54 protein-coding genes and 1 pseudogene (2 of these 55 cut by a window edge) are annotated in these 55,779 nt (G+C 70.8%); 23 read left to right on the forward strand and 32 right to left on the reverse strand.

The genetic code is table 11. The features are described 5' to 3' along the window. A protein-coding gene (locus ACTIE9_RS06440) for a TVP38/TMEM64 family protein (protein ID WP_439564751.1) crosses the window boundary here: on the reverse strand, positions 1 to 397 show its 5' portion. 341 nt of this gene lie to the left of the window's left edge; 397 of the gene's 738 nt are visible here — the first part of the coding sequence; its start codon is at positions 395 to 397; its stop codon lies beyond the left edge, outside the window. Between the two features lie 95 nt (positions 398 to 492). On the opposite strand from ACTIE9_RS06440, the gene ACTIE9_RS06445 reads away from it, so the two are divergent. The 4 genes from ACTIE9_RS06445 (at position 493) to ACTIE9_RS06460 (ending at position 4,601) form a co-directional block, all read left to right on the forward strand. After that, the gene (locus ACTIE9_RS06445) at positions 493 to 1,734 is read left to right on the forward strand and encodes an ABC transporter substrate-binding protein (RefSeq protein ID WP_439564752.1); all 1,242 of its coding nucleotides are present in this window, start codon (positions 493 to 495) and stop codon (positions 1,732 to 1,734) included. 68 nt (positions 1,735 to 1,802) lie between these two features. Next, complete coding sequence (locus ACTIE9_RS06450; protein WP_439564753.1) at positions 1,803 to 2,627, forward strand: ABC transporter permease; 825 nt, start codon at positions 1,803 to 1,805, stop codon at positions 2,625 to 2,627. Positions 2,628 to 2,634: 7 nt separating this feature from the next. Beyond that, the gene (locus tag ACTIE9_RS06455) at positions 2,635 to 3,543 is read left to right on the forward strand and encodes an ABC transporter permease (protein ID WP_439564754.1); all 909 of its coding nucleotides are present in this window, start codon (positions 2,635 to 2,637) and stop codon (positions 3,541 to 3,543) included. Further along, complete coding sequence (locus ACTIE9_RS06460) at positions 3,540 to 4,601, forward strand: ABC transporter ATP-binding protein (RefSeq protein WP_439564755.1); 1,062 nt, start codon at positions 3,540 to 3,542, stop codon at positions 4,599 to 4,601. The genes ACTIE9_RS06455 and ACTIE9_RS06460 overlap by 4 nt, the downstream gene beginning before the upstream one ends. Before the next feature lie 13 nt (positions 4,602 to 4,614). Here ACTIE9_RS06460 and ACTIE9_RS06465 read toward each other — a convergent pair whose 3' ends face one another. The 5 genes from ACTIE9_RS06465 to ACTIE9_RS06485 all read right to left on the reverse strand — a co-directional run bounded on the left by ACTIE9_RS06465 (position 4,615) and on the right by ACTIE9_RS06485 (position 9,400). Continuing rightward, entirely contained in the window at positions 4,615 to 6,081 is a 1,467-nt protein-coding gene (locus ACTIE9_RS06465) for a hypothetical protein (protein ID WP_439564756.1), read from the reverse strand. Positions 6,082 to 6,214: 133 nt separating this feature from the next. Further along, complete coding sequence (locus ACTIE9_RS06470) at positions 6,215 to 6,934, reverse strand: M23 family metallopeptidase (RefSeq protein ID WP_439564757.1); 720 nt, start codon at positions 6,932 to 6,934, stop codon at positions 6,215 to 6,217. Positions 6,935 to 7,180: 246 nt separating this feature from the next. Then, complete coding sequence (locus tag ACTIE9_RS06475) at positions 7,181 to 8,263, reverse strand: VIT1/CCC1 transporter family protein (protein WP_439564758.1); 1,083 nt, start codon at positions 8,261 to 8,263, stop codon at positions 7,181 to 7,183. Positions 8,264 to 8,323: 60 nt separating this feature from the next. Next, complete coding sequence (locus ACTIE9_RS06480; RefSeq protein WP_439564759.1) at positions 8,324 to 8,821, reverse strand: DUF427 domain-containing protein; 498 nt, start codon at positions 8,819 to 8,821, stop codon at positions 8,324 to 8,326. A 9-nt stretch (positions 8,822 to 8,830) separates the two neighbouring features. Beyond that, positions 8,831 to 9,400, reverse strand: coding sequence for a hypothetical protein (locus ACTIE9_RS06485; protein WP_439564760.1), 570 nt, complete (start codon positions 9,398 to 9,400; stop codon positions 8,831 to 8,833). Positions 9,401 to 9,657: 257 nt separating this feature from the next. Here ACTIE9_RS06485 and cspE point away from each other — a divergent pair, with 257 nt between their 5' ends. Next, the gene (gene cspE / locus ACTIE9_RS06490) at positions 9,658 to 9,861 is read left to right on the forward strand and encodes a transcription antiterminator/RNA stability regulator CspE (RefSeq protein WP_055860048.1); all 204 of its coding nucleotides are present in this window, start codon (positions 9,658 to 9,660) and stop codon (positions 9,859 to 9,861) included. 137 nt (positions 9,862 to 9,998) lie between these two features. On the opposite strand, the gene ACTIE9_RS06495 is transcribed toward cspE, so the two are convergent. Then, positions 9,999 to 10,862 (reverse strand): DUF3097 family protein, encoded by an 864-nt coding sequence (locus tag ACTIE9_RS06495; protein WP_439564761.1) that lies wholly within the window; start codon positions 10,860 to 10,862, stop codon positions 9,999 to 10,001. A gap of 16 nt (positions 10,863 to 10,878) precedes the next feature. Continuing rightward, positions 10,879 to 11,898 carry an aldo/keto reductase gene (locus ACTIE9_RS06500; RefSeq protein ID WP_439564762.1) on the reverse strand — a complete coding sequence of 340 codons (1,020 nt, stop codon included), beginning with the start codon at positions 11,896 to 11,898 and terminating at the stop codon, positions 10,879 to 10,881. Positions 11,899 to 12,034: 136 nt separating this feature from the next. On the opposite strand from ACTIE9_RS06500, the gene ACTIE9_RS06505 reads away from it, so the two are divergent. The 4 genes from ACTIE9_RS06505 to ACTIE9_RS06520 all read left to right on the forward strand — a co-directional run bounded on the left by ACTIE9_RS06505 (position 12,035) and on the right by ACTIE9_RS06520 (position 14,968). Next, positions 12,035 to 12,871, forward strand: a complete 837-nt coding sequence (locus ACTIE9_RS06505) for a hypothetical protein (RefSeq protein WP_439564763.1) — start codon at positions 12,035 to 12,037, stop codon at positions 12,869 to 12,871. 86 nt (positions 12,872 to 12,957) lie between these two features. Further along, a complete protein-coding gene (locus ACTIE9_RS06510; protein WP_439564764.1) occupies positions 12,958 to 13,314 on the forward strand; it encodes a GntR family transcriptional regulator in 357 nt (118 codons plus the stop codon). After that, positions 13,311 to 14,204, forward strand: a complete 894-nt coding sequence (locus ACTIE9_RS06515; RefSeq protein ID WP_439564765.1) for an ABC transporter ATP-binding protein — start codon at positions 13,311 to 13,313, stop codon at positions 14,202 to 14,204. The genes ACTIE9_RS06510 and ACTIE9_RS06515 overlap by 4 nt, the downstream gene beginning before the upstream one ends. Next, positions 14,201 to 14,968 (forward strand): ABC transporter permease, encoded by a 768-nt coding sequence (locus ACTIE9_RS06520; RefSeq protein ID WP_439564766.1) that lies wholly within the window; start codon positions 14,201 to 14,203, stop codon positions 14,966 to 14,968. Before ACTIE9_RS06515 ends, ACTIE9_RS06520 begins: the two co-directional genes overlap by 4 nt. Here the strand turns inward: ACTIE9_RS06520 and ACTIE9_RS06525 are convergent. Beyond that, positions 14,965 to 16,479, reverse strand: a complete 1,515-nt coding sequence (locus ACTIE9_RS06525) for a DUF7059 domain-containing protein (RefSeq protein WP_439564767.1) — start codon at positions 16,477 to 16,479, stop codon at positions 14,965 to 14,967. The two genes, ACTIE9_RS06520 and ACTIE9_RS06525, sit on opposite strands and share 4 nt — an antisense overlap. 184 nt (positions 16,480 to 16,663) lie before the next feature. Between ACTIE9_RS06525 and ACTIE9_RS06530 the strand changes: the two genes are divergently transcribed. Next, positions 16,664 to 17,224 carry a YceI family protein gene (locus ACTIE9_RS06530; RefSeq protein WP_439564768.1) on the forward strand — a complete coding sequence of 187 codons (561 nt, stop codon included), beginning with the start codon at positions 16,664 to 16,666 and terminating at the stop codon, positions 17,222 to 17,224. A 91-nt stretch (positions 17,225 to 17,315) separates the two neighbouring features. On the opposite strand, the gene ACTIE9_RS06535 is transcribed toward ACTIE9_RS06530, so the two are convergent. Together ACTIE9_RS06535 and ACTIE9_RS06540 are read right to left on the reverse strand one after the other, a co-directional pair. Then, entirely contained in the window at positions 17,316 to 17,714 is a 399-nt protein-coding gene (locus tag ACTIE9_RS06535; protein ID WP_255159001.1) for a fasciclin domain-containing protein, read from the reverse strand. A gap of 179 nt (positions 17,715 to 17,893) precedes the next feature. Next, entirely contained in the window at positions 17,894 to 19,264 is a 1,371-nt protein-coding gene (locus tag ACTIE9_RS06540) for an MFS transporter (protein WP_439564769.1), read from the reverse strand. 52 nt (positions 19,265 to 19,316) lie between these two features. On the opposite strand from ACTIE9_RS06540, the gene ACTIE9_RS06545 reads away from it, so the two are divergent. Next, positions 19,317 to 19,811 (forward strand): FBP domain-containing protein, encoded by a 495-nt coding sequence (locus ACTIE9_RS06545; protein ID WP_439564770.1) that lies wholly within the window; start codon positions 19,317 to 19,319, stop codon positions 19,809 to 19,811. A gap of 19 nt (positions 19,812 to 19,830) precedes the next feature. Here the strand turns inward: ACTIE9_RS06545 and ACTIE9_RS06550 are convergent, their stop codons facing one another. After that, positions 19,831 to 20,010 (reverse strand): hypothetical protein, encoded by a 180-nt coding sequence (locus tag ACTIE9_RS06550; protein ID WP_439564771.1) that lies wholly within the window; start codon positions 20,008 to 20,010, stop codon positions 19,831 to 19,833. 40 nt (positions 20,011 to 20,050) lie between these two features. Here ACTIE9_RS06550 and ACTIE9_RS06555 point away from each other — a divergent pair, with 40 nt between their 5' ends. Beyond that, complete coding sequence (locus ACTIE9_RS06555) at positions 20,051 to 20,842, forward strand: alpha/beta hydrolase (protein ID WP_439564772.1); 792 nt, start codon at positions 20,051 to 20,053, stop codon at positions 20,840 to 20,842. On the opposite strand, the gene ACTIE9_RS06560 is transcribed toward ACTIE9_RS06555, so the two are convergent. Further along, on the reverse strand, positions 20,839 to 21,456 hold the full coding sequence (locus ACTIE9_RS06560) for a hypothetical protein (protein ID WP_439564773.1): 618 nt from the start codon (positions 21,454 to 21,456) through the stop codon (positions 20,839 to 20,841). The two genes, ACTIE9_RS06555 and ACTIE9_RS06560, sit on opposite strands and share 4 nt — an antisense overlap. A gap of 55 nt (positions 21,457 to 21,511) precedes the next feature. On the opposite strand from ACTIE9_RS06560, the gene ACTIE9_RS06565 reads away from it, so the two are divergent. Beyond that, entirely contained in the window at positions 21,512 to 22,546 is a 1,035-nt protein-coding gene (locus ACTIE9_RS06565) for an NAD-dependent epimerase/dehydratase family protein (protein WP_439564774.1), read from the forward strand. Here the strand turns inward: ACTIE9_RS06565 and ACTIE9_RS06570 are convergent. Continuing rightward, the gene (locus ACTIE9_RS06570) at positions 22,513 to 23,202 is read right to left on the reverse strand and encodes a potassium channel family protein (RefSeq protein ID WP_439564775.1); all 690 of its coding nucleotides are present in this window, start codon (positions 23,200 to 23,202) and stop codon (positions 22,513 to 22,515) included. The genes ACTIE9_RS06565 and ACTIE9_RS06570 overlap by 34 nt on opposite strands. A gap of 28 nt (positions 23,203 to 23,230) precedes the next feature. Next, on the reverse strand, positions 23,231 to 23,797 hold the full coding sequence (locus ACTIE9_RS06575; RefSeq protein ID WP_439564776.1) for a TetR/AcrR family transcriptional regulator: 567 nt from the start codon (positions 23,795 to 23,797) through the stop codon (positions 23,231 to 23,233). A 50-nt stretch (positions 23,798 to 23,847) separates the two neighbouring features. On the opposite strand from ACTIE9_RS06575, the gene ACTIE9_RS06580 reads away from it, so the two are divergent. The 5 genes from ACTIE9_RS06580 to ACTIE9_RS06600 all read left to right on the forward strand — a co-directional run bounded on the left by ACTIE9_RS06580 (position 23,848) and on the right by ACTIE9_RS06600 (position 29,016). Beyond that, a complete protein-coding gene (locus ACTIE9_RS06580) occupies positions 23,848 to 24,498 on the forward strand; it encodes a DUF2461 family protein (protein WP_439564777.1) in 651 nt (216 codons plus the stop codon). Between the two features lie 80 nt (positions 24,499 to 24,578). Continuing rightward, positions 24,579 to 25,526, forward strand: a complete 948-nt coding sequence (locus ACTIE9_RS06585) for an SDR family oxidoreductase (protein ID WP_439564778.1) — start codon at positions 24,579 to 24,581, stop codon at positions 25,524 to 25,526. A gap of 28 nt (positions 25,527 to 25,554) precedes the next feature. Further along, positions 25,555 to 26,868, forward strand: coding sequence for an MFS transporter (locus ACTIE9_RS06590; RefSeq protein ID WP_439564779.1), 1,314 nt, complete (start codon positions 25,555 to 25,557; stop codon positions 26,866 to 26,868). 57 nt (positions 26,869 to 26,925) lie between these two features. Beyond that, positions 26,926 to 27,912 (forward strand): NYN domain-containing protein, encoded by a 987-nt coding sequence (locus tag ACTIE9_RS06595; protein ID WP_439564780.1) that lies wholly within the window; start codon positions 26,926 to 26,928, stop codon positions 27,910 to 27,912. Between the two features lie 153 nt (positions 27,913 to 28,065). Beyond that, the gene (locus tag ACTIE9_RS06600) at positions 28,066 to 29,016 is read left to right on the forward strand and encodes a homocysteine S-methyltransferase family protein (RefSeq protein WP_439564781.1); all 951 of its coding nucleotides are present in this window, start codon (positions 28,066 to 28,068) and stop codon (positions 29,014 to 29,016) included. 9 nt (positions 29,017 to 29,025) lie between these two features. On the opposite strand, the gene ACTIE9_RS06605 is transcribed toward ACTIE9_RS06600, so the two are convergent. Then, complete coding sequence (locus ACTIE9_RS06605) at positions 29,026 to 29,544, reverse strand: DUF1697 domain-containing protein (RefSeq protein ID WP_439564782.1); 519 nt, start codon at positions 29,542 to 29,544, stop codon at positions 29,026 to 29,028. After that, positions 29,541 to 29,864 (reverse strand): DUF1905 domain-containing protein, encoded by a 324-nt coding sequence (locus tag ACTIE9_RS06610; RefSeq protein WP_439564783.1) that lies wholly within the window; start codon positions 29,862 to 29,864, stop codon positions 29,541 to 29,543. The genes ACTIE9_RS06605 and ACTIE9_RS06610 overlap by 4 nt, the downstream gene beginning before the upstream one ends. A gap of 250 nt (positions 29,865 to 30,114) precedes the next feature. Between ACTIE9_RS06610 and ACTIE9_RS06615 the strand changes: the two genes are divergently transcribed. Then, entirely contained in the window at positions 30,115 to 32,205 is a 2,091-nt protein-coding gene (locus ACTIE9_RS06615; RefSeq protein WP_439564784.1) for a UvrD-helicase domain-containing protein, read from the forward strand. 146 nt (positions 32,206 to 32,351) lie between these two features. On the opposite strand, the gene ACTIE9_RS06620 is transcribed toward ACTIE9_RS06615, so the two are convergent. The 6 genes and pseudogenes from ACTIE9_RS06620 to ACTIE9_RS06645 all read right to left on the reverse strand — a co-directional run bounded on the left by ACTIE9_RS06620 (position 32,352) and on the right by ACTIE9_RS06645 (position 38,700). Beyond that, the gene (locus ACTIE9_RS06620; RefSeq protein ID WP_439564785.1) at positions 32,352 to 34,763 is read right to left on the reverse strand and encodes a hypothetical protein; all 2,412 of its coding nucleotides are present in this window, start codon (positions 34,761 to 34,763) and stop codon (positions 32,352 to 32,354) included. 136 nt (positions 34,764 to 34,899) lie between these two features. Beyond that, a pseudogene (locus ACTIE9_RS06625) lies at positions 34,900 to 35,109 on the reverse strand (Asp-tRNA(Asn)/Glu-tRNA(Gln) amidotransferase subunit GatB); the annotation flags it as partial. A 15-nt stretch (positions 35,110 to 35,124) separates the two neighbouring features. Continuing rightward, a complete protein-coding gene (locus ACTIE9_RS06630) occupies positions 35,125 to 35,799 on the reverse strand; it encodes a hypothetical protein (protein ID WP_439564786.1) in 675 nt (224 codons plus the stop codon). Between the two features lie 6 nt (positions 35,800 to 35,805). After that, positions 35,806 to 37,320, reverse strand: coding sequence for an Asp-tRNA(Asn)/Glu-tRNA(Gln) amidotransferase subunit GatB (gene gatB, locus ACTIE9_RS06635; protein ID WP_439564787.1), 1,515 nt, complete (start codon positions 37,318 to 37,320; stop codon positions 35,806 to 35,808). Positions 37,321 to 37,391: 71 nt separating this feature from the next. Further along, positions 37,392 to 38,006 carry a hypothetical protein gene (locus ACTIE9_RS06640; protein WP_439564788.1) on the reverse strand — a complete coding sequence of 205 codons (615 nt, stop codon included), beginning with the start codon at positions 38,004 to 38,006 and terminating at the stop codon, positions 37,392 to 37,394. Between the two features lie 37 nt (positions 38,007 to 38,043). Beyond that, the gene (locus tag ACTIE9_RS06645) at positions 38,044 to 38,700 is read right to left on the reverse strand and encodes a DUF6498-containing protein (protein ID WP_439564789.1); all 657 of its coding nucleotides are present in this window, start codon (positions 38,698 to 38,700) and stop codon (positions 38,044 to 38,046) included. Between the two features lie 230 nt (positions 38,701 to 38,930). On the opposite strand from ACTIE9_RS06645, the gene ACTIE9_RS06650 reads away from it, so the two are divergent. Continuing rightward, positions 38,931 to 40,490: a DUF222 domain-containing protein gene (locus tag ACTIE9_RS06650; RefSeq protein WP_439564790.1), complete on the forward strand. Its 1,560-nt coding sequence runs from the start codon at positions 38,931 to 38,933 to the stop codon at positions 40,488 to 40,490. Positions 40,491 to 40,665: 175 nt separating this feature from the next. Here the strand turns inward: ACTIE9_RS06650 and gatA are convergent, their stop codons facing one another. Continuing rightward, on the reverse strand, positions 40,666 to 42,222 hold the full coding sequence (gene gatA, locus ACTIE9_RS06655) for an Asp-tRNA(Asn)/Glu-tRNA(Gln) amidotransferase subunit GatA (protein ID WP_439564791.1): 1,557 nt from the start codon (positions 42,220 to 42,222) through the stop codon (positions 40,666 to 40,668). Then, positions 42,219 to 42,518, reverse strand: coding sequence for an Asp-tRNA(Asn)/Glu-tRNA(Gln) amidotransferase subunit GatC (gatC, locus tag ACTIE9_RS06660; protein WP_439564792.1), 300 nt, complete (start codon positions 42,516 to 42,518; stop codon positions 42,219 to 42,221). Before gatC ends, gatA begins: the two co-directional genes overlap by 4 nt. A gap of 125 nt (positions 42,519 to 42,643) precedes the next feature. Between gatC and ACTIE9_RS06665 the strand changes: the two genes are divergently transcribed. Then, positions 42,644 to 43,117 carry an META domain-containing protein gene (locus ACTIE9_RS06665; protein ID WP_439564793.1) on the forward strand — a complete coding sequence of 158 codons (474 nt, stop codon included), beginning with the start codon at positions 42,644 to 42,646 and terminating at the stop codon, positions 43,115 to 43,117. 104 nt (positions 43,118 to 43,221) lie between these two features. Here ACTIE9_RS06665 and ACTIE9_RS06670 read toward each other — a convergent pair whose 3' ends face one another. From ACTIE9_RS06670 to ACTIE9_RS06690, 5 genes are all read right to left on the reverse strand, one after another. After that, complete coding sequence (locus ACTIE9_RS06670) at positions 43,222 to 43,758, reverse strand: hypothetical protein (RefSeq protein WP_439564794.1); 537 nt, start codon at positions 43,756 to 43,758, stop codon at positions 43,222 to 43,224. 44 nt (positions 43,759 to 43,802) lie between these two features. Further along, positions 43,803 to 45,182: an alpha/beta hydrolase gene (locus ACTIE9_RS06675; protein WP_439564795.1), complete on the reverse strand. Its 1,380-nt coding sequence runs from the start codon at positions 45,180 to 45,182 to the stop codon at positions 43,803 to 43,805. 164 nt (positions 45,183 to 45,346) lie between these two features. Further along, positions 45,347 to 47,623, reverse strand: a complete 2,277-nt coding sequence (gene ligA / locus ACTIE9_RS06680) for an NAD-dependent DNA ligase LigA (protein WP_439564809.1) — start codon at positions 47,621 to 47,623, stop codon at positions 45,347 to 45,349. 88 nt (positions 47,624 to 47,711) lie between these two features. Continuing rightward, positions 47,712 to 49,019 carry a D-arabinono-1,4-lactone oxidase gene (locus tag ACTIE9_RS06685; protein ID WP_439564796.1) on the reverse strand — a complete coding sequence of 436 codons (1,308 nt, stop codon included), beginning with the start codon at positions 49,017 to 49,019 and terminating at the stop codon, positions 47,712 to 47,714. Continuing rightward, a complete protein-coding gene (locus tag ACTIE9_RS06690; RefSeq protein ID WP_439564797.1) occupies positions 49,016 to 50,293 on the reverse strand; it encodes an amino acid deaminase/aldolase in 1,278 nt (425 codons plus the stop codon). The genes ACTIE9_RS06685 and ACTIE9_RS06690 overlap by 4 nt, the downstream gene beginning before the upstream one ends. Positions 50,294 to 50,381: 88 nt before the next feature. On the opposite strand from ACTIE9_RS06690, the gene ACTIE9_RS06695 reads away from it, so the two are divergent. Continuing rightward, on the forward strand, positions 50,382 to 51,176 hold the full coding sequence (locus ACTIE9_RS06695) for a MerR family transcriptional regulator (protein WP_439564798.1): 795 nt from the start codon (positions 50,382 to 50,384) through the stop codon (positions 51,174 to 51,176). Positions 51,177 to 51,180: 4 nt separating this feature from the next. Here ACTIE9_RS06695 and mnmA read toward each other — a convergent pair whose 3' ends face one another. Together mnmA and ACTIE9_RS06705 are read right to left on the reverse strand one after the other, a co-directional pair. Next, positions 51,181 to 52,350, reverse strand: coding sequence for a tRNA 2-thiouridine(34) synthase MnmA (gene mnmA, locus ACTIE9_RS06700; RefSeq protein WP_439564799.1), 1,170 nt, complete (start codon positions 52,348 to 52,350; stop codon positions 51,181 to 51,183). A 224-nt stretch (positions 52,351 to 52,574) separates the two neighbouring features. Then, positions 52,575 to 53,768 carry a cysteine desulfurase family protein gene (locus ACTIE9_RS06705; protein WP_439564810.1) on the reverse strand — a complete coding sequence of 398 codons (1,194 nt, stop codon included), beginning with the start codon at positions 53,766 to 53,768 and terminating at the stop codon, positions 52,575 to 52,577. Between the two features lie 110 nt (positions 53,769 to 53,878). On the opposite strand from ACTIE9_RS06705, the gene glgX reads away from it, so the two are divergent. Then, positions 53,879 to 55,779 carry the 5' portion of a glycogen debranching protein GlgX gene (glgX, locus tag ACTIE9_RS06710; RefSeq protein ID WP_439564800.1) on the forward strand. Its footprint extends 148 nt past the window's final position, so the window shows 1,901 of its 2,049 coding nt (coding positions 1-1,901); its start codon is at positions 53,879 to 53,881; its stop codon lies off the right edge, out of view.

The raw sequence follows: 55,779 nt of genomic DNA on the forward strand, positions 1-55,779 counted from the left end.
GCCGGGCCACGCGCGCGCCCGTGTAGCGCTCGACCGCGTCACGGCCGAGCCACCGCCCGAGGGCGAACGCCACCGCCGCGCCGAGCAGGGCTCCGAGGTAGACGAGCGCGAGAGCGAGCCCGAACCCGAAGACGAGGCCCGCCGCGACCGAGAGCACGTTCTTCGGTGCGGGCGTGAGGGTGATGGCGGCGTACAGCAGCGCGAACACGAGACCGCCCGCCCAGCCCAGGTCGGCGACGGTGCTGCGCACATCGTCGAGGGCCGGCAGCGGCACGAGCACCCCAACCGCGACGGCGACGGCGACGAATAGGCCGAGAGCGATCGCTCGGGCGACGATCGACGATCGACCTGCGAAGGGCGTCAATGCCCCCCTGTCGGAGTCGGTCGCATCGGTCATGGTGGGTAAGTCTAAGAGTCAGCCGATTCGTGACGACCACCCGAGACGATCGTGACCGCCCCGGAACACCCCTGCCCCGCACCCTAGGAGAACCGATGTCACCACAGCACCCCGCGCGCCGCGCCGCTGTCGCCGCCACGATCGCCCTCGGGCTCGTGATCCCTCTCGCGGCCTGCTCGGCCCCCGCCGCTGATGACCAGCAGTACGCCAGCTGGGATGAGGTCGTCGCGGCCGCGGAGGGCCAGACCGTCAAGCTCTGGATGTACGGCGGTGACGAGCAGGGCAACGCCTACGTCAACGACGTGCTCGTTCCCGCTGCCGCCGAGCTCGGCGTGACGCTCGAGCAGGTGCCGATCGCCGACACGCCGGATGCCCTCAACCGCATCCTCAGCGAGGTGCAGGCGGGCGAGACCGACGGCGAGGTCGACCTGGTCTGGGTCAACGGCAACAACTTCGGCACCGGCAAGGAGGCCGGCGCGTGGGAGTGCGGCTGGACGGATCTGCTGCCGAACATGGCGCTCACCGACCCCGCCGACCCGCTGCTGCTCGACGACTTCGGTACACCCGTCGACGGTTGCGAAGCGCCGTGGCACAAGGCGCAGTTCACCTTCGTCTACAACAGCGATACCGTCACCGATGTGCCGACCTCGCTCGAGGAGCTGCTCGACTGGGCGCGCGCGAACCCCGGCCGCTTCACCTACCCCGCGCCGCCGGACTTCACCGGATCGGTGTTCGTGCGCGAGGTGCTCTACAGCGTCAGCGGCGGCTACGAGAACGTGCCGCTCGCCTTCAGCCAGGACGACTTCGACGCCCTCACTCCCGCCCTCTACGCCGAGCTGCAAGACCTCGAGCCGAGCCTGTGGCGCGGCGGCGAGACCTACCCGCAAGACTCGAACGAGCTCAACCAGCTCTTCGCCGACGGCGAGGTCGACTTCACGATGACCTACGGCCCGGCGACGCTCACGCAGCTCGTCGCCGACGGCACCTACCCGGCCGGCACGAAGGTGCTGACGCTCGACGAGGGCACGGTCGGCAACGCGAGCTTCCTGGGGCTCGCCTCGACCTCGGGCAGCAAGGCGGGTGCCATGGTCGTGGCCAACCTCGCCCTCTCGCCCGAGCAGCAGGCGGCCAAGGCGCAGCCCGACGTCTGGGGCCAGTTCTCCGTGCTCGACCTCGACCGGGTGAGCGACGAGCAGCGCGCGATGTTCGAGTCGCTACCCGAGTCGCCCGTCGTGCCGCCCTACGACGTGCTGAGCGAGAACGCCAACCCCGAGCTCGCGGCCGCGTGGGTCACCCCGATCGACGAGGGCTGGCGCCAGCTCGTGCTCGCGCAGTAGGGCTGACCACCATCGTCGCGATCGACACTCTCGCGCCGGGGTCCCGCACCGCGGGATCCCGGCGCTGGGTGTCGGTCGCGCTCGTCGCCCCCGCCGTCGCCATCGCCGCGTTCGTGGTGGTCGGCGGCATCGGCATGTCGATCGTGCAGAGCGTGGGGCTGCTGCCCCTCGTCGGCGAGCCGCGCGTCAGCCTCGACGCCTACCTCGCCAATGGCGAGGAGCTGCTGACGGGCCTGGGGCTCTCGCTGGGCATCGCCACCGCATCCACCGTGCTCTCGTGCGTCATCGGGCTCACCGCCGCCGTCGTCATCACCCAGGGCCGCGTCACCGGACGGCTCGTCGCCGCACTGAGCGCCCTCACCATCCCCGTGCCGCACCTCATCGGCGCGGCCGCGGTCGGCCTGCTCATCTCCGACGCCGGCGTGCTGCCCCGGATGCTCGGCATCGACGGCACCGACTGGCCCGACCTCGTCGGCGGAACCTGGTGGGTCGCCGTCGTGCTCGAGTACACCTGGAAGGAGTCGGCGTTCGTCGCCCTCGTCGTCGCCGGCGTGCTCGCCTCACGCGTCGCCCGCTACGACGAGACCGCCGCGCTGCTCGGCGCCTCTCGCGCTCGCCGACTGCGCCACGTCGTCATCCCGCTCGCGACGCCCGCCGTCATCGTGAGCGCCATCATCATCTTCGTCTACACCTTCGGCTCGTACGAAGTGGCCTGGCTGCTCGGTCGGCCGTACCCCGAGCCGCTGCCGGTGCTCGCCTTCCGGCTCTTCGACGCCATCTCGCTCACCTCACGGCCCGAAGCCGCCGCCGTAGCCGTCATCACCACGGCCGTCTCGCTCGTCGTCGTCGCCGCCGGCATGGCCCTGCTGCGGCGCACGCCGCTGTGGAGGTGACGCGCCGATGGCCATGATGATCCCCTACGGCGAGCGCGTCACTCCCGACGACCGCACCGTCTCCGCGCGCCCGCTCATGCGCCCGCGGCCCGCGGGCCGCACCCTGCGCATCGTCGTCGCGAGCCTGCTCGCCGTCTGGTTCGCCCTGCCGCTCGTGCCCCTGCTGCTCTGGTCGGTCGCCAACCGCTGGTCGGCACCCGCAGCGTTGCCGACCGAGTGGGGGCTCGACGGCCTGGCCTCGGCCGTGACGGCAGGGGCGGTGCCCGCCTTCGGCCGATCCCTGCTGCTGGGCCTCGTCGTCGCGGCCGTCGCCACGCCGCTCGGCGCGATGGCCGCCCGGGCGCTGGCCCGCGGGGCGGTGCCGGCACCGCGGCTCGTGAGCGGCATCCTGCTCGCCCCTCTCGCCCTGCCCGCCTTCGTCGCCGTCATGGGGCTCACGATCGTGCTGCTGCGGGCGCGCGTGCCCGGGCTCATCGGCGTCGTGATCCTGCTCGTCGCCGCCGCCCTGCCCTACACCGTCTACACGATGCGGGTCGCCTACGCCGCGCACGACCTCGCCTACGAGGAGGAGGCGCGCACACTCGGCGCCTCGCGCGCGCACGTGCTGTGGCGCGTGCACCTGCCCCTCGTCGCGCCCGGGCTCGCACGGGCCGCCTTCCTCGCCTTCCTCGTGGGCTGGAGCGACTACGTCGTCACCGTGCTCGTCGGCGGCGGCACGATCATCACGCTGCCCTTGCTCGTCGCGTCGTTCGCGGCCGGAGTCGGCAACGACGCCGTCGTCGCGGTGCTGTCGCTCAGCGCCATCGTGCCGCCGCTCGTGCTGCTGCTCGGTCTCGGCCGCTTCGGCCGCCGCTACCCCACCGCCCGCTACCTCACCGGCCCCACGGCCAGTCGCTCCCCGAAAGGTGCCCCATGAGCGCCAGCCTCGCCCTCGACGCGCTGACGACGATCTTCCCCGGCGCCCCGGCACCCGCGCTCGATGGTGTGTCGCTCGGCGTCGACGCCGGCGAGTGCCTCGCCATCCTGGGCCCCTCGGGCTCGGGCAAGAGCACCGTGCTGCGGGCGATCGCGGGCCTCGACGCGCCCACCTCTGGCCGCATCCTCGTCGACGGCGCCGACGTCGCCGGTGTCGCGCCCGAGCGGCGCGGCATGGCCATGGTCTTCCAGCGGCCCCTGCTCTTCCCGCACCTGAGCGTGCTCGACAACGTCGCTTTCGCCGCGACCGTGGCGGGGCAGCCCAAGCGCGAGGCGCGGGCCGATGCCCGGCAGTTCCTCGAGCTCGTGCAGCTTGAGGGGTTCGGCGAGCGGCCCGTCACGGCGCTCTCGGGCGGGCAGGAGCAGCGCGTCGCCCTCGCCCGCGCCCTCGCGGCCCGCCCGCGCGTTCTGCTACTCGACGAGCCGTTCAGCGCCCTCGACCCCGAGCTGCGCACCGACATGCACGGCCTGCTCGCCCAGATCCGGCGCCAGCTGAACCCGACGATCGTCATGGTCACGCACGATCGCGATGAGGCGGCCGTGGTCGCCGACCGCGTCGCGCTGCTCAGCCTCGGGAGGCTGCTGCAGCACGACACCGTCGAGCGGCTCTACACGCGACCCGTCTCGCTCGAGGTCGCACGCCTCATGGGCGGGCGCATCGAGCTGGCCGGCGAGGTGCGAGATGGTGTGCACCACTCGGCACTAGGTGCCATCGCAGCGGCGGAGGGGGAGACCTGGGCAGAGGGGCCCGGCGTGCTCGTCGTGCGCCACGAGGCCGTGCACGTGTCGACCCTCGCGGTCGCCGTGCCCGAGGGCATGGCGGCCGTCGAGGTCGTCGTCGCCGATCGTCGGGCGAGAGGGCCGCGCGCCGAACTGACCCTGGCCTGCGACGAGACGCTCATCGAGGCCGAGGTGCCCGCGAGCCGCCCGATCGTCGTCGGTCAGCGCGCGACCGCGCACATACCGCGCTCGGCGTGCACCGTCGTGCCGATCGCGTAGCGCGACCCACCGGCTACCAGCGCGACGCGCCCTCGTCGACGAGCTCGGCCGCGCGGCCGTTCGTGATGCCGGTGCGGCGCTCGCCCTTCGGCTCGAGCGGCAGCAGCGTGCGCAGGCCGATGTTCTCGATCGGGTCGAGCACCGAGTGCTGCACGCACGCGGGCACGATCTCGCCGGTCTCGGGGTGCGCCATGGCGTACATGCACGAGCCGAGGCGCTCTTGCGTCTCCTTGATGAGCGGGTCATCGGCCACGACGCCTTGCTGCATGAGCTGCCAGGCGGGCTTGACCTGCTCGGCATCCATGAAGTTGTGCACGACGAAGGTCTTGAAGCTGACCTTCCCCCGACGCGCTGCGCGGATCACGGCGCGCAGGCCGCCGCCGCGCTTCAGGATGCGGTTCACGAGCCCGACCATCGCGGGCAGGTCTTGCGGGTGGGTGACGACCGCCCGGATGATCTTGATCGTGAGCGCCCAGCGCGGGATGTCGCCGAAGATCATGCCGCCGTAGTGCTTCAGGAAGCGGTCGCGCGCGGCGATGTCCTTCGGCTCGTCCGCGTCGAGCACCGAGGCGAACCGGCCCTCGACCATGACACCGACCGTGTGGCGGTTGCAGCGCGGGTCGCCGAACTGCACGGCCTTGTGCGGCAGCTTCTGGCCGACACCGGCCTCGATGCGCTCCCACACCGCGTCGATCGTGACCTCTTGGAAGTTCTCCTTCCACCGACGGTCGTCGCCGATGAACGCGGCGGGCTGGAACGACATCATGTCGTACGTCATTTCGAGCACGTCGCGCGTGACCTGCTCGACCTCGTCGAGGTTGGTCGGGGTCACCGTCATGTTGTGTGCGAGGTACGAGTCGACCTTGTGCTGCTTCTTGAGGTCGAGGAACATCTGGGCGAACTGCTCGCGGAAGGGGTTGAGCTCGGCCTCGCTCTTGGGCCGCACGGCCCCGCGGCGCCCCCGCATGAGCGAGTCGAAGTGCGCCGCGAACGAGACTTTCTCGAAGGCGGGCGTGCCGTCGTCATTGAGCACGACATCGAGCAGGTAGTCGTAGTCGAAGTCGCCGTGCGTCATCGACATGGGCTCGCGGCCGACCGCGCGCATCGCGAGCAGCGTGTCGCGGTGTGCTTTGGCCGGCAGCAGGCTGACTTCACCGCCGATGAGCTGAGCGTGCGCGCGGGGCCCGCGAATCTGCCGCAGCAACCCCATCTGCTTGGTGACCTCGGTGACCGTGTGGTCGCCGTCGATACGCACCTTGTTGGCATCGGCCGAGTGGTAGCAGGGCGAGCACGTCAGGTTGCACTTGGGGAAGACCCCGTGGGTGCCCTCGCAGCCCACCGCGCACTTTCCGAGCAGCTGCTCGGGCGTCTTCGCGTGCTCCGGCAGCTCGGCCCAGCGCTTGTCGAGCGCTCGCCGCGTGTCCGGATGGATCGGCCGGGTCTGCAGCTCGAACTCTCGAAGGGTGGTGGCCAGCGACATCGGTGTTCTCCTCGTGAGGGTCGGCAGACGACGATTCCCCACGGAAGCCGTCGTGCGTCAGTCTAAGCACGAGGTATTCGGAACCGAGCGTCATTCCGATGGGATGCTCAGCCCGGGTCGGCGGAGCAGCCGACTACTGGGCGCCGTTGGCCGCCATCCACGGCACCGGGTTGATCGCGGTGCCGCCGACCCGCAGCTCGAAGTGCAGGTGCGGAGCCGTGGTGACGCCGGTCGTGCCGACGAGCCCCACCTGATCGCCGACGCGCACGCGGTCGCCGACGCGGAAGGGGATGGAGCCGGCCTGCAGGTGCGCGTAGACGCTCGTGATGGCCTGGCCGTTGACGACGTGCTCGATCTCGAGGTGCACGCCGAGCGAGTTGGCGGGGTCGCCGATGAGGCTGACGACGCCGTCGGCGATCGAGACGACCGGGGTGCCGTAGCCGGGGTTCCAGTCGACGCCGTAGTGCAGTGTCGAGCAGGCGTCGCACGCGGCGGCCCGCGGGCCGAACCCGCTGCCGACAGGAGCACCCGCGCCCACCGGGTAGACGAGCGGCGGACGCTGGTCGATCGTGAACTCCTCGCGCACGGGCGGGGTCGTCACCGCGGCCTCGTCGGCGGGCAGCGCCGATGCCGCGGCGAGCGCGGCATCGGGCACCTCAGCACCCTCGGGCGCGGCGATGAAGATCTGCGCGCTCGGCGCGCGCTCGGCGCTCTCGGAGGCGGCGGCGAGCGTCGCGCTGACCGAGCTGCTGAGCAGCAGACCGCCGGCGACGAGCGCCGCGGCCGCGACGAGCGCCTGCTGCCGCAATCGGTGGGGGTTCAGCGCCGCGGCGCGGGACAAAGCGGGATGCACGAGATGGAGCATGAGGAGAAAGACACTTCCTGGTGGCGGCCGGCAGGCCGTGGACACGGTGAGTGCACGTCATTGCGCAGTTCGATCTCGCGGCGCTCGGAGTGAGCACTCGGCACAAGATCAGGAGGTCGCAGCACCCGTTCCGGCGGAATCGTTCTCACCGGCGGCACTCGCCCCTGTCGGCAACGCAGCCAACACCCCAGCCTGACCGACGAACCTGTGAAAACCCTGTTCGCGTCCGAACGATCAGGCGATCGTGGTGCCGAAGGCGAGCCCCAGGAGGTAGGTGGCCGCCGCGGCGCCGTACCCGATCGCGAGCTGACGGAGCGCCCGCTTCACCGGCGAGGCGCCCGAGAGCACGCCCACGATCGCGCCCGTCACGAGCAGGGCCATGCCCACGAGCACCGCGGAGATGACGATGGCGGTGAGACCCTCGAGACCCAGCAGGTAGGGGATGACGGGGATGATCGCGCCCGAGGCGAAGAAGGCGAAGCTCGACAGCGCGGCGCCCCATGCCGAGCCGATGGCCTCGTGCTGCTCGGCCTCGGCCTCGGCGGCGCGCGCCGCCGCGGCGACGGGATCGTAATCGGCGAGGATGCGCCGCGCGTGCTCGATCGCCTCGACCTCGTCCATGCCGCGGGCGCGGTAGACGAGCGCGAGCTCGTTGGCGTCGACGTCGAGGTGCGGCAGCGCGGTGTGCGCCTCCGGGTCGGGCGTCGACGCGTCGAGCAGCTCGCGCTGCGAGCGCACCGACACGTATTCGCCCGCGCCCATCGACAGCGCGCCCGCGAGCAGCCCGGCGAGCCCGGTCAGCAGCACGGCCCCGGGCCCGAGCCCCGCCGCGCCGATGCCCATCACGAGAGCGAGGTTGCTGACGAGGCCGTCGTTGGCGCCGAACACCGCCGCCCGGAAGGTGCCCGAGAGGCGCTGGCGCCCGCGCGCCGCGAGCCCGCGCACGACCTCGCCGTGGATGCGCTCGTCGGCGGCCATCGCGGGCGTCGCGTGAGCATCCGCCGCATACGGCGAACGGCTCTCGGCCCGCTGCGCGAGGGCGAGCACGAAGACGCTGCCGAAGCGACGGGCGAAGAAGCCGAGGAAGCGCGTGCGCACCGAGACGGCCGGCACGCGATCGGCGTGCAGCCCGAGCAGGTCGACCCAGTGCGCCTCGTGCCGCGACTCGGCCTCGGCGAGCGCGAGCAGGATGGCGCGCTCCTCACCCGCGCGCCGAGCGGCGAGGTCGCGGTAGACGGCGGCCTCCGCCCGCTCATCGGCGAGGTAGCGCCGCCAGCGGCGGATCTCAGCGGGAGTCGGGGCGGGACTGTCGGTCACGCGCTCATGATGCCAGCGGCGCGCGGAGCGCGCAGTTCGGTACCCCGAAAGGGCGCGGAGCTACCAGCCCCAGGTTCTCGTGCCGCCCTTGAAGGGGCCGACGATGTTCGCCGTGATCCACCCGCCGTAGAAGCCGCCCTCCTGAGGCGTCACCGTCTCCCCGTCGACCGTGCAGCGATCCATGCGGCCCGGGTAGACCGAGACGTAGCCGGCGATCGGCTCGAATCCGCGGCTCGGGTTCGGGTAGTACCAGCCCGCCCCCGCGGCGACCGCGTCGCCGCCGACGATGTCGTAGTAGGCCGCGTGCCCCTTGAACTCGCAGAACGACGAGCCCGCGGCGGGCCGCAGGGCGCCGTCGACGAAGTCGTCCGGCGGCACGTAGTAGGCGGGGGGATGACTCGTCTCGAGCACCCGCATCGCCCGGGTCGACTCAGCGATGAGTCTGCCGCCCAGCTCGATGGTCACGCGGGCGTGCACGGGTTCGACCCTCGGCGGGCGCGGATAATCCCAGACCGACTCCTGGCCCGGCCCGGGCTCGATGCGCTTCGGTCTCGCCATGATCGCGGCCTAGAACCCGAAGTCGCCGAAGTCGCCGAAGCCGCCGCCGTCGAAGCCTCCCGCATCGGCCGCGCCGTCGAAGCCCCCGGCGTCAGCACCTGCGTCAGCTCCGCCGGCGTCACCGCCCGCATCGGCACCGCCCGCGTCGGTCGCCCCGGCATCGATCGGCGGCAGGAAGGCGCTCGCGAGCGCCGAGCCGATGACGTAGCCGGCGACGGTGCCGAGCAGCGATGCGCCGACCATCTGCCCGAACGAGGGGCCGGCGAGCGATCGCTCCATGGTGCCCGGCTGGCGCAGCTCTGAGCGGGTCGCGGCGCGGGCGAGCGTCGCGGGCTGGTCGTCAGCGGGCGCCTCGCCCGCGGGGGCCGTGCGCGCGAGCTCGTCGAACACGAGCGTGCGCTGCTCGGGGGTGAGCTTCGCGAAGGCTTCGGCGTGCACCTGCTCGATGGTCTCGGGCGGAGCGGTCTGCAGCAGGTAGCGGTAACGCTCGACGGCGCGCTCATCGTCGCTGCGCACCCCCGCGGTGCGGGGAGCGGGCTCAGGGGTCGGGGCGCCGAACAGGCGGTCGAAGAAGCTCATGCATGTCTCCTGGTGAGTCGGGATGCTCAGATTAAGGCTCCTCGTTCGGTACCGGCTGTGCAGAGCTCGTGTAACAACTCGGTGAAGGATGGGGTCGTTCGGCCCCCGGTGCACTACTGTCAGAACCGAAGTTGATACGCCTCGGCGGTCCGAACGTGCGGTGCAAGCAGTACGTGCTCTCGTATAGAGCAGGATTCACGAGTGGTTCGACTGGTGGTTTCGACAGTCGAAACTCCGTGAGTAACAAGGAGTCAGCAATGACGACAGGCACTGTTAAGTGGTTCAACGCCGAAAAGGGTTTCGGTTTCATCACCCCCGATGACGGAAGCGCCGACGTGTTCGCGCACTTCTCCGCCATCCAGTCGAACGGGTACCGCTCGCTCGACGAGAACCAGAAGGTCGAATTCGACGTCGCGCAGGGCCCCAAGGGTCTGCAGGCCGAGAACATCCGCCCGCTCTAGTCCTCCCTCGTTTCCTCGAGCCGGCTCACGCTGATCCGGCTCACGAAACAAGCACGACAGCCGCCCCCCGACGATGTGGGGCGGCTTTCGTCGTGTCCCGTGCTCATGGGGCGCCCACGCTCCTCGGGCGCCGCGCGCTACTCGACGGTGACGAAGTCGATCAACTGCTCCACCCGGCCCAGCAGCGCCGGGTCGAGGTCGGCGTAGCCGCGCACGCTGCCGCGGATGCGCCGCCAGGCGGCTGCCCGATCCGCCGCGGTCTCGTGCGGCCACCCCAGCGCGCGGCACGTGCCGGTCTTCCAGTCCTGCCCGCGCGGAACGTCGGGCCAGGCCTCGATGCCGACGACCGCCGGGCGCACCGCCTGCCAGATGTCGATGAACGGATGCCCGATCGCGAGCACGTGGCGAGCATCCACCCGCTCGATCGCCTGCTCGACGAGCCGCACCTCCTTCGATCCGGGCACCCAGTGGTCGACGAGCACCCCCACCCGGCGACCGGGCGACGGAGAGAAGTCGACGAGCATCTCGGCGAGGTGGTCGACGCCCTCGAGCTGCTCGACCACGACACCCTCCAGCCGCAGATCGTCGCCCCAGACCTGCTCGACGAGTTCGGCGTCGTGACGCCCCTCCACCCAGATGCGGCTCGCTCGGGCGACGCGGGCCCGGGCGTCCGCGACGGCGAACGAGCCGCTAGCCGTGCGCGCGCGCCCCGCCGGGGCGACCGGCGCGGTCGGCGCGATGAGCCGCACGGGCGCGCCCTCGACGAGAAACCCGGCACCGAGCGGGAAGACCCGCACGCGGCCGTGACGGTCTTCGAGGTGCACATTGCCCGCATCCACCCGCACGACGGCGCCCACGAAACCCGCGGCGTTGTCGGCTCCCGCCCCCTCCGGCAGCTCGACGACGAGGTCGATGACAGCGTGCACATCGGCCAGCACCGTGCGCCCCGCCGCACGCCAGTCGCCGGAGAGCACGTCATCGCCGTAGGGATCGAAGCTCACCCGGCGACGCTACCGGTCAGAGGCGGCGCGCCCGCTGCTCCACGCCGAGCTCGCCGTAGGGGTAGTCGGGGGTGCGGGGCGCGCTCGCGGCGTCGAGGCGCTCGAGCTGCTCGGCCGTGAGCGCGAGCTCGGCGGCGGCGAGGTTGTCGCGCAACTGCGCGACGGTGCGGGCGCCGAGGATGACCGAGGTCATGCCCGGTCGGGTCTGCAGCCAGGCGAGCGCGACGCGCGACGGCGGCACGCCGTGGTCGGCGGCGATCGCGTGCAGGGCGTCGAGCACGAGCCAGGTGCGCTCGTCGGCCGAGCGGCGGTCGTAGGCCTCCATGCCACGGTTCGGGTCCTCGCCCAGCCGCGTCGCGCCGGTCGGCGCGGCATCCCGACGGTACTTGCCCGTCAACCATCCGCCCGCGAGCGGCCCCCAGGGCAGCAGGCCGATGCCGGCATCGAGCGCCGCGGGCACGAGCTCGAACTCGATCTCGCGCGCGAGCAGGCTGTACTGCGGCTGCAGCGTGACGGGAGCATCCATCCCGCGCGCGGCGGCGCGGTGCACGGCCTTCGTCAGCTGCCAGCCCGTGAAGTTCGACATGCCCCAGTACGAGACGAGCCCCGAGCGGATGGCGTCGTCGAGAAAGCTCAGGGTCTCGTCGAGCGGCGTGATCGGATCCCACGCGTGCAGCTGGTAGAGGTCGATATGGTCGACCCCCAGGCGCCGCAGCGAGGCCTCGAGGGCGCGGCGCAGGTGGCGGCGCGAGGTGCCGTGGTCGTTGGCGTCGGAGCCCATGGGGAACCGGCCCTTCGTCGCGATGACCATGCGCTCGGCCTGGTCGGGGTTGGCGGCGAGCCAGCGCCCGATGATCTCTTCGCTGCGGCCACCGCTGTAGACGTCGGCGCCGTCGATGAGGGTGCCGCCGGCCTCGGCGAAGGCGTCGAGCATGGCGTGGCTCGTGGATTCGTCCGCTTCGGCGCCGAAGGTCATGGTTCCGAGGGCGTAATCGCTGACGATCGTGCCCGAGCATCCGAGGGTTCGCAGGGTCATGGGCGTCATGCTAACCGAAAGCGAGCCCGGTATCGAATCGATTCGATAGCGCGCTGGATGCGCCGCTCGGCCCCGTGCCGACCGATGCGGGCGGCTACAGTGGCCGCATCACGACACGCGATGCGAGGGGGATGCCGTGCGCTCGACCGGTCAACTGTTCCGCTGGGGGCTCACGTGCCTGCTGCTCGCGCCCCTTGCTGTCGTCGGGTCGTTCACGATGGGCACGACGCCTCCGCTGCTCTGGGTCTCGTTCGCGCTCGTGCTGCTCGGCGGCGTGCTGAACGCGGCCGCGATCGTTCGCGGCGTGCGACGCGTCGGGTCAGGCGACCTCATGACGAGCCTCGACGGCATGACCCCCGCCGACCGTGCGGGTGAGCTCCGCGAGGACCCGATCGCGCCGCGGCAGCGCGTCATCCTCGTCGACGGCACGGTGGTGGGAGACGGAGGCGTCGGTGCCGGCTCGACTCCGGGCCCGGAGTCGCGCGGCCTCCGGCGCCGCGTGGGCCTCGCCGCGGCCGCCGCACTGCTCGGACTCATCGCCGTCGGGGCGTATACGCTCGCGATCGAGCAGCCCCTCGCGATCGCGCAGGGCCAGCTCACGCTCGACGAGGTCTACGCCGCGTGGGGCACGGCCTCGCGCGTCGGCTTCACGATCTCGATGACGATCTGGGTGGCGCTCTCGCTCGCCATCACGCTCGGTGTCGCCGTGCTCGCGCTGGTGCCCGCGATCGCCGCCGACCGCATCCTGACCCCGCGACGCATGCTCGCGGCCGCGTGCATCGCCGGCAGCGTCATCGTGACCGCGGCGTTCGCTCCCTATCTCAGTGTCGGCATCAGCCTGCCCGACGATCTGCCCTTCCCCGCGGGCGGCGTGCAGAGCCCGGGCAGCCTCGCGTTCGGGCTCACGGGCGTCGCGCTCAGCGCGATCGCCATCCTGCTCACGGTGCCCGACTGGCGGCGCGCCCCACGCTGAACAGGCCGCTCGCCGAGGCCCTTGACACGCCCTCGCTTATCTGGTTAGTTACTTGACTAAGTAACCAACACAGAAAGGAGGGTCGCGTGGACGACGGTCGACCGATCTTCCTCCAGATCGCCGAACTCGTCGAACGGCAGATCATCGATGGCTCGCTCCGCGAGGGCGAGCAGGTTCCGTCGATCAACGAGTTCGCGGCGTTCCATCGCATCAACCCGGCGACGGCGCTCAAGGGCATCACCCTGCTCGTCGACGCCGGCGTGCTCTACAAGCGCCGCGGCATCGGCATGTTCGTCGCCGACGGCGCGCGCGACCGCCTGATCAGCGAGCGCCGGGCACGCTTCACCACCGAGTACGTGCGGCCGTTGCTGCGCGAGGGCGCCGCCCTCGGGCTCGACGCCGCCACCCTCATCGACCTCATCCGGAAGGAATCCGATTCATGACCACCATCGTCGAGGCGCGCGGCCTCACGAAGCGCTATCGCGGCATCACCGCCGTCGACGGCGTCGACTTCCAGATCGCGCGCAACAGCATCACGGGCCTGCTCGGCCGCAACGGCGCGGGCAAGACCACGCTCATGCACCTGCTCACCGGGCAGGAGTTCGCGAGCGCCGGCACCATCACCGTCGCGGGCGAGTCCCCGGTCGAGAACCCCGCCGTGCTGCAGCACACGTGCTTCATCAAAGAGAGCCAGCGATACCCCGACGACTTCAAGCCGAAGCACGTCTTCGCGGCGGCCCCCGGCTTCTTCCCGCACTGGGATGCCGACTTCGCCCGCGAGCTCGCCGCCGAGTTCCGCCTGCCGGTCGACCGCCGCATCAAGAAGCTCTCGCGCGGTCAGCTGTCGAGCGTCGGCATCATCGTCGGGCTCGCCGCGCGCGCGCCGATCACGATCTTCGACGAGCCCTACCTCGGCCTCGACGCGATCGCGAGGCAGAACTTCTACGACCGCCTGCTCGCCGACTACGCCGCGCACCCCCGCACGGTCATCCTCTCGACCCACCTCATCGACGAGGTCGCCGACCTGCTCGAGCACGCGCTCGTCATCGACAACGGGCGCATCCTCATCGATTCCCCGGTGGATGCCCTCCGCTCCCACGCCGCCACCATCGCCGGCCCGGCCGAGGCCGTCGAGCAGGCGATCGCGGGGCTCGAGGTGATCCACCGCGAGCGCTTGGGCGGATTCGTCAGCGCGACGGTCGCGGGCGACACCGAGGCCGCTACCCGTAGCGCCCGTGCCGCGGGTCTCGAGGTCGGGCCCGTCTCGCTGCAGCAGCTCATCATCCGTCAGACCGGGGGCACCCCCACCGAGCACGAGGAGGTCACCCGATGACCACGACCACCGCCCCCGCCCCGCTGACGCTCGCGCCGCGACCGCTCTCGACGCGCGTCGCCATCGTGGTGCGCCTGCTGTTCGCCAACCCGTGGACGGCGATCTACACGCCGCTGCTCATTCTCGGCGTCGTGTTCCTCATGAACATGGCGATCTGGGGGATCGTGCGCGCGAGCATCCCCCCGGAGGGCGAGATGGACGCGTCCATCAACGGCGGAGTGCTCTTCCTGTTCATCTACATGCTCGTGGTCGCCGTGCAGAGCGTGAATCAGGCCTTCCCCCTCGCGCTCGGCTACGGCAGCACGCGACGCGACTTCGTTCTCGGGTTCGGGGTCTTCGCGCTCATCCTCTCCCTCGGATACTCGGTTCTGCTGGTCGCCGCGTCGTTGCTCGAGCGCGCGACGGGCGGCTGGGGAATCGGCCACAGTTTCTTCACGACCGACGAGCTGTGGCGAGCGGAGTGGTGGGAGGGCTTCACGCTCAGCCTCATCGCCTTCCTGCTCTTCTTCTCGATCGGTGCCGCCACCGCATCGGTCTACGTGCGCTGGAAGGCCCTGGGCATGTACGCGTTCTGGGGCGGGCTCGTCTTCCTCGGCATCGGCGGCGCGGCCCTCGTCACGCTGCTCGGCGCCTGGGGGCAGGTCGGCGCGTTCTTCGTGTGGGCCGGCGTGCTCGGCTCGGCCGCCTGGAGCCTCATCATCACGGCGCTGTGCTGGCTCGCCGCCTGGGTGATCCTGCGCCGCGCGACGCCCTCGCAGGGCTAGACCGCAGGAAGCAGGAACCCGGTCACGACGAGCTCGCGAACCCGCGGCAGCAGATCGTCACGCAGGGCGCCCTCGTCGACCTCGAGCAGGTCGGCGAGGGCGCCGACGATCTCACCGACCGCGAGCTCGCCGTCGCTCGCGCCGACGAGGCCGGCGAGCGCAGCATCCGCGTCGACCGTTCGCGCGAAGCCGCCGCCCTGGTGCAGGCGGATCACGCTGGGGTTCTCCTCCCCCGGCCAGTAGTGCCGCTCCTCCGTGACATCGGGAGCGACCACGAGCCGTTCGGCGCTCAGCGCCGCGTCATCGAGCGGCGCGATGCGGTCGTGCGCGCGCAGGCCGGCGAGCAGGTGGTCGCCGATGCCCGTCGGGGTGCCGCCGAGCGGTGAGCCGAGCACCTCGGTGCGCAGCAGGCGCACCGCATCCGGGCGAGCGGGCCGGCGCAGCAGGATGTAGCCGAAGCCGACCGCCGTCACGCCGCGGGCCGCGAAGTCGTCGAGCCACTCGGCGGCGAGCGCGTCGTACTCGGGGGTGCCGACACGGGTGCCGCCGTCGCGGATCCATGTGGCGGCGTACTCCGCGGGGCTCTGCCGCTCGCGCTCGACGACCCACCCGTCGAGGCCGGCCTCCTCGATCCAGCGGCGCACCCGGGCGAGGCCGTCGCCGCCCATCGCGTCGCGATACTCCCAGTTGCCGAGCAGGTGCGCCGTGCCGCCGGGGGTCAGGTGCTCGGCGGCGCCGCGCACGACCTGCTCGACGATCGCGTCGCCCTCGCGGCCGCCGTCGCGGTACTCGTAGACGGGCACGCCCGCGCGACGCGGGGTGATGACGAACGGTGGGTTGCTGACGATGCGGTCGAACCGCTCGCCCGCGACCGGGGCGAACAGGTCGCCCTGCCGCAGCTCGACCGCGTCGACGGCGTTGAGGGCGAGGGTCAGAGCCGCGCGGTCGAGAGCGCGCGCCGAGATGTCGGTCGCGACGATACGGCGCGCGTGCCGGGCTGCATGAAGCGACTGGATGCCGCAGCCGGTGCCGAGGTCGAGCACCGAGTCGACCGGCTCGGTGGGGATGAGCGCGGCAAGGGTCAACGAGGCCCCGCCGACGCCGAGCACGTGGTCGGGCGGCAGGGCGCCGCCGAGCGCGAGCTCGCCCAGGTCGGAGGCGATGAGCCACTGCACCGCTCCCCCGGCATCGATGGCCGTGTAGGGGCGCAGGTCGAGCAGCGCGCGACCCCGATCATCGACGAGACCGAGCGTGTGGGCGCCGTCGACACCGAGGGCGGGCAGCGCTCGAGCGAGCACGTCGTCGGCGACGGGCTCGCCGAGCAGGAAGAGTCGCGCGAGCGTGGCCGCCGGGCTCTCGGGCCCCGCCGCGAGCGCGCGGCTCGCGGGAACGCGGTCGCCCCGAACGAGAGCGGCGTCGGCATCGTCGCCCCAGAGCCGCCGCAGCCGGTCGACCGTGTAGCCGGCGGCGAGCAGGTCGGCACGCAGCAGGGCGGTGAGCGCAGCATCCACCCCTCTAGTCAACCCCACGCCGCGAGGGGCGGAATCTGCGATGACGGGGAATAGATCGTCGACGCCGTCGCGTTGCACCAGGAGTCGCCGCGCATCGATGCGTTCGCATCGAATTGCTGCGCACCGACTCGCGACGTCGAGAGCCGACCGGCTCGACCTCGCCACCGACGAAGGAGAACCCCTCGTGACCACTCTCACCGCCGAGACGATCCCCGGCTACCGCACCGGCACCTGGACCGTCGACCATGCCCACACCGAGATCGGCTTCAGCGTGCGCCACCTCGGCATCAGCAAGGTGCGCGGCGTCTTCGAGACGTTCGACGCACAGGTCATCGCCGCCGAGAACCCGCACGACTCGAGCGTCACCGTCACCGTCGAGATGGCCTCGATCAACACCAAGAACCCCGACCGCGACGGGCACCTGCGCAGCAACGACTTCTTCGCGATCGACCAGTACCCGACGCTGACCTTCGTGTCGACGGGCCTGCGGGTCGAGGGCGACGCCCTGCTGCTCGACGGCGACCTGACCCTGCGCGGTGTCACGCGGCCCATCACGCTCACGGGCGAGTTCGGCGGAATCATCGTCGACCCGACCGGCGCCGTCAAGGCGGCCGCGCACGGCTCGACGGTCATCAACCGCAGCGACTTCGGCGTGAGCTGGAACGCCGCGCTCGAGACCGGCGGGTTCCTGCTCAGCGACGAGGTCACCATCACGATCGACGCGCAGTTCGAGCTGCAGGCCTAGACACCGGATGCGGGGCGCTGCGCGCCCCGACCCCCTGCACGACGAACGGGCGGCCCCCGAAAGGGGCCGCCCGTTCGTGCGGTGGTGCTGACTACGGCAGGAGCACCGCGTCGATGACGTGGATGACGCCGTTGTCGCAGACGATGTCGGCGGTGACGACGGTCGCGCCGTTGACCTTCACGCCGTCCGTCAGGTCGAAGGTGAGCTCGGCGCCGTTGACCGTGGCAGCCTTCAGCCCGTCGGTCAGGTCGGCGGCGTGCACGGCACCCGGCACGACGTGGAACGTCAGGATCGACGTGAGGGTCGGGATGTCGGCGAGCAGGCCCTCGACGGTGCCCTCGGGCAGCGCGGCGAACGCCTCATCGGTGGGGGCGAAGACCGTGAACGGGCCCTCTCCGTTGAGCGTGTCGACGAGGCCGGCAGCGCCGACGGCGGCGACGAGAGTGGTGAACGAACCGGCGCTGACGGCGGTTTCGACGATGGTGGCCATGGGAGTCTCTTTTCTGACGACAAGCACGAGGGCGGTGGTGGTGCCCGTCCGACCGGTCTCGATCGGACAGCCCTCACTCTCCTCCCTGCCACCCGCTCACGACCCGTGCGCGGGCAGTGCATCGCCCCCACGCCAGCCGACCATCGCCTGTACGTCGTGAACGGCCGGTGTCGGTCGCCCTAACCCTCGGGGTCGGCCGACGGGTTCTCCTCGTCGACCGGACGCTGCCGACCGCTCGCGGCTCCGGGCCCCGTCACGATCGGCCCGGTCTCGGTCGAGACCACGACCTCGAGATCGGCGAGCGGATGGGCGAGCTCGTCGGGCCCGAGCCGCGCGATGAGCAGCGTGAGCGCGGCGAGCACGACCGGGATCGATCCGGCGGCGAGGAACGCCACGGGGATGCCGATGAGCTCGCCGACCGGGCCGGCGATCGCCATCGAGATGGGCATGAACGCGAGCGAGACGAAGAAGTCGAGGCTCGAGACGCGGCCGAGCATCGCGGGCGGCACCCGACGCTGCAGCAGCGTGCCCCACACGACGGTGGCCCCCGAGAACAGCACCCCGCAGATGAAGAGGGCGACGACCATGATCCACAGCTGGTCGGTCAGGCCGATGACCACGAGCGGCGCGCACCCGAGCCCCCACGCGGCGATCATGAGCGTCAGGTAGCGCTTCGGCATGCGCATCGAGGCGACGAAGATCGAGCCGAGCGCACCCCCGATGCCGAAGGCGGCGAGCGCGAGAGCGAACGCCCCGGCTCCTCCCCCGGTCTGATCGCGCACCGCGAAGGGCAGCAGCACCTCGATGGGGCCCATGATCACGAGAACCAGCAGCGCCGAGTAGAGCAGGGTGGCGAGCAGCCAGCGGGTGCGCACCATGAAGCGCACCCCGTCGCGCAGATCGACCCAGACCGCGCGCAGCGGATGCTGGGGCTCGAGCTGCACGTCGCGCCGCACCGGAGTCGTGCGCATGAGGCCGAGCAGCACGGCGGCGAGACCCTGCGTGACGGCCACGATGGCGACGCCGAGGCCGGGAGACAGGATGGCGATGGCGGCGCTCGCGGCGGCGGGGCCGGCCGCCTGCATGAGCGCGGGGCGCAGCACGCCCTCGATGCCGTTGGCGGCGAGCAGCTGATCCGGGGGCAGCAGCGCGGGGAGCCACGCGGAGTATGCCGGGTAGAAGAACCCGTCGGCGATGCCGAGCAGCAGCGATGCCACCGCGAGATGCCAGACCTCGATCGAGTCGGTGAGCGCGAGCGTCGCCACGGCGGCCATCGACGCGGCCTTGAGGCTCTCGACGGCGGCGAGGATGCGCTTCTGCGGAATCCGGTCGGCGGCGACGCCGCCCACGAGCACGGCGAGCACGAGCCCGATGCTGCCGCCGGTGGCCACGATCGAGAGGTCGACGGGCGTGCCGCCGAGCTCGATGACCTGCCAGACGACGGCGACGACCCACACCCCGGTGCCGAGCAGAGAGAGCACGAGGGCGGCGGCCAGCAGGCGGTACTGGCCCGTCGCGAGAGGTGCGAGCGCGCGCGGGAGCGAAGGCATGGCGACCATCGTAACGATGAGCCTCCAGCCCGGTGTCGTACGCTGGGCACCGATGAGAGAGCTCACCGCCGACCAGATCCGCGCCAGCATGGTCAACGCCAGCGAGGCCGAGATCGAGCGGATGACCCTGCCGGGCCTGCACGAGACCGTGTGGGCCGACCGCGAGTACCTGGGCTGGCGCGACCCGGCCGGCTCACCGCGCGGCTACATCGTGCACTGGGTCGACGAGCGGCCCGTGGGGATCCTCGTGCGGGCGGCGACCACGGCGCTGCGCCCCGGCATCGGGGCGATGTGCTCGCTGTGCCACACACCGCAGCCCTCGACCCAGGTCGTCATGTTCAGCGCCCCGCGCGGGGGCGAGGCCGGTCGCGACGGCAACTCGATCGGCACCTACATCTGCGCCGATCTGGCGTGCTCGATCATGATCCGCATCGTGCCGGGCACGAGCGAGCTGACCCTCATGCGCGATGAGCTCATCGCCCGCCGCAGCGCGGGGCTGAGGCAGCGTCTCGAGAACTTCACCGCGAACATCCTCAAGACCGCCTGACAGGCGGCCTACCGGGACATCAGCGCGAGTCGCGCCGACCCATGAGGTGGAACGGGATGGCGAGCGAGAGCGACGCCGACATGATGCCCGTGAAGAACACGGCCGCGGCGAACTGCTCCGGCACCGCGTAGGCGTAAGCGAAGAGCACGAACGACGACACGAAGAGGAAGACCGAGACGGCCACGGCGAGAATGTTCATGATGGCTCCATTGTGCCAGGTCTGCTCGGGATAATGGCGCATGACCTCTGCGACCACCTCCGCCGCTCCCGCCCGTTTCCGCCCTGCCGGGCGCATCCGTCGGCGGGTGCGTGCGATCGGTCTGGGGGCGCTCGCCGCCCTCGCGCTCGTGATCGTCGGCTTCTTGATCTGGGCCAACACGCCGTACCGCGCCGAGCGGGCACCGGTGATCGCGGTGTGGGCCAACCCCGATGTGCAGGTGCAGTACCTCGATGAGGGCATCCTGCTGTCGCCGACGGGCGATGCTGTCGTGCCCGAAACCTCGACGGGGCTCGTGTTCGTGCCCGGCGCGCGGGTCGAGGCGCACGCCTACATGTTCCAGCTCAGCGGCGTCGTCGAGCAGCACGGCGTGACGGTGCTCATCACCGAGCCGACGCTCAACCTGGCGTTCTTCGACACCCGCGGGCTCGACCAGTTCACGACGGCGGCGCCCGAGGTCGACCGCTGGTTCGTGGGCGGGCACTCGCTCGGCGGCGTTCGCGCCTGCCTCATGACTCCGGGCGCCGAGGTCGAAGGGCTCGTGCTCTTCGGCAGCTACTGCGCGAACGATCTGAGCGGTTCGGGCCTCACGGTGCTCAGCATCGCGGGCGAGAACGACGGGCTCTCGACTCCGGGGATCATCGACGAGAACGCGCCCCTCCTGCCGGGCGACGCACGCTTCGTCACGATCGAGGGCGCGAACCACGCGAGCTTCGGCGACTACGGGCCGCAGTCGGGTGACGGCGAGCGCTCGATCTCGAGCGAGCAGATGCGTGCCGAACTCTCGGCGCTGCTCGGCGAGGTGCTCGGCTAGGCCGTCTCGTCTGCGGGGGCGGCAGCCGCGGCCGGGGTCACGGCGTCGGTCGCCGTCGCGGCTGCGATCTTCTCGCGGCGGGTGAGCGCCATGAGCCACCAGATGAGCGCCCCGACGAGGATTCCGCCGATGAGCGCGATGACGGGGGTCAGCAGCACGGGGCCGGCCAGGCGGCTCTCGGTGAGCAGGTTCGCGAGTCCGACGTAGATCCAGAACAGGGCGATGTCGACGAGCGCCGCGATGCCCACGGCCGCCATCGTGACCTTCCAGGGGCCGCGCAGGCCTGCGGCCGAGAGCATCCACCCGCTCACCAGGATGGCGAGGCCGATAAGGATGAGGCTGCCGATGAGGAAGGAGAGCACGACCCAGAACAGCAGGTCGGAGCCGCCGTCGAGGGCGCGCAGCACCGCGTTGGGGTCGTCGCCGCCGAGCGAGCGCGTGATGCTGCCGATGATGTTGCCGAACAGCGCGGTCGCGACGAGGGCGGCGAGCGACATGCCGAACAAGAACCAGCCGGTCTGGAAGATGGTGTGGGCCACGGCCCCGGCGATGAGGCTGCTCTGCGTCTGGTTGCGCGTGAGCGGGTGGGCGCTGCCGCGCGGGGTGGTGGCCATGAGGGCTGCTCCTTGCTCGGGTGGACACTGCGAATCTAGCGCCTAGAGTGACCGCATGCAGAAGAACGCCCTGCTCGTGGGAGGCTCGGGTCAGGTGGGGGTCGCGACGGCGCGCGCGCTGCTCGCGACGGGCACGAGCGTGACGGTCGCCCACCGCGGAAACCGCCCGCTGCCGCCGGATCTCGCCGGTCACGTCGCCGAGCTCACTCTCGATCGCGGCGATGCAGATGCCCTCACCGCGGCCGCGCGCGGCCACGATCTCGTGCTCGACTGCGTCGCTTTCACCCCCGGCGACGTCGCCCCCTATGCGGCTCTCGCCGGCGAGGTCGGATCTCTCGTGGTCATCTCGACCGCCTCGGTGTATCTCGGCACGAACGGCACGTGGATGGACGCGGCGACGGGCGACGACGACTTCCCGCGCTTCCCCGTGCCCGTCACCGAGCAGCACCCGATCGTGAGCGCCAACGTCGAGGGCTATTCGCCGCAGAAGGCCGCGATGGAGCGGGCGCTGCTCGCCGTCGACGGTCTGCCGGTGACGATCCTGCGGCCGGGCGCGATCCACGGCCCCGGCTCGCCGGCGCTGCGCGAGTGGTATTTCATCAAGCGCGCTCTCGACGGTCGCCGCCGGGTTCCGCTCGTCGACCGCGGCGAGAGCCGCTTCGCGACCTCCGCGACGACCGTCATCGGCGAGCTCGTGCGGCTCGCGGGCGAGCATCCGGCACGCCGCGTGCTCAACGCCGTCGACGAGCCGACGCCGACGGTGCTCGAGATCGGGCAGGCCGTGTTCGCGCACCTGGGCCACAGCGCCGAGTTCGAGCTGCTGCCCCGCGGGGCGGGCGGCCCCGACAGCACGGTCGGCCAGACGCCGTGGTCGGTTCCCGTTCCCGTCGTGCTGAGCATGCAGGCGGCGCAAGAGCAGCTCGGCTTCCAGCCGCACGGCAGCCACCGGGCGACGATCGGCCCGGCCATCGAGTGGATGCTCGAGGCCGTCGCCGACACCGACTGGCGCGAGCGGTTCCCCGGCCTGACGCGCTACGGCGCCGAGGGCTGGTTCGACTACGACGCGGAGGACGCGCTGCTGGGCGACTGATCGTCGGCCGTTGCGCGTTGGGCTCCGACGCGCTCGGTGATGTACGAGACCACGATCGCCGAGGCGGTGCCGACGATCACGATGCCGCCGCCCATGAGCATCACGGCGAGGAAGCGGCCCGGCACCGTGACGGGATAGGTGTCGCCGTAGCCCACGGTCGCGAGCGTGACGATCGCCCACCAGAGGGCGTCGCCGAAGTTCTGGATCGTGGACTCGGGGGCATCGCGCTCGACCTGCAGCGTCGCGAGCGCGATGACATAGATGTAGACGACCGCGTAGACCAGTGCGTGGGCGATGACCGAGCCGCGCACGGCCGCGCCCGACCGTCCGCGCAGCACGGGGATGTAGCGCAGCAGCCCGGCGACGCGCAGCGCGCGGAAGAGCGGCACGACGAGGGCGAGGACGTCGAGGGGGTGCGTGAGCACGAAGCGCACGCGACGGCCGCGATCGGTCAGGGCGACCCGCGCGACCATGTCGACGAGGAAGACGACCCACGTGCTCACGACGACGACGGCGATCGCGATGCCGAGCCAGGGCTGCGGGTCGCTCACGAGCACCCATGCGGAGTAGGCCGCGAGGAACAGCAGACCCAGCACGGCGAGCGTCGACGAGGTGCGGGCCTCCCAGGCGAGTCGGCGGGCATCGAGCATGGTCATCGGCGGGCTCCTCTTCGCGCTCGTGCGCTCAATTGTGCTCGGTCGGGGGGCGGTGGCGCTCGCCGACGCGCTCGACGCCGGCTTCGACGATGCGCGCGAGCAGAGCGTCGGATGCGGGGCGCCCGTGCACGAGAGCACTCGTCATGACGGGCCCCTCGAGCTCGATCACGGCATCGTCGACCGCGGCCGGATCGAGCCCGTGGTCGAGCAGCATCGCGCGCAGCGGCGCGCAGCCCTGCTCGACGAGGCGAGAGCGCAGGGCCCGCATGTCGGGGTCGACGGCCGCGCGCTCACCCATCGCGAGCAGGATGAACGCGAGCGGGCCGGGATGCAGCGCCGCGCGCAGCTGCTCGAGGTGGGTGCGCAGGTCGGCCGCGAGGTCTCCCGTGCGCGCGGAGGTCGGAAAGCTGGCGCTCGCGAGGGCGTCGTGCAGCAGCTCGTGCGACCCGGGCCAGTGCCGGTAGATGGTGCGCCGCGCGACACCGCTGACCTCGGCGACGCGCGTCGGCGTGACGGCGAGCAGGCCCTCGTCGAGCAGCACCGTGCGGGCGGCCGCGAGCACCGATTCGCGCGTGCGGGCGATGCGAGCATCCACAGAATTCTCCCGGTTGTGACTCGATCTGTGTCACATCTACGCTGTGACACATGGTGAGTCACAATCTAGCCGCCGCAGGAGCCTGGTTCGAGCGCGCCGCGGCCGACAACTCGCGCGAGTTCTGGGCGCGCGAGAAGCAGCGGTACGCCGATGAGGTGCGCGCTCCGTTCCTCGAGCTGCTGAGCGCGGTCGACGCCGACCCAGCCGCGTGGAAGGTGTACCGGCCGCACCACGACACGAGGTTCTCGGCCGATAAGGGTGTGCTGAAGACCTTCATCGGCGCGCTGCGCGTCGAGCCCGATGGAACCGGCCGCTATCTGCAGCTCGACGCCCGCGGCGTCCTGGCATCGAGCGGCATGCCCTACCTCGCGCCCGATCAGCTCGCGTCGTGGCGGGCGGCGCTGCTCGACGACGCCCGTGGCGCCGATTTCACGCGGGCGGTCGCGGCGGCGCAGGCCGCGGGCGGCACGCTCAAGAGCGGGTATCCCGAGCCGCTCGCCACCGCTCCGCGCGGCGTGCCGCGCGACCACGAGCGCATCACCTGGCTGCGGTGGAAGGGCGTCGAGGTCTTCGGCCGCCTCGCGCACCCGGCCGAGGACGCGGCCGCCTGGACCACGTCGATCTGGGCGGCCGGTGCGCCGATCGGTGCCTGGCTCGCGAGCGCCGTGGGACCGAGCGCGATGGAGCGCCCGCGACGCTGAGTGCCTGCGTCGACCGCTCTCAGGTGGAGCCGGGCTCCGAATGATGAGATGACAGCACTCGCCCCGACCTCGGAGACCCCATGCCGCGCACCGCCCTCGACACGACCGTTCCGAACCTGACGGGCCGCCTCGCGGTCGTCACGGGCGCCAACAGCGGCCTCGGCTTCGGCCTCACGGGCCGTCTCGCCGCCGCGGGAGCCGAAGTCGTCATGGCCGTGCGCAACCGCGAGAAGGGGCAGCGGGCGCTCGACGAGCTGCAGGCGCAGAATCCGGATGCCCGCCTGCGGCTGCTCGACCTCGACCTCGCCTCGCTCGCGAGCGTGCGCTCGGCCGCGCAGAGCCTGCTCGATGAGGATCGCGCGGTCGACATACTGATCAACAACGCCGGCATCATGGCCGTGCCCGACCGCCGCGAGACGGCCGACGGCTTCGAGCTGCAGTTCGGCAGCAACCACCTCGGGCCGTTCGCGCTCACGGGGCTGCTGCTGCCGGCGCTGCAGCGCGCCGAGGCGCCGCGCGTCGTGTCGACGAGCAGCATCGCGGCCAACGCCGGGCGGTGGCAGTGGGACAACCTGCAGGCCGAGAAGTCGTACAGCGCGTGGGGCGCCTACGGCCTGTCGAAGCTCGCGAACCTCGTGTTCGCGCGCGAGCTGCAGCGGCTGAGCGCGCTCAACGGCTGGGGCGTCACGAGCATCGCCGCGCACCCGGGTGGCACCGCCACGAACCTGCAGACCACCGGCCCCCGCGACGGCCGCCCGCCGAGCCCCGCGCAGCAGCGCCGCACCGCGCGGTTCATGCAGGGCGTCGACCAGGGAATCCTGCCCTCGCTCTATGCGGCGACCAGCCCCGCGGCGACGCCCGGCGGCTACTACGGCCCGAACGGGCTGTTCGAGGTGCGCGGCCTTCCGGCGCCGGCGCGCCTGCCGCGCGGGGCGCGCGACGCGACCGCCGCCGTGCTGCTCTGGGACGCCTCGGAGCGGCTGACGGGTGTGCGGTACGCCGAAATCGCTGAGACGGTGTCTCGCTAACCCGGAAAGCGCGTAGCCTGGAGCAACTGTGACTGCTCCTGCCGCCGCGCGCCGCGGCCACCTCGTCGACCTGCGCCCGCTGCGCGAGAGCCCCGCCTTCGCCCGCATGTGGGCGGGTGCGGCGATCACCGGCATCGGCAGCCAGATGACGATCGTCGCCGTCGGGCTCGACATCTACGACCGCACCGCGTCGACGCTCGCCGTCTCCCTCGTCGCCGCCTTCGCGCTCGGGCCGATGATCGTGTTCGGGCTCTACGGCGGCGCGCTCGCCGACCGCTTCGACCGGCGCCGGGTCGCCCTCGTGGCCGCCTACGCGGCGTGGGGGTCGACCGCGGCGATCGCCGTCTACAGCTGGCTCGGCGTGCCCGACATCTGGCCGCTCTACGCCTTCATCACGATCAACTCGGTCGCCGCCGTCATGGTGCAGGTGGCCCGGCAGGCGATGATCCCCCGACTGGTGCGGCTCGAACTGCTGCCTGCCGCCGGAGCCCTCGGCGGCATCAGCGCGGGCGTGCAGCTCACCGTCGGGCCCGCGCTCGCGGGGCTCTTCGTGGCATACCTCGGCTTCAGCGTGACCTACACGGTCGACGTCGTGCTCTTCCTCGCCGCCTTCTACGGCCTCTACACGCTGCCCGCGATGATCCCCGACGGCGAGCGCCGCCGGGCCGACCTGCGCTCGATCGTCGAAGGCTGGCGGTTCTTGCGGGTCGCGCCGAACATCCGCGCCTCGTTCGTGCTCGACATCGTCGCCATGACGTTCGGCAACCCGCGCGTGCTCTTCCCGGCCATCGGCGCCCTGCTCATCGGCGGCGGGGCCGTCACCGTGGGCATCCTCTCCTCCGCGGGCGCGGTCGGGATGCTCGTGCTGGGCCTGCTGTCGGGTCGCGTCGCCGCCGTGCGCGCCCACGGGAAGGGCATGGTCATCGCCGTCGCGGCGTATGGCGGCAGCATCCTCCTGTTCGGCGTGCTGCTGCTCGTCACCGCGGTGCTGCCGATCGAGGTGGGCACCGACATCACCGAGGCCAACGTTCCCGCGCTCATCATCGCCTCGGTGCTGCTCGCGCTCTCGGGGGCCGCCGACTCGGTGAGCATGATCTACCGCACCACGATGATCCAGGCGGCCGTGCCCGACGTCATGCGCGGGCGACTGCAGGGGCTCTTCACCGTCGTCGTCAACGGCGGGCCGCGGGTCGGCGACCTCTACGTCGGCGCGCTCAGCCTGACGCTGCTGCTGTGGTTCCCGCCCCTGCTCGGCGGGCTCATCATCATCGTCGTGTGCGCGGTCTTCCTGCGCGTGTACCGCAGCCTGCGCGACTACGACGCGCTCGACCCGCAGCCCTGAGCGGCGCGCGCCTGACAGGATGGGGCGACCGGGTCCCGATCCAGAAGGAGGCGACCCATGGCTGAATCGGCCGAGAACCGCGTGGCGGTCTACATCGACTTCGACAACATCGTCATCTCGCGCTACGACCAGGTGCATGGTCGCGGCGCCTGGCGCAAAGACAACGTCTACAAGCTCGCGCCCGGGCTCGCCGATGCCAGCCCCGAGCAGAAAGACAAGGTGCGGCACGCGACGGTCGACATCAGCGCCATCCTCGACTTCGCCTCGGCCTTCGGCACGATCGTGCTCTCGCGCGCCTACGCCGACTGGTCGGTCGGCGTCAACGCCACCTACCAGGGGCAGCTCATGGATCGCGCGGTCGACCTCACCCAGCTGTTTCCCGCCACGCAGCAGATGAAGAACGGCGCCGATATCCGCCTCTCGGTCGACGTCGTCGAAGACCTCTTCCGGTTGCCCGACATCACCCACGTCGTGATCGCCGCCGGTGACAGCGACTACATCGCCCTGGCCCAGCGGGCCAAGCGCCTCGGCCGCTACATCGTCGGCATCGGCGTGGCCGGAGGCACGAGCAAGTCGCTCGCCGCGGCGTGCAACGAATACGCCGACTACGACTCGCTGCCGGGCATCCGCCCCGCCGCGCACATCGCCGCCGGGCTCGTCGTCGCGCCCGACGCGACCGAGCCTGCCGCGCCCGCGAAGCGCTCGCGGCGCGCCTCGACGGCGGGTGCCACGGCCGAGGCTGCGGGCGCCGAGCTCGAGGCCGCGGGCGGCGCTGCGGGAGCATCCGGAGCCTCGACCGAGTCGGCGACCTCGAAACGCGCCGCCACCGCCCTCATCGTGCGGGCCCTGCGGCTCGTGCACGAGGCCGACGACACCGACTGGGCGCACGCCTCAGCCCTCAAGCAGCAGATGAAGCGCCTCGACCCGGCGTTCAACGAGAAGGCGCTCGGCTACAGCTCGTTCACGAGCTTCCTGAAGTCGCGCGCCAACATCGTCGAGCTCGACGAGTCGACCCAGACGCGCCTGGTGCGGCTGCGCGAATAGCAGGGTCGCGCCTGGTGCGGCTGCGCGAATAGCAGGGTCGCGCTTAGTGCGGCCGCGCGAATAGCAGCATTGCACGCGGGCAGGTCGAGGGCCACACTGGGGGTCTGCACTCGTTCACCCCCGAGCGTCGATCCGACCGAACGAGGTTTCACTGTGCCCGCCCCCGCCGCCCCGCCGCCGCTCGCCCCCGGTCTCGTGCTGACCGACGGCGGCCTCGAGACCACCCTCATCTTTCATGACGGGTTCGAGTTGCCCGACTTCGCCGCCTTCCCCCTCGTCTCCACCACGGGCGGCCGCGACGCCCTCGAGCGCTACTACCTCGCATACGTCGACATCGCGAGGCGGCACGGCACGGCGCTCGTGCTCGAGACGCCGACCTGGCGCGCGAGCCACGACTGGGGCCGACGGCTCGGCTACAGCTCGGCAGCGCTGCGTGCCGTCAACATCGCGGCGGTCGAGCAGCTGCGCGCCCTATGTGACGCGCACGGGCGCGGTCAGCCGCCCATCACCATTAGCGGCAACCTCGGCCCGCGCAGCGACGGCTACGCGCCGACGACGGTCATGACCCCGACTGAGTCGGCGGCCTACCACAGCGAGCAGATCCGGGCCCTCGCCGATGGCGGTGCCGACATCATCACGGCGCTGACGATCACCTACGTCGATGAGGCGATCGGCATCGTGCGCGCCGCCGTGGAGCACAGCATGCCCGTCGTCATCTCGTTCACGGTCGAGACCGATGGATCGCTTCCGAGCGGCCAGGCGCTCGAGGCCGCCATCGCTGAACTCGACGCGGCGACCACCGCCGGCGCGGAGTACGTCATGGTGAACTGCGCGCATCCGACGCACTTCTCGTTGGTGCTCGACCCCGGCTCGCCGGCTCTCGGGCGCATCCGCGGTGTGCGCGGCAACGCGTCGACCCGCAGCCATACCGAGCTCGACGAGGCCGATGAGCTCGACGAGGGCGACCCCGTCGCGCTCGCGGCCCTCTACCGCGAGCTGCTGGCAGTGCTGCCGAACCTGACGATCATGGGCGGATGCTGCGGCACCGACGACCGCCACATCGAGGCGATCGCGGTGGCGTGCGCGCCGCTGCTGCCGCGCTGACCTCGGTTCTCAGCCCAGCAGGCCAAGCAGCGCGTCGACCGTGCGCAGGTTGCGCGCCGTGCCCGCGACGCCGAGGGCGCGCAGCAGGCGGGTGAGGTCGAGCTCGGCGCGGCCCGCGCCGTTGGCAAACCGCACATGCAGGTTGTCACCGATGAGGGCCCACTGGTCGGCTCCGCTCGGCACCTCGGCCGCCGCCGTCGAATCTGCGGGCGGGCTGGTCAGCGGCACCAGGTACGAGAAGGCCGGGTCGGCAATGACGAAGGGATGCGCATCCCGCGCCGCGCGCAGCGCCGCCGAATCGCGCACGATGACCTCACGATGGAACCCGAAGCGGGCCTCGACCTGATCTTCGAGGTCGCGCGCGAACGCGAGCGGGTCGCCCGGCGGCGTGGCGATGAGGTTGCCCGAGGCGATGTAGGTCTGCACCTCGGTGGCTCCGAGCTCAGCGGCGAGCGCGCGCAGCTCGGCCATGGGCAGCTTGGCCGTGCCGCCGACGTTGACGGCGCGGACCAGGAAGACGTGCGTCACGAGACGTCGACCAGTTCGATGTGCACGCGCGCCTCGTCACCCGCGCTCAGCCCTTCGGCCTGCCGCACCGCTTTCTTGACCGGCAGCACGTAGGCCTGCTGCTTCGAGTCGGGGAACAGGCTCGTCATCCACTCGCTGCCGCCGATGCGCACACGCACGCGCACGCTGCCGAACCCGTTCGTGAGGCCGTGAGTGCGCGCGTCGATCTCGTCGCTGATCGCCACCGGAACCGTGACGAAGTGCCAGGCGGCGGAGCCGGTCCACTCGTAGAGCGCGGCCGTGAAGTCGAAGGCGGTGGGCTGGGCGTCGGATGCTCGCACCGGGTCAGTCTGCCGCAGAGGGGTGACGGCGCTCAGTGACGGGTCGCGAGGCTCGTCGATCGGTCACTTGTTGAGTTCGACTGCCCGGTGGTCGGTAACGAGTGACCGATCGACGACGGTCGTACCACCAGCACTCCGCAGACTCCCGAATCTCAGGACTCGCCCCCGCTCAGGGGGTGCCGCGGCCGACCCCCGACCACCAGAATGGAGCCAGGCTCGCTTTCTGCGCGGGTCGGCACCGGGGGGATCCATGAGCGAGGCGGGCAGGTCGGCGGGCGACGAGTCACGCCGGCTCGTCGCGCTCGCCGACGCCTTCGACGCCCGTGCGGCCGAGGCGCGCGCCGCCGCCGAACGGTGGATGATCGCCCACCGCACCGAGCAGCAGGTGGCCGGCACGCTCGCCCCGTTGACCGCGTGCGGCTACACCTTCTTGCACGACCGCGGCTGGCCCGGCGCCAAGCGCGGCAGCCGCGCCCAGATCGACCACGTGCTGGTCGGGCCGGGCGGCGTCTTCGTCGTCGACACGAAGGGCTGGCGCGACGTGGGCCTCGCGAGCGGCCGCATCTTCCGCGGGCAAGCCGACGTGACCGACGACCTGGCCGGGCTCGCCGACGTGGGCGTGAGCACCGAGGCGGCGCTCGTCGAGCTGGGGCTCGCTCCGGGTGAGGTGAGGGTGGTCGTGGTGCTGGCCGGATCCGCCATTGACCCGGTGCCGCTCGCGAGCCTGGGCGGCCTGGTGGTGGTCGGCGAGCGGAGGGCATCCGCGTTCATCAACGGGTTCGGCAGGCGCCTGACCGATCGCCAGCAGAACGCGGTGCTCGGCGCGGTCATGCAGCACTTCCCGGTGCTGGGCGACGAGCCCGTGCCGCTCGATCTGAGCGTGGCCGAGCCGGTGCTCGACGAGCCCGCCCTGCTCACCGTCGACGAGGTGGCCGACACGTTCTTGGCCGGGATGCTCGCCGCCCCGATCGAGGAGTGGATGGCCTTTCTGCACCCCGATCAGGCCAAACTCGTGCGACGCAGCTTCTCTGGCCCGGCGCGCATCCGCGGCGCCGCGGGCACCGGCAAGACGGTCGTAGGGCTGCATCGGGCGGCGTACTTGGCGAGGGGCTCCACGGGGCGCATCATCGTCACCACCTTCGTCAAGACGCTACCGGCGGTGCTCGGCACGCTGCTCGAACGGCTCGCGCCCGAGACGGTCGACCGCGTCGAGTTCACGGGCGTGCACGCCTTCGCGATGCGGGTGCTGCGCGAGCGCGGGCAGCGGGTCACGCTCGATTTCAGCGAGGCGACGCAGGCCTTCAACTACGCGTGGGGCACCGTCGGGCGGCGTGGGCCGCTGTTCGCGATCGACGCGAACCCGCGCTACTGGCGCGACGAGATCGGGTCGGTCATCAAGGGCCGCGGGCTCACGACCTTCGAGCAATACGCCGACCTGCCGCGCGCCGGCCGGCGGCGCCCGCTGCGGCTCGAGCAACGTCGGGCAGTGTGGCAGCTGCACCTCGCCTACGAGGCGGCGCTGCGCGAGCGCGGCCTGCTCGACTTCGAAGACGTCATCCTGCGCGCCGAGGCCTCCCTGCGCGAAACCCCGATGACCGGCGTCGACCACGTCATCATCGACGAGGCGCAAGACCTCTCGTGCGCGATGCTGCGCATGCTGCACGCGATCGTCGGCGACCGCCCCGACGGCCTGACTCTGATCGGCGACGGCCAGCAGACCATCTACCCCGGCGGCTACTCGCTCGCCGAGGCGGGCATCTCGGTCGCCGGCCGCGGAGTCGTGCTCTCGACCAACTACCGCAACACCCGCGAGATCGCGGCGTTCGCGGCGGCGATCGTTGAGGGCGACGAGTTCGTCGACCTCGAGGGCGGGCCGGGGCGGGCGGATGCTGCGCTCGACGTTCCGCGCACGGGCCCGTCGCCCGAGCTCGCGTCGTTCGCGTCTGTCGCTCTGCATGACACGGCGCTCGTGTCGCACGTGCGCACGCTGGTCGCCTCGGGCGTCGACCCCGGCGACATCGGCGTGCTGACCGCAACGAATCGGGATGCTCTCGCCATGCTCGCCGCGCTGCGCGCCGCCGGCTTCGACGCCATCGAGCTCGAGAGTTACGCGGGCCTCAGTGCCCCGTCAATCAAGGTCGGAACGATCAAGCGCGCCAAAGGCCTCGAGTTCAAGCAGGTACTGCTGGCCCGGGTCGATGGGTCGCTGCTGGGGGCGGTTGCCGCCGACCTCGACGAGGGCGCGCTCGAACGGCGAGAGATCGAGCGGCGAGAGTTGTACGTCGGCATGACCCGTGCCCGCGATGGGCTGTGGGTTGGCGAGCTCAAGACCGAAGAGTAAACACAGCCAAGAACAGCCCGCCACCTTATCGCTATCCACGCCCGGATCAGTCACGAACAATCCCAGAAGTAGACAGAGCGTCGAGCTACAAAAGGCCGACTGCCGTGCACTCTCCGAGCTAAGTGGCCAAAGCTTCAAGGTTCACTTCAAGACGTCCCGAGGTTGACCAGGGTGTCTACGCGAATCGGGAAGGGCCGTACGCGCAAAGCCGCTGCCTCGAGATGCCTAAGGTCGGTCTCACTCCAGTCCGGATCGGAAGTTGCGAGAACTAGACGGTCAGCACCAATCGATGAGGCGACCTTCAACAACTTGTCGGTTTGTGCGAGCCGCTTGCCCCTGCCGCCGAAGCTGCCTCTTAGCTTTGCCTCAACAACGACGAGCTCGTCGTTGACGCAAGCGACGAGATCGACTTCAGCAACGGGGTCGTTCGACGCGGCGTCGAAAAACTGCAGCTGCGGCGCATCCGCGTAGCTCCTTGCTCCGGTTCGAAGTGCATTGGCCGCCAGCAAATCGATTTCTCCGTTGTGGCGGAGAAACTCTCGAAAAGTGGCGTAGAGGTCATAGACCCACCTCGGCTCGAAAGTGCGGCGCCTCCATCGGTGCGAAGTCAGCACGTTCGCCCCGCCGCACTGTGGACATTGGTACTCGTGCCTCAGGAGATCCATCGTTATGAACGATGGCCGCCCGCACTCTTGACATCCGAGAACCAAACCGCGCCTAAGCAGGCCGCCTTCTATCAAACGATCAATGAGGTCGAGCCGATCCTCCAGCGTGTGGTTGGGGAGTTGAGCGGCGATAGCTTCATGAGTCAAATACGGCTCCACTCCTAACACCAAAGTGTTCTGGTCGCGGTCGCTCGGACTTTGCCGCTCGGCGAGTGGAACGAAAGCGCGAAAGAAATGCAGTAGGTCTGGGGTCATCAGGTCTAAAAGTGCCACGCGATCCCCGAGCCTGCGACGTATCAGTTCAGCCCGCCGGCCCGCCTCGGAAATGTCGACTCTGAAACCACTCGCGCCAGCCTTCGCCTGGATCCAAGCCGTCATCGAGAGACTACGGAAACGTGGGCGCCCGATCTGCGAACTCATCAATGCGCCTGCAGGAACGAAACCCATGGATCGTGGGTCGAAGGTGTACCCGTTGCGACTCGCACGCATAGAAACTTCCGGGAAACCACCACTCGAAACAAGAAGTGCCTCGGATGGCAGATCACGCCCGGACGGGGTTCCGGAAGAAAACTGGGCGACATCGACATACCAATATGGATACTGAGTGGCCGAGTCTCGGTAAAGCCTCTTGGTCGGCACGGGTGTCTCTAGGCCCGTCAAGGCTTCGCGCGTGCCCGTCGAGTCGGTCGAAAACGGGATCGAAACAGATGCGCCAACGAACTCGTCTAGCACGAGGGAGCTCCGCCCTCGTCCGAGCTGTGGAGTACCGACGCGCACGTTGTCTCTCCGGTGAGTTTCGTCGACAACTTCGCCGTTGATGCGAATCTCGAACTCATTGGTCAGGATTCTTTCGCGGGTTCGCGCCAGTGCATCAAGGCTTACGGACGCCGAAGTGACTACTACTCTCGTCGCCCGGTGTTCGAAGTCAGAGATACGCCGATCAAGTGGGAAACGAATCGATCGGCTGAACAGTTCTTCTTCCAACATCGCGCTAGTGAGCCACAACCCATAGCCGACTAAGCGGTCGTATGCGAGCGCGAGACAGTAGTCCGAGGCGGTATCGCCGACCACGATTACGCCTGCTTCCTCGACCCACCCTTGAGACACCGGGAGCAGATTCTGACCATCGAGCCAAAGGGTGCTTTTGCTGTCTACATCTGGAGCGTGTTCAGCGGGCCCAGGTCCGCTTGGCGAATTTGACCACTTAAGCCCTTCAGGGGGAGCGGTTTGCTCGGGCCTAGCCAACCAGGAAAAAAGCTCTATGCCCGGCTCCTCGGAAGGCGCGTGGGCGGCTCGCACCCCTGTTCGCAAAGCGGCAAGAAGTCCCCAGTCAGATCGCCAGGCCTCGTCTGCTGCAAGCACCACACTTGAAATGGGAGGCGCCGCCGGCGGCAACGACCCAGCCCGCGGCGCCAAGTCCTGATCGAGCTCGACGTGCCGAATCAGCTCCGGTGCTTCGCGGTCGAGTGCAGCTCGCCCCCTGCGAAGAGGCGAGCACCACGAAGCCACAGTTCGCCTTGCGCGCTCTGCCGCTTGGTCTGGAAAGGGCATTGCGACGTTCTCGATCAAATTGTCGCGGCGTGCGGCGTCGTCGACCCCCTCAAACTGAATCGATCCCGGGTACCACGTCTCCCACTGGGTTACGGAAACTCGCAAGGCCACAACATGGTCAGGATCGTGCGCGCGAACCAAGTCTCGAAATTGCTCGATGACTTCGCCGTCGTCCGAGAACGGGATTAGTATGTGTCCGCCACCTCCCCAACGAGTCGAAGCGAAGCGCAGTGCCAACATGACCCAGTCTCGCCAACGCTCATCATCGCGAATCAAAATGGCGATTCGCGGCGGCCTCAACACGAGTGAGGACGACAGGAATCCAACGGTGGTGGCGGTCATGGTGCCATTCAATCGCACAGCTCGAATTGCGGGTCTGGGTGTTCGGAAAACGCTCAAGCTTCGTTCCAGCTAGCGACGAACTTTGGATTTGCAGAGCGGCGCGCAGCGCCTTGCAGAGTGTCGCAAGGCTCCTGGTCTAGGGAACCTGCGCCCGCCCCAGCACGAGCTCTCTGACGCGCGCCGCATCGGCCTTGCCGCCCATCGACTTCATGACGGCGCCGATCACGGCCCCGGCGGCCTGCACCTTGCCATCGCGGATCTTCTCGAGCACGTCGGGCTTCTGCGCCAGGACCGCATCGACCGCCTGTATGAGGGCTCGGTTGTCAGGGACAACCTGGAGTCTTCGGCCGGGTGACAAGTATCAGTCGTCCGCGGAGTTACTCGCCCAAGTCGCTGACAGCGAAGCAATGAGTTCACGTACCTCGGCTTCATCGCGCACTCGAACTCCGACACCCTCCTTGATCATGCCGTCGAGGCTTACTGCGAACTCCTCGTCGTCTCGGTTTATGACCACCTTGATTTGAGGCGTGTAGTCGGTGGGAAGCAGTGTGGGGTAAAGGCCCCCTGCTTCGCCGCGTTCAAAGTAAACCTCGTCGCCCTCGGCTGCGAGAAGCAATGTCCGCGGAGTTCGCCCTGCTCGACCGACAGCTACGCCCACTGGCCCAACTGCGAACATCAGAATTGGTGGCCAGCGCTTGCTCAAGCGGCTCAGTTCGGGCAGTGCCTTTTGAGCGGCCTTATCGGACCTGACATGGCAGGCGAGAGAGACCATGGGCGCGCCGACCAACTCAGTAAGTGCGTGATCGAGCACTTCGAACCTCCTCAGATACCCACTGCCGGGACGAAGCATAACGAGCATGAGGATGACGGTCACCAGCCCCATGACCGCGATGGAGCCGGCGATGATCTCGCGATCATCGTCGAATCGAGGCGCCAAAGGTCCCCACAAGAAGAGGGCGATGAGTACCCCGCACACTGCCAGCAGGGCGGCCGAGACAGCCACGAGCCGACGCCATGCGAAAGCCTGCTCGCCCATGTCTGGCTAAGCCTGCGCCCGCTCCAGCACCAGCTCACGCACGCGCGCCGCATCGGCCTTGCCGCCCATTGACTTCATGACCGCGCCGATCACGGCTCCGGCCGCCTGCACTTTGCCCTCGCGGATCTTCTCGAGAACATCCGGCTGCGCCGCGAGCGCCGCGTCGATGGCCTCGATAAGTGCGCCGTCGTCGGAGACGACCTGCAGGCCGCGCGACTCGACGACCTCAGCCGGGGTGCCCTCCCCCGCGATGACGCCCTCGACGACCTGACGCGCCAGACGATCGGTCAGGGCACCGGAGTCGACGAGGGCGACGATGGCCGCGACATCCGTCGGGGTGATCAGGGCGGCGGGCTCGGCGTTCTGGGTGTTGGCGATGCGCGCGATCTCGCCCGTCCACCACTTGCGAGCCTGCTGGGGGGCGGCTCCGGCGGCGACCGTCTCGTCGACCTCGACGAGCAGCCCCGAGTTGACGACGTCGCGGAACTCGAGGTCGGTGAAACCCCACTCCTCCTTCAGGCGGCGTCGGCGGGCGGCCGGGGCCTCGGGGAGGGCATCCCGCAGCTGCTGGATCAGCGCCGGCGACGGAACCACCGGCAGCAGGTCGGGCTCGGGGAAGTAGCGGTAGTCGTCGGCGTCGCTCTTGACGCGACCGGGCGAGGTGGTGCCGGTGTCTTCGTGCCAGTGGCGGGTCTCTTGCTGAATCTCGCCGCCGGCCGCGAGGATCGCCGCCTGCCGCTGGATCTCGTAGCGGATGGCGCGCTCCACCGACCGGAACGAGTTGACGTTCTTCGTCTCGGTGCGCGTTCCGAGCTTCTCCTGCCCGCGCGGACGCAGCGAGACGTTGGCGTCGCAGCGCAGGTTGCCGCGCTCCATGCGGGCCTCGCTGATTCCGAGGGCGCGCGCGATGTCGCGGATGAGCGAGACGTACGCCGCCCCCAGCGCGGGCGCGTCGGCCTCGGCGCCGATGATCGGCTTCGTCACGATCTCGACGAGCGGAACGCCCGCGCGGTTGTAGTCGACGAGCGAAAACTCAGCGCCCTGGATGCGGCCCGTCGACCCGCCGACGTGGGTCAGCTTGCCGGCGTCTTCCTCCATGTGGGCGCGCTCGATGGGCACCGTGAACAGGCGGCCGTCGGGCAGCTCGACCTCGACCTCGCCCTCGAAGGCGATCGGCTCGTCGTACTGGCTGATCTGGTAGTTCTTCGGAGTGTCGGGGTAGAAGTAGTTCTTGCGGCTGAACGTGCTGCTCTCGGCGATCTGGCAGCCGAGGGCGAGGCCCAGCGAGATGGCGTAGCTCACGGCCTGCTCGTTGACGACCGGCAGGCTGCCCGGCAGGCCGAGGCAGACCGGAGTGATCGCCGTGTTCGGGTCGGTCACGGCGTTGCCGCTGAAGGCCGGGTTCGGGGCGTCGGAGAACATCTTGGTGCGGGTCGAGAGCTCGACGTGCACCTCGAAGCCGAGCACCGGCTCGAACAGCTCGAGTGCCTTGTCGAAGTCCATGAGTTCCGCGCGCGCCATGCGTCAATCCTACGGGCGTTGCGGGCGGGGGCCGGATGCTCGGGCGGGGCTGCTCGGCAGCGCGACGGGCCTCAGCGTTGCGGTGGGTGCGGCATCGGGGGCGGTCCCGCGTGAACCACGCCGTTCTCATCGCCGACCGTGAAGATCGTCGTCGCGTCGAGGTTGATCGTGTCGCCGGCGTAGAGATTCACCGCGAGGCTCGCGCGGCGCACCGAGTTGATGCTGTTGAGGTACGCCAGATGCGTGCAGAAGCGGTCGGCGACGAATTCTGGGATGTCCCCCGCGGCCACCACGTAGGCAACGGGTGTGCCGCTCGCGTCGAGAACCGCCTCGCCCCTCGCGTATTCGCGCGCACCACGGTCGACCGGCACGATCGGCTTCTCCCCCGCCACCGCGATCGGGTCGTCGGGCGCCGCGAACGTCGTCGTGAAGCACTCGCCCCAGGTCAACATGCAGCCCGTCATGGTGCCGCGTTCTTCGCAGAGGCGAACCTGCTCGTCTTGCCCCAGGGCGGCCCATTCGGCGGTGCCCTGCTCGGGAGCATCCTGCTCAGGCGCCGCCGTCGGCTCGGGCGCGGCGCTCTCCGCCGCGACCGGCTGGTCGGCGGGTGCTTCGGTCGCGGCAACGCAGCCGGTCAGCGCGAGCGCCGCGGCGAGCACCAGGGCGGTGGAAGTCGATCGACGCACGGAGCCTGCCGTTCACAGAAAGCGGAAGAATGCTCGATCAGCTTGTCACGGTCGGGTCGGAGAGTCGAGAGCGGCGGGCGCGGCCGGCGGAGAGCATCCACGCCGCACCGTCGACGAGGGCGTGCAACGCGATGAGCAGAATCGCCGCCGCGGCGGGCCAATCGAGCTCGGCGATGAGGATGATGCCCAGAATGACGCTCACGTGCAGCACGATCATGCGGGGGTAGGCGCTCATCATGAGGGCCGAACCGCGCCGCTCGGGCACGGGGCCGAAACGGGCGGCGAACACCTGGGCCGTGCCGCCGATGATCCAGACGAGAAGCGCGCCCCACCAGTTGAGGGGAGACGGCTCGCTCTGCGCCGGCAGGAAGACGCCGGCGATGAGCAGCAGCACGAAGACGCCGTGCACGAGCGTGAAGATTCCGTAGTGCAGGGCGAAGAAGCTCGCGAGGGCGCGCCCGGCGCCGGGGCCGCGCACGGGCCGGCCGTTGACGCGCAGCTCGCCGATGTGCTCGGGGTCGTCGCCGCCGGGCGCATCAGCCGAACGGATCATCGTGATCACCATCGCCACCCCGCGACTGATGTTCTCGAGCCAGTAGAGCAGCACGATCTCGCGCCAGTCCCAGCCGAGCAGCAGCACGCCGACGAGCGGCAGCGCGGTGTACGCGGCGAGGGTGATCAGGCGGGTCAGCATCGACGCCGATTCTTGCAGGGGGGTGGATGCTCTGTCTCGAGTGTTCTCGCGGGCTCTCGTCTCGGCGGCCAGCGAACCCCGCCTCTGGGCGCCCTGCCGTGCGTCGCCCAGCCCGCCTTCCCCGGCTGCCAGAGAACCCCGCTCCTCCTCCACAAGCAGCCCTGCGAAACCTTATCCACGAGTTTCACTCATGCTCTGTACACCAGTTCTATAGTGCGGGAGAATCAGGTATGGCTCATTCGAACACCACGACGATCGACGCTTCTGGCGTCGACGCGATGGACGACGTGATGTTCGACGTGCCGACGCTCGAGCTCTACGCGGGGGCGCTCGTGGGCCAGTTGGCCGATGACGCGCTGCTCGATCTGCAGTCCCGACTCGCCGTGCTGCGGCGCCGCACCGAGACCAACCTCGCGATCCTCGCCGACGAGATCGCCCGGCGCTCGCACCACTCGCTCGGTCATGACGGTCTCGCTCAACGGCTCGGCAGCCGCACTCCGCAGGCTCTCGTTCAGCACCTCACCGGAACAAGCGCGCGCGACGCCGCCGCCCTCGTGCGCGTGGGTTCGATGCTCGGGTCGATGCTGGGGTCGACGCTCGGGTCGACGCTCGGGTCGACGCTCGGGTCGACGCTGGGGTCGACGCTCGGGGCGGCCGACAGTAGCCCTGCTGCGCCCGCGCTCGGGGCGGCTGACAGTGCGCCTACCACCCCCGCATGCCCGTGGCTCGAGCCGATCGCCGCAGCCGTCTCCGAAGCGCGACTGAGCGTCGAGGCGGGCGACACGATCGCTCGGTCGCTCGGCGAACCCAATGACCACGTCACGGCAGCGCAGCTCGCGTCCGCCGCGACCCAGCTCGTCGCCGAAGCGGCCGTGCTCACGCTCGAGCAGGTGGCGGTGCGCGCGCGCAACGCCCGCGCCCTGCTCGACCTCGACGGTCAGCCCGAACAGGTCGCCGAGCGCGAGCAGGCCCTGCGTGACCGGCGCTACCTCTTCCTCAGCCGCCAATCCGACGGCATGACCCGCCTCAGCGGGCTGCTCGACCCCGAATCGGCCGCCCTCGTGCGCGACGCCGTCGACGGCGCAACGTCGCCCCGCCGTGGCGGCCCGCGGTTCGTGAGCCCGGGCGAGCGCGAGCGCGCCGAGCGGATCACGCGCGACGCGCGCACGACCCAGCAGCTCGCCCTCGACGCGCTCGTCGACCTCGTGCGCATCGGCGGCGAGGTCGCCCCGACCGAGCTGATCGGCACGCGCTCCCCCGCCGTGCAGGTGATCGTCGCCGAGCGCGACCTGCGCGCCGGCCTCGGCCTCGCCCGCATCGAAGGCCAGACCGAGCTCGTGAGCATCGACACGGCCGACCGGCACGGATGCTCATCCGGCGTCGTCCCCATCGTCATCGACGCGCGAGGCGATGTCGTCGCGCTCGGCCGTGAGACGCGGCTCTACACCCGACGGCAGCGGCTCGCGCTCGCCGCCCGCGACGGAGGCTGCCGGTTCCCCGGCTGCGATCGGCCACCCTCGTGGACGGAAGCGCACCACATCGTCCCCTGGTCAGAAGGCGGAGCGACCGACGTCGCCGACGGAGTCCTCCTCTGCCGCCACCATCACCTGCTGCTGCACAACAACGGCTGGCGGTTCGAACGACGTCGAGCGTCGGTGGGGCGCACGGGGCTCGCCGGCGACCTGCAGCTGATCCCGCCGAGATCGATCGACCCCGAGCAGAGACCGATCCCCGCCCCCAGCAAGAACCCGATCATCGAACGCGAGCGCGCCCTCGCGGGCGTCGGCTAGCGACGCGCACCCGGGCGTCGGCTAGCGACTCGCACCCGGGCGTCGGCTAGCGGCGCGCACCAGGGCGTCGGCTAGCGGCGCGCACCCCGGCGCTGACGCGCGGGCGCGAGAACTCGGGGGCGCAGGTGGGGCGCAGGTGCCGGCGCAGGCGCCGGCGGGAACACCGCTCGGGCCGCTACGCCTGACGCAGCTCCGGAGCCTTCGCCCACAGCGGCCCGCCCCACTGCGCCTCGAGCAACTGCTCGATCGCAGCACCCGCGGTGTAGAGCCGCGCATCCTGCCGCGCCGGCGCCATGATCTGCAGCCCCACGGGCAGCCCGTCCTCCGGAGCAAGCCCCATCGGCAGACCCATTCCGGGCACCCCCGCCAGGTTCGCCGGAATCGTCGTCACGTCGTTGAGGTACATCGCCAACGGGTCCGCGAGCTTCTCGCCGAACCGGAACGCCGTCGTCGGCGCCGAGGGAGACACCAGGATGTCGGCCTGCTCGAAGCACGCCGCGAAGTCACGCTGAATGAGGGTGCGCACCTTCTGCGCACTGCCGTAGTAGGCGTCGTAGTAGCCCGCCGACAGCGCGTACGTGCCCAGGATGATCCGTCGCTTCACCTCGGGCCCGAACCCGGCCTCGCGCGTCGCCCCCATGACGTCCTCGACCGTGCCGCCCGGCACCTCCGACCGCAGCCCGAAGCGCACCGAGTCGAACTTCGCAAGATTGCTCGACGCCTCCGCGGGCAGGATCAGGTAGTAGGCCGCGACCGCGTACTCGAAGTGCGGCGCACTCACCTCGACGATCTCCGCACCCGCCGCCGCCATCAGCTCGAGCGTCTCGTGGTAGACCGACTTCACGCCCGCCTGGAATCCCTCGCCCTCGAGCTGCTTCACCACACCGACACGCACACCCTTGAGGGCATCACCCGTCTGACCGGCCCGAGCAGCCGCCGCCATCGACGGCCATGCATCGGGGATGCTCGTGGCGTCGCGCGGATCATGCCCGCCGATGACGTCGTGCACGAGCGCAGCATCCAACACCGACCGCGACACCGGCCCAACCTGGTCGAGCGACGACGCGAGCGCGATCGCGCCGTACCGGCTCACGCCACCGTAGGTGGGCTTCACGCCGACCGACCCGGTGACCGCGGCCGGCTGACGGATGCTGCCACCGGTGTCGCTGCCGAGCGCGACCGGCGCCTCGAAGGCTGCGACCGCCGCGGCCGAACCGCCGCCCGAACCGCCCGGGATGCGCGTGAGATCCCACGGGTTCTTGGTCGGCCCATACGCCGAGTGCTCGGTGCTCGAGCCCATGGCGAACTCGTCCATGTTCGTCTTGCCGAGCGGGATCATGCGCGCAGCGCGCAGGCGCGCGACGACCGTCGCGTCGTAGGGCGGAACCCAGCCCTCAAGGATGCGCGACCCCGAGGTCGACGGCATGTCGAGCGTGCACAGCACGTCTTTGATGGCGATCGGCACCCCGGCGAGCGCGGGCAGCGTCATGCCGGCGGCGCGGTCGGCGTCGACCTGCGCGGCCGTCTCGAGCGCGGCGGAGTTCACGTGTAGGAAGGCGTGCACATCGTCGTCGACCGCGGCGATGCGGTCGAGGTGAGCACGGGTGACCTCGACGCTCGAGATCTCGCCCGCGGTGAGCCGCGCAGCCAGATCGGCGGCCGAGGTGCGCGTGAGGTCGGTGGACGAGCCGGCGCCGGTCGACGCAGCACCCGAAGCCCCGGCGGCGCTCACTGCTCCTCCCCCAGGATCGCGGTGACGCGGAAGCGGCTGCCGTCGTGGTCGGGCGCCCCCGCGAGAGCCTCCTCGGTCGTGAGCGTCACCCCGGGCTCATCGGCGCGCAGCCCGCCCGTCAGCGGAATCGGGTGGCTGGTCGCCGGAACATCGGGCGTCGCCACCTCCTGCACCTTCGCCACCGAGTCGACGATCGCCCCGAGCTCGCCCGTGAGCTGCTCGATCTCGGCATCCGTCAGCGCGATGCGCGCGAGCGAGGCCAGATGCGCGACGCGCTCGGGCGTGATTTCAGACATGGGGCTCCCAGAGTGACCATCGGCGGGGGATGCTCCAGTCTACTGAGCGCACCCCAACCGTTCGGTCGTCCCGGTCGTCTGAGAAGATGAGGGCGGCACGAGCCGCCGACCCGCAGGGAGGCCCCATGTCCACCAGAACCATCGTTCGACGCGGCAGCATCGCGATCTTCGCGGCGGGCGTCGCCGTGGGGCTCGCCTCGGTGCTCTCGGCCTGCACGCTTCTCGGCGTGGGCGACGGTGCGTCGATGCAGGGCGACTGGGTGCTCGTCGCGGCCGACGACGCCGACGGCGCGTTCGATCTGACCCCGGCCGATGTCACGCTCAACGTCGAGGGCGCGGCGATCTCGGGAATCGCGGCGTGCAACCGCTACGGCAGCACGGTCGTGGGGCAGATCGGCGACAGCGACGAGCAGCCCGTGCGGTTCGAGGGTCTGTTCCAGACCGAGATGGCGTGCTCAGAAGACCGCATCATGCAGCTCGAAGTGCGGTACCTCACCGCGCTCGGGCAGGTCGACAGCGGCCTTCGCATCGACCCCGACACCATGGCGCTGCTCGGCGACGACGTACGCCTCGAGTTCGACCTGCTCATCGACGGCTGAGCCGCACGCAGCGGGGCGCACTCAGCCGTCGCGCTCAGCCGTCGCGCTCAGACGGCGCGCTCAGCAGTCTCGCGCTCAGCAATCTCCGCTGAGCCGTCTCGCGCTCACGCGGGCCGACACTCGCTCTCCCCGAGAAGGGTGCTCGCACTCCCACTGAGCCGCAGCACGACGAGCTCACCGTCCGCGCTCTCGCCCTTGACCTCGATGACGTCGCCGATGTCGGTGCGCGTCACGCGCATCCCGGCGTCATCCCACGCCTGTTCGATGCGCTGAGCGGCCGCCGAGACCGACGCGGCGGGATCGCCGACCCGCAGCACGGGGTACCGCTCTCCGACCACCCAGAGCGGAATCACGCACTCGCGCGGCGTCGGGTCGTCCTGCACATCCCAGTCGCCGCCGATCACCCGTTGGGCCTCATCGACCACGGCGAGGAAGCGTTCGCGCGCCTCGAGGTCGGTGACGGGCGTGGGCGACTGCACCGCGCATCCGGAGAGGGCGACGATCAGCAGCGTGACGACGCTCACCGAGGCGAGGCGACGAGCGACCGGACGACCGACCGGCCGACCGGCCTGCCCCTGGCGACGCCACGGTGTGCCGCGCGCCGTGCGCGATGGTGGGCGCGACATCGAGCGCGAGTGCATGCGCTCAGGGTAGCCCCGCCGCGCCCGCGCGACCGGCACGCCGATCAGAGCAGCAGCGCGAGAGTGCGACCCGCATCGCGCTGCGAGCCGTCGGTGACGAGCTCGCCCTTGTTGATTCCGATGAGGGCGAGGTTGCGCATCGACTCGGTGCCGGGGCTCCAGTACTCGTTGTGGCCGGTGGATGCCGCGAGCACGCGGTTGGTGATGACGTCGACGGTGCCGGCGACGCTCATGATGCGGGCACCGAATTCGGCCGCACCGGGGTCGGAGCCGAAGAACGAGCTGTTCGGGATCGGATCCCACGACGCCTCGCCGACGAAGACGTCACCGCGCACGTTCAGTTCGTCGACGCTCGAGGCGGGTGCGCCCGGCGACCCGATCATCGCGAGCGCATCGACCGTGGTGCTCTCCTCCAGGGCGAGCATGGCGGCCGTCGACCCGTAGGAGTGCGCGAGGAGCGAGATGAAGGGCTGGTCGGTGCCGCGAATCGTCTGCAGCCCGTCGATGGCGCTCGCGATCGCGTCGCGACCCTCGTAGGCGAGGTCGAGGCTGCCGACGTTGAGCAGGTGGGGGGTCTGATAGCCGATCCACGCGACGGTCGCGACGGTCTCGACCTCGTCGGTCGCCCCCGCTTCGGCGAGCAGCGAGAGCCACGACACCTGTTCGTCGTAGAGCCGCGCCGCCGTGTCCGTCCACTCGACGACGTTGCCGCCGACGGTGATGAACATGCCGGGCATCAGGTAACTGACGTAGTCGGCCGTCTCGAGGTCGCCGAGCACGATCGCGACCTTGCCGGCATCGTGGGTGTCGAGCTGCAGCAGGGTGCGGGGCGGATTCGCGGTCGCCGGGCCGAGCGCGTCGGCGATGGCGTAGAGCATCTGCAACCGCTGCAGGTTCTGCGTCGCGAGAGCACGACCGTCGAGCGATCCTTCGAGCTCGAGCTCGCGGATGGTCGACCGCAGCACGTCGCGGTTGGCCTCGTTGCGCACCGCGATGGGAATGCCGTCGAGGTTGCCGACGAGTTCGGGCACGGAGGTCAGCATCGACCGCTGTGCCCGGAGGTCGAGGCCTGCCCACCAGCCGCTCACCTGCGGAGCGCCGGGGGGAGCCGCCAGCAGTTCGTGGAGGCGTCGGGGGTTCGACTCCACGAATTCGGTCACCGCGGTGGGGGGCATCGCGGTGAGAGCGTGCAGCAGGGATGCGCCGGTGAGAGTCGCGATGCTCGACGCCGATCGGGGGATGGCGGGAGCGGATGCGGCGGCACCCTGCTGCGTGCTGGTGGGCAGGTCGAGGTCCCGCATCTCGGCGGGAGTCGTGATGATCGAGACGGGGGTGGCGGGAACGTTTTCGAGCGCGACAGGCGGCCCCGCGACCGTGGCCACGGTCAGCGAGGCGATCAGAACCGCTGTCGCATCGAACAGCACTGCCGGAATCCCCTTTGGCGCTGGCGGTCCGGGCATCCCCGAGTCGGCCCACCGGCGTCTTATCATGCTAGGCGAAGATTGTCCCCTTTTGGGGGGGTGTACCGAACATTCTTCTCAACTGACATCCAGCCGTTACACCGGTGTCATATTGCGTGACGCGCACGTCAGAGCTCGGTCGACCCGCTCTGCTGCAACGCCTCGGGCCCCTCGCGCACGAGGATCGCGAACTGAGCGGCATCGATGATGCGCAGGCCCAGCTCTTCCGCCTTCGCGAGCTTCGACCCCGCACCCGGGCCCGCGGCGACGAAGTCGGTCTTCTTGCTCACACTGCTCGCCGCCTTGCCGCCCGCCGCGATGATGGCCTCTTGCGCACCCTCGCGGGTGAAACCTTCGAGCGAACCCGTCGCGACGATCGTGAGGCCGGCGAGCACCCCTCCGGCCGCGGCGGCCGCCCCGGGCCCCGCATGGCCGGGGGTCGAGAACTGCACGCCGGCGGCCGACCAGCGGTCGACGATCTCGACGTGCCAGTCGACCGCGAACCAGTCGCGCACCGCTTCGGCGATGATCGAGCCGACGCCGTCGACCGCGGCGAGCTCGTCGAGGCTCGCCGCGCGGATCGCATCGAGCGACCCGAACCAGTCGGCGAGCGCTCGCGCGGCGACCGGCCCGACGTGCCGAATGTTGAGCGACACGAGCAGGCGCCACAGCGGTTTGGTCTTCGCCTTCTCGAGCTCGTCGAGCAGCTGCAAGGCGAGAGCGCTCGGCACCGCGACGGGCTGACGGCGGATGCCGCGCGCACGGATCTCGGCAGGGTCGAGCCCCTGCGCCTCGGCCGGATACTGCTGCTCGATGCGGCGGAAGGGCGACCGGCGCTTCGCCTCGCCGTCGTCATCGAGTTTGGCGAGCCCGGTCTCGGCGTCGCGGACGATCACTTCGATGGGCAGCAGCTGCTCGAGGGTGAGGTCGAACAGGCCCGCCTCGGTGATCAGCGGCGGAGCATCCGGAACCTCGGGTTGCGTGAGCGCCGCGGCGCTGATCTCGCCGAGGCCTTCGATGTCGAGGGCTCCGCGGCTGCCGATGTGCTCGACGCGGCCGCGCACCTGGGCGGGGCAGCTGCGCGCGTTGGGGCAGCGCAGGTCGATGTCGCCCTCTTTCGCGGGGGCGAGCGCGGTGCCGCACTCGGGGCAGTTCGTCGGCATGACGAATTCGCGCTCGGTGCCGTCGCGCAGGTCGACGACCGGCCCGAGCACCTCGGGGATCACGTCGCCGGCCTTGCGCAGCACGACGGTGTCGCCGATGAGAACGCCCTTCGCCTTCACCACGTCTTGGTTGTGCAGGGTCGCCTGCCGCACCTCGCTGCCGGCGACGCGCACCTTCTCCATGACGGCGTAGGGCGTAGCGCGGCCCGTGCGGCCGACGCTCACGACGATGTCGAGCAGGCGCGTGTTGACCTGCTCGGGCGGGTACTTGTAGGCGATCGCCCAGCGCGGCGCCCGGCTCGTGGCGCCGAGCTCGGCGTGCAGGGCGAGCTCGTCGACCTTGACGACGACGCCGTCGATCTCGTGCTCGACGGCGTGCCGGTGCTCGCCGTGGTAGGCGATGAAGGCGGCCGCGTCGATGGCGGAGTCGTGCACGCGGAAGTGGCTGCTGATGGGCAGCCCCCAGCGCTCGAGCAGCGAGTAGACCTCGCTCTGAGCGGTGACGGGCGGGTCGGGCCAGGCGCCGATGCCGTGCACGAGCATCCGGAGCCGGCTGAGCCGGTCGCGCATGCGGGCGAGCGCCTCCGCGCTCTTGCCCTCGGCCTTCTGGCGCAGGCTGCCGCTCGCGGCGTTGCGCGGGTTGGCGAACTCGCGCTCGCCCGCCTCGCGCTGCAGGGCGTTGAGCTCGTCGAACGCCGCTTTGGGGATGAACACCTCGCCGCGCACTTCGACGAGCTCGGGCAGCTCGTCGGCAGCACCCGACAGTCGCTGCGGGATGCCCACCAGGGCCGACACGTTCTGCGTGACGTCCTCCCCCACGCGTCCGTCGCCGCGCGTGGCCGCCGTGACGAGCAGCCCGCGCTCGTAGCGCAGGTTGAGGGCCAGCCCGTCGATCTTGAGCTCGCACAGCCAGCGCACGGGCCGACCCGCATCGCGCTCGACCTTCGCGGCCCACTCGGCGAACTCCTCGGCGCTGAACACGTTGTCGAGGCTCAGCATGCGCTCGGCGTGCTCGACCGGGGCGAACAGGGTCGTCTCGGCGCGGCCGCCGACCGTCTGGGTGGGCGAATCCTGGCTCTGCAGCTCGGGGAACGCGTGCTCGATGAGCTCGAGCCGGCGCACGAGGGCGTCGTAGGTCGCGTCGTCTTCCAGCACGGTGTCGCGCGCGTAGTAGGCGTCGCGCAGCTCGAGGATGCGGCTCGTGAGCGTCTCGACCTCGGCGCGCGCCTTATCGCGCGTCAGGGCGTCGACGCTGAGGTCGTCGACCGGCGTGCCGGTGGTCGCGCGTGCGTCAGTCTCAGCCACGCGCACAGTCTAGGAGCGGCCCCTGTCAGGCACCCAGGACGCGGTCGAGGTAGTCGTTGGTGAAGACGCGGTCGGGGTCGAGCCGGTCGCGCACCGCCACGAAGTCGTCGAAGCGCGGGTACGCCGGCCGCAGGTCGGCGGCGCTGCGCGTGTGCAGCTTGCCCCAGTGCGGCCGACCGTCGTGAGCCCGCAGGATCGCTTCGGCGGCGGCGAGGTAGTCGCGGGCATCCTCACGGTGATAGCGGTGCACGGCGATGTAGCTCGATTCGCGGCCGTGCGCGGTGGAGAGCCACACATCGTCGGCGGCCGTCGCCCGCACCTCGATCGGGAACGAGATGCGCCAGCCGTTCTGCTCGATCACCCGATCGAGGTCGCGCATGACCGATGCCACGGCGTCGAGCGGCACCGAGTACTCCATCTCGCGAAAGCGCACTCTGCGTTCGCTCGCGAACACGCGGTGCGAGTAGTCGGCGACCTGACGGGTGAACGCGACCCCGCTCGCGAGCCGGTTGAACGCGGGGATCGTTCCTGGCGCGATCGAGCCGATGCGGCACAGCACCTCGTAGAGCCCGTTGCCGAGCAGTTCGTCGTCGAGCCAGCGCTTGACCGGCCCGACGGGCGTGCGGAGGGCGTCGGCGGGCAGCCGCGTGTTGTTGCGCGTGAGCGCGAACCGCGTGTGCGGAAACCAGTAGAACTCGACGTGGTCGGCCTGCGCAGACCGATGCGGCCAGTCGTCGAGCACGGCATCGAGGGGCTCGGGATGCTCGTCCGCGGCGAGCACGAACGCCGGCACGGTCTGCACGGCGAGGTCGACGAGCACCCCGAGGGCTCCGAGCCCGAGGCGCGCGGCGGGCCACAGCTCGGCATTCTCGGTCGCGCTGATCGGCATCAGCCGCCCGTCGGCGGTCGCGAGCGTCACGGCGCGCAGCTGCGTGGCGAGGCCGCCGAACGCGCGGCCGGTGCCGTGCGTGCCCGTACTGACGGCGCCCGAGATCGACTGCACGTCGATGTCGCCGAGGTTCTCGAAGGCGAGCCCGTGCTCGTGCAGCAGCGCCGAGGCGTCGCGCAGCCTCGTGCCCGCGGCGAGCGTGACGAGGCCAGTGCTCGCGTCGACCGCGGTGAGCCCGGCGAGGTCGGTCAGGTCGAGCTGCACGCCCGGCGCGACGGCGATTCCCGTGAACGAGTGGCCCGCCCCGATCGCCTTGACGGGCACGCCGTCGGCGCGGGCCCGCGCGATGGCGTCGACGACCTCGTCGCCGCTCGCGGGCCGCTCGACGCGCACGGGCGTCACCTGCTCGGTGCGGGCCCAGTTGCGCCACCGCTTCGCCGTCACAGGAACACCTTCCCCTCGCCGCGGTACGTCGGCAGTTCGCCCGTCACCCGGTCGCCGTCGACGACGAGGTAGGCGTCGAGGTGCTCGGCGAGCTCTCCGGCTTTCGTGTGGCGCAGCCAGACCCGATCGCCGACCTGCAACGCGCGGGCGGCCGGCCCGCGCAGGGGGGTCTGCACCTCTCCCGCGGCTTCGGTGCCGAGCATCCGGAGCCCCGCGGGCCAGACCACCTGCGGAAGGCGGTCGGTGCCGGGCGGGCCGCTCGCGATCCAGCCGCCGCCGAGCAGGGTGACGATGTCGTCGGCCGGGCGCCGCACGACGGGCAGGGCGAAGGCCGCGGCCGGTGCGGGCGTGAAGCCGCGATAGGTATCGAACAGGTGCGGGCCGAGGAGGCCGCTGCCGGCGGCGAGCTCGGTGACGCTCGGGTCGGCGGCGGTCGACTCGAGGGATCCGGTGCCGCCGCCGTTGACGAACCGCAGGGGCGTGCCCGCGCTGTCGGCGACGGCGCGCACCGCGTCGATCGCGCGCCCGCGACGGTCGGCGAGCTCGGCCCGCGACCGACGCTGGATGCCGCGCACGAGCGCGCCGCGCAGGGGGCGACCCGGGGGCGCGTCGCCGAGTCCCGCGATCTGCGCCTCGTAGGCCATGACGCCGACGAGGGTGAACCCGGGGCGTTCAACGACCGTGCGCGCGAGGGCGGCGAGCTGCGCGGGCTCGTGCAGCGGGCTGCGCCGCACCCCGAGGTGGCCGAGCGGGCCGCGCCAGCTCGCGTCGAGCTCGAGGGCGATGCGGATGCTCGGCCGCGCGCCCAGCGCGACCACCGCGTCGATCAGGTCGAGATGAGCGACATCGTCGATCATGAGCGTCACGCGCGCGGCCAGCTGCTCGTCGGTGGCGAGCCGCGCGAGGGCCGCACGATCAGTCGTCGGGTAGCCGAGCACGACATCGTCGATGCCACCGCCCGGCTGACCAGGGTCGGCGAGCCACAGCGCCTCGGGCAGCGTGTAGGCGAGCACCCCCGCGAAGCCGGGGTGGGCGAGCACGGCCTCGAGCACGCCGCGCACCCGGATCGACTTGCTCGCCACCCTGATCGGCACTCCCCCGGCACGGCGCACGAGGTCGGCGACGTTGAACGCGAACGCCGCGCGATCGATGACGCCGAAAGGCGGGTCGAGGTGCGCCGTCGCGGCGGAGAGGCGCGGCCAGAAGTCAGCGGGGGTCGCGCCCGGCCGCTCGCCCGGCACGTCGTCGCGCAGGCGCAGCAGCTCAGCGGTCACGGCGCCAGTCTAGAGAGCGGCGAACTTCGCGTCGCGTGGCGCAGGGCCGCTTGCGGGTGACACAGTGTCACGGTGTGAGGTGGTGACTATGGAGAGCATCGGTGAGTTGGCACAGCGGACGGGAGCATCGCGTCGCATGCTGCGCCACTGGGAGACGATCGGGCTGCTCACGCCGGCCCACATCGATCCGAGCACCAACCGCCGGAGCTACGCGCCCGCGCAGGCGAGCACGGTTCGCGCGATCGTCGCACTGCGTGCGAACGGTTTCGGGCTCGACACAATTCGCGACTTGCTCGACCAGGGGCTGACCGAGGCGCGGCTCATCGACCTCCTGCGCGAACGGGAATCCGAACTGGTCGACCGAATCGACCAGGATTCTGTCGCGCTCGGGCGGGTGCGAGAGCGCCTCGAGTCGCTCGAGAAAGGTCGCCACATCATCATGAACACCCTCACCATGACCACCCTGCCGGCGCTCCAGCTTGTCGGGTTCACCGACGTCGTCACCGACGAGACTGAGATTCCCGGTGCCGTTGAGCGATTGCTCGATCTGCTGGGCGTGAGCGAGCACGAGCTCCGCAGTGACATCGTGCTCATCTACGACGGCACGACAGACGAGAGCATCATCACGGTCTCGGCAGCGCTCATCGACGGCACAGCGCTCGCGGGCCTCGACACCGTTGTCGAGGCCGTCGTCAGGGTGAGCGGCGCTCCCTCGGCGGTCGTCGCGCGTTTCGACGAGCGCCCCCTGAGCACGGGAGATGCGTGGATCGCCCTCGACGCGGAGCTGGAGGCGAAAGGGCTTCGAACGACTGGTCCGTATCGACAGACCCTGCACAAGGGCGGAGCCATGACCCTCGCCGCGCCAACGACCGAACTGCAGTAGCGAGTTAGGATGCGGTGGCCGGCACCGCGCTGACCGTGCGGTCGATCGTGCACTGACCGAGCACGCGCGTACCGACGTAGATGACCGCGGTCTGTCCGGGTGCGACGCCGAGCAGCGGCTCGCTGATCTCGACGACGAGCTCGCCATCGTGCACGCGCGCGATCGCCGGCACGGGGTCGGCGTGAGCCCGCACCTGCACGTGGCAGTCGAACGGGAGGAGGGCATCCGGAGCATCGGGGTCAGCGATGCGATCGGCGGCAGGGTCAGCCGCGGTGATGCCGCTCGCGACCGGGTCGAGCCCCGCCCACGTGAAGCGGCGCCCGGCGAGCTCGCGGATCGCGAGCGCCTCGCGCGGCCCGACGACGACCTCGTTCGTGCGCGGGCGCACCTCCAGCACGAAGCGCGGGCGGCCGTCGGGCGCGGGCACGCCGAGGTTGAGTCCGCGCCGCTGGCCGACCGTGAAGCTCGTCGCGCCGTCGTGCGCTCCGACGACCGCACCGGAGCGGTCGACGATCGCGCCCTCGACGGGCGCGATGCGGTCGGCGAGCCAGCCGCGCGTATCGCCGTCGGGGATGAAGCAGATGTCGTGGCTGTCGGGCTTCTGCGCGACCGTGAGCCCGCGCGCAGCGGCCTCGGCGCGCACGACGGCTTTCGACGGGGTCGTGCCGAGCGGGAACATCGCGTGGGCGAGCTGCTCGGTCGTCAGCACGCCGAGCACGTACGACTGGTCCTTGGCCTCGTCGGAGGCCCGGTGCAGCTCGCGGTTGCCCGCGGCGTCGGTGACGATGTGGGCGTAGTGCCCGGTCGCGACGGCGTCGAAGCCGAGGGCGAGCGCCTTCTCGAGCACGGCGGCGAACTTGATGCGCTCGTTGCATCGCATGCACGGGTTGGGGGTGCGGCCGGCGGCGTACTCGGCGATGAAGTCGTCGACGACGTCGGCACGGAACCGCTCGCTGAAGTCCCACACGTAGAACGGGATACCCAGCAGCTCGGCCGCGCGACGCGCATCGAGGCTGTCTTCGATCGTGCAGCAGCCGCGGCTGCCGGTGCGCAGCGTGCCGGGCATGCGGCTGAGCGCGAGGTGCACGCCGACGACGTCGTGGCCGGCATCGACGGCGCGCGCCGCCGCGACGGCGCTGTCGACGCCACCGCTCATCGCTGCCAGAACCCGCATGCTTCCAGGGTAGCCGCGCTGCATGAGCACCGCCCGCGTGACGAATCACGGAGAAATGACGGAGATCAGGGCCACGGCCGTGCGAAGAAAGGTCTGTCAGGCCTGGATTCCGTGATTCGTGACGGGGCGAGCGGGGCGAGCGGGGCGAGCCGGGCGGGTGGGGCGAGCGGGGCGAGCCGGGCGGGTGGGGCGAGCGGGGCGAGCCGGCGGGGCGAGCGGGGCTGCTAGCGGCCGAGGCGCGGCTGCTGCGCCGCGAGCCCCGCCGCCTGCGCACGGGCGACCGCCTCGGGCAGTGCGGCGAGCAGTGCGTCGATCTCGTCAGCCGTGGTCGCCGGGCCGATCGTGATGCGCAGGGCGCCGCGAGCATCCGCCTCGCTCAGACCCATCGCGAGCAGCACGTGACTGGGTTCGGGCACCCCGGCCTGGCACGCCGACCCGGTCGAGACGGCGATGCCCCGGCTGTCGAGCAGCATGAGCAGCGAGTCGCCCTCGGCGCCGGGAACCGTCAGGTGCAGCGTGCCGGGGAGCGCGAGGGCGTCGAGCTCGGCGGCCCGCAGGGGGTCGGGCTCGGCCACCGCGGCGCCGGCCGCCCCCCGCAGCACGGCCTGCGGCACCGCGCTCCGGATGCCCGCCGCGAGCCGCGCCCGAAGCGCACGCTTGTGCGCGGCCCGCTCGGCGAGCTCGGCGTGCGCGAACTCGGCCGCGACAGCGAAGGCGACGGCGCCCGCGGCGTCCATGGTCCCCGAGCGCCCGCGCTGCTGCCCGCCGCCGTGCAGCAGCGGCACCACCTCAGCACCACGACGCAGTACGAGCGCCCCGACCCCCACGGGGCCGCCGATCTTGTGCGCGGAGATCGAGAGCGCCGACACCCCCGGCGGCAGCGGATCGAGCCGCACCTGCCCGTAGGCCGCGATCGCGTCGACGTGCACGGGCACGCCGACGGCCGCGGCGAGCGCCGCCGCCTCGGCCACGGGTTGCAGCGTGCCGACCTCGTTGTTGGCGTGCAGCATCGTCAGCAGCGCGACGTCGGATCCGTCACCGAGCGCCTCGGCGAGCGCGTCGACCCGCAGCCGCCCGATCGCGTCGACCTCGAGCCACGACAGCTCGGCGCCCTCCTGAGCGGCGAGCCACTCGACGGCGTCGAGAGCCGCGTGGTGCTCGGTGCGCGGCACGAGGATGCGCGCCCGCGCGGTGCCCGCATTCCGCGCCCAGAACATCCCCTTGATGGCGAGGTTGACGGCCTCGGTTCCCCCACCCGTGAAGGTCAGCTCGATCGGGTCGACTCCGAGCGTCGCGGCGAGGCGTGCGCGCGCGTCGTCGAGCACCGCGCGGGCGTGCTGGCCGGCTCCGTGGATCGACGAGGGGTTGCCCACGAGCTCGAGCGCCTCGAGATACGCCGACCGCACCTCCGTCGGCATGGGTGAGGTGGCGGCGTGGTCGAGGTAGATCACGCGGGCCTCCTCTCGGCGCACGGTCGATGACACGGCGGTGAACGGCGCTCGTCTCGCGTTGACCTAGCCTAAGACGCATGGCCTCGAACGACCCCCTCGGGCATCTCGGCGTGCGGCAGACGCCGCGCGGCGGCGAGCTGAGAGTCTTCAGCACGCATGCCACGGCGGTCGAGCTCTGCATCTTCGCCCCCGACGACCCCACCTGGATCGCCGAGACGCACGCGATGCATCGCATGCGGTCGGGCGTCTGGCACATCACGACCCGGTCGCTCGCGCCGGGCGTGCGCTACGGTCTGCGCGTCGACGGCCCCACGGGGCCGACGCACGCCTTCGACCCCGAGCGTGTGCTGCTCGACCCCTACGCGCGCGGACTCGCCCGCACGCCCGACGGCGACTGGCGCGGCTATGTGCAAGACGACGCCTTCGACTGGGGGGGCGTGCAGAAGCCGCGCATCCCCCTCGACCACACCGTTCTCTACGAGGCGCACGTCAAGGGGCTCACGAAGCTCGCACCCGAACTGCCCGACGAGCTGCGCGGCACCTACGCGGGCCTCGCACATCCGTCGACGATCGGCTACCTGAAAGACCTCGGGGTCACGACGGTCGAGCTGCTGCCCATCCACCAGTTCGTGAGCGAGCAGCGGCTGCAGGGCCAGGGCCTCGTCAACTACTGGGGCTACAACACCCTCAACTTCTTCACGCCGCACGCCGCCTACGCGACGCGGCAGGCGCAGTTCGGCGGCACCGGTGCCGTGCTGCGCGAGGTCAAGGGCATGGTCAAGCTGCTGCACGAGGCGGGACTCGAGGTCGTGCTCGACGTGGTCTACAACCACACCTCCGAGGAGGGCCCGGAAGGGCCGACGACGAGCTTCCGCGGCATCGACGCCGCCACCTACTACCGGCAGACGCCCGACGGCGCCTACATCGACACGACCGGCTGCGGCAACACGATCGACTTCTCGCAGCCCGTCGCCCAGCGCCTCGTGCTCGACTCGCTGCGCTACTGGGCGAACGAGGTGCAGGTCGACGGCTTCCGCTTCGACCTCATGGCGACGCTCGGGCGCGACGCGGGTGCCGAGTTCGACCCGCAGCATCCGCTGCTGCGGGCGATCCTCGACGACCCGGCGCTGCAGGGCGTCAAGATGATCGCCGAGCCGTGGGATGTCGGCATGGGCGGCTGGCAGGTCGGCGCCTTCCCGAACGGCTACCACGAGTGGAACGACGGCTTCCGTGATCGTGCGCGCGCCTTCTGGCTGACGGATGTCGGCACGGCCCGGGCGCACGGCACCGCCTCCGAGGGCATCGGCTCGCTCGCGCGGCGCATCACCGGCAGCGCCCACGTCTTCGCCGCCGAGCGCGGGCCGCTCGCGAGCGTCAACTTCATCACCGCCCACGACGGCTTCACGGTCGCCGACCTCACCGCGTACAACTCGAAGCACAACATCGGCAACGGCGAAGACAACCGCGACGGCACCGACAACAACCGCTCGTTCAACTTCGGCGTCGAAGGGCTCACCGATGATCCGGTCATCACGACCGCCCGGCGCAAGGCGATGCGCAACCTCCTGGGCACGCTGCTGCTGAGCGCGGGCATCCCGATGATCACCGCCGGCGACGAGATCGGCCGCAGCCAGCGCGGCAACAACAACGCGTACTGCCACGACAGCGAACTCACCTGGCTCGACTGGGACCACGACGGCTGGCAGCAAGACCTGTACCGCGTCGTGCGCCGGCTGCTGCGGCTGCGCCGAGAGAATCCCGCCCTGCGGCCCGTGCGCTACGGCCGGTGGGGCGAGACCGTGCCGAACGCGACGCAGATGGACTGGTTCAACAAAGACGGCCAGGCCATGACGATGACCGACTGGGACTCCCCCGCCGAACGCACGCTGCAGTATCTCGCCGCCTCGACGCCCGAGTTCGAGGAGTTCAACCGGATCCTGCTGATCGTGCACGGCATCGAGGAGCCCGTCGAGGTCAC

It is taken from the genome of Microcella sp. (genome assembly GCF_051860105.1).
Taxonomy (GTDB): Bacteria; Actinomycetota; Actinomycetes; order Actinomycetales; family Microbacteriaceae; genus Microcella.

Excerpts from the sequence above, each read along its gene's own strand:
- ACTIE9_RS06480 (WP_439564759.1), bottom strand. The coding sequence starts at position 8,821 with ATGGCGAGACCGAAGCGCATCGAGCCCGGGCCGGGCCAGGAGTCGGTC.
- ACTIE9_RS06645 (WP_439564789.1), bottom strand. The coding sequence starts at position 38,700 with ATGCTGACCCGCCTGATCACCCTCGCCGCGTACACCGCGCTGCCGCTC.
- ACTIE9_RS06455 (WP_439564754.1), top strand. The coding sequence starts at position 2,635 with ATGGCCATGATGATCCCCTACGGCGAGCGCGTCACTCCCGACGACCGC.
- ACTIE9_RS06545 (WP_439564770.1), top strand. The coding sequence starts at position 19,317 with ATGAGAGAGCTCACCGCCGACCAGATCCGCGCCAGCATGGTCAACGCC.
- ACTIE9_RS06670 (WP_439564794.1), bottom strand. The coding sequence starts at position 43,758 with ATGCACTCGCGCTCGATGTCGCGCCCACCATCGCGCACGGCGCGCGGC.
- gatB (WP_439564787.1), bottom strand. The coding sequence starts at position 37,320 with ATGGCGCGCGCGGAACTCATGGACTTCGACAAGGCACTCGAGCTGTTC.
- ACTIE9_RS06540 (WP_439564769.1), bottom strand. The coding sequence starts at position 19,264 with ATGCCTTCGCTCCCGCGCGCGCTCGCACCTCTCGCGACGGGCCAGTAC.
- ACTIE9_RS06565 (WP_439564774.1), top strand. The coding sequence starts at position 21,512 with ATGCAGAAGAACGCCCTGCTCGTGGGAGGCTCGGGTCAGGTGGGGGTC.
- ACTIE9_RS06460 (WP_439564755.1), top strand. The coding sequence starts at position 3,540 with ATGAGCGCCAGCCTCGCCCTCGACGCGCTGACGACGATCTTCCCCGGC.
- ACTIE9_RS06560 (WP_439564773.1), bottom strand. The coding sequence starts at position 21,456 with ATGGCCACCACCCCGCGCGGCAGCGCCCACCCGCTCACGCGCAACCAG.
- ACTIE9_RS06465 (WP_439564756.1), bottom strand. The coding sequence starts at position 6,081 with ATGTCGCTGGCCACCACCCTTCGAGAGTTCGAGCTGCAGACCCGGCCG.
- ACTIE9_RS06620 (WP_439564785.1), bottom strand. The coding sequence starts at position 34,763 with ATGACCGCCACCACCGTTGGATTCCTGTCGTCCTCACTCGTGTTGAGG.
- ACTIE9_RS06500 (WP_439564762.1), bottom strand. The coding sequence starts at position 11,898 with ATGACCCTGCGAACCCTCGGATGCTCGGGCACGATCGTCAGCGATTAC.
- ACTIE9_RS06555 (WP_439564772.1), top strand. The coding sequence starts at position 20,051 with ATGACCTCTGCGACCACCTCCGCCGCTCCCGCCCGTTTCCGCCCTGCC.
- ACTIE9_RS06665 (WP_439564793.1), top strand. The coding sequence starts at position 42,644 with ATGTCCACCAGAACCATCGTTCGACGCGGCAGCATCGCGATCTTCGCG.
- ACTIE9_RS06550 (WP_439564771.1), bottom strand. The coding sequence starts at position 20,010 with ATGAACATTCTCGCCGTGGCCGTCTCGGTCTTCCTCTTCGTGTCGTCG.
- ACTIE9_RS06585 (WP_439564778.1), top strand. The coding sequence starts at position 24,579 with ATGCCGCGCACCGCCCTCGACACGACCGTTCCGAACCTGACGGGCCGC.
- ACTIE9_RS06580 (WP_439564777.1), top strand. The coding sequence starts at position 23,848 with ATGGTGAGTCACAATCTAGCCGCCGCAGGAGCCTGGTTCGAGCGCGCC.
- cspE (WP_055860048.1), top strand. The coding sequence starts at position 9,658 with ATGACGACAGGCACTGTTAAGTGGTTCAACGCCGAAAAGGGTTTCGGT.
- ACTIE9_RS06445 (WP_439564752.1), top strand. The coding sequence starts at position 493 with ATGTCACCACAGCACCCCGCGCGCCGCGCCGCTGTCGCCGCCACGATC.
- ACTIE9_RS06535 (WP_255159001.1), bottom strand. The coding sequence starts at position 17,714 with ATGGCCACCATCGTCGAAACCGCCGTCAGCGCCGGTTCGTTCACCACT.
- ACTIE9_RS06485 (WP_439564760.1), bottom strand. The coding sequence starts at position 9,400 with ATGAGCTTCTTCGACCGCCTGTTCGGCGCCCCGACCCCTGAGCCCGCT.
- ACTIE9_RS06570 (WP_439564775.1), bottom strand. The coding sequence starts at position 23,202 with ATGACCATGCTCGATGCCCGCCGACTCGCCTGGGAGGCCCGCACCTCG.
- ACTIE9_RS06695 (WP_439564798.1), top strand. The coding sequence starts at position 50,382 with ATGGAGAGCATCGGTGAGTTGGCACAGCGGACGGGAGCATCGCGTCGC.
- mnmA (WP_439564799.1), bottom strand. The coding sequence starts at position 52,350 with ATGCGGGTTCTGGCAGCGATGAGCGGTGGCGTCGACAGCGCCGTCGCG.
- gatC (WP_439564792.1), bottom strand. The coding sequence starts at position 42,518 with ATGTCTGAAATCACGCCCGAGCGCGTCGCGCATCTGGCCTCGCTCGCG.
- ACTIE9_RS06705 (WP_439564810.1), bottom strand. The coding sequence starts at position 53,768 with ATGCCGACGGAGGTGCGGTCGGCGTATCTCGAGGCGCTCGAGCTCGTG.
- ACTIE9_RS06615 (WP_439564784.1), top strand. The coding sequence starts at position 30,115 with ATGAGCGAGGCGGGCAGGTCGGCGGGCGACGAGTCACGCCGGCTCGTC.
- ACTIE9_RS06650 (WP_439564790.1), top strand. The coding sequence starts at position 38,931 with ATGGCTCATTCGAACACCACGACGATCGACGCTTCTGGCGTCGACGCG.
- ACTIE9_RS06520 (WP_439564766.1), top strand. The coding sequence starts at position 14,201 with ATGACCACGACCACCGCCCCCGCCCCGCTGACGCTCGCGCCGCGACCG.
- ACTIE9_RS06515 (WP_439564765.1), top strand. The coding sequence starts at position 13,311 with ATGACCACCATCGTCGAGGCGCGCGGCCTCACGAAGCGCTATCGCGGC.
- ACTIE9_RS06595 (WP_439564780.1), top strand. The coding sequence starts at position 26,926 with ATGGCTGAATCGGCCGAGAACCGCGTGGCGGTCTACATCGACTTCGAC.
- ACTIE9_RS06630 (WP_439564786.1), bottom strand. The coding sequence starts at position 35,799 with ATGGGCGAGCAGGCTTTCGCATGGCGTCGGCTCGTGGCTGTCTCGGCC.